A 52,569-nucleotide genomic window follows, 5' to 3' on the forward strand; every position below is an offset into this window, starting at 1 on the left:
GTAGTGGATCACCGCGTCGTGTTCGGCTTATTTAGAGGTCTTTACTTTCGCTGTCAACCTCTTTTTTCGAGGTGCTCGGCAGTTACTTGATCGGACCACTGTTTCCCTTGAAGCGTCACTGTTCTGTCGAACCGTGCTGCGTCGCGGGAGGCGGTGTATAGGCCGCTTGGCCGATGCGGCGCAAGCGCTTTTTTCGCCCCCTCGCGATTTTCATGCGGCACCGCCGCCTCGCCGGATGGCCACGGTCGGGGCTCAGCGTCGAATGATCGCCTTGAGCCAGGGCGAAATCGCGAAGACGTCGGTGAAATAGCCCTGCTGGATCACGGCACGCCCGGCCTTGTGGATGTTGGCGGGCAGCTTCCCCAGCTCTCCCTTGCGGGTCACCACATGGATGGACCGGCGGAAGCCGGACGTCGGCAGCGGCAGCACGCGCATATGATTGAGGTGCTGGCGGCTTTTCACCAGGGCCGTCGGCGGAAGCAGGCTCCACCCCATCTCCTCCGCCACCATGGCCATCACAGTGTCGGTCGCATCGAAGGCGAAGCTGCGCGGCACCTCCATGCCCAATCGCCGCAGATGCTGGTCCACCAGCCGGCCGAGCGCGCTGTCCGTCGTGCTGCGGATCAGCGGCAGGGTTTGGGACAGGGTCCGCAGGGCGGCTTCATCGACCACCTCGGGACAACTGCGCGGCAGCAGCAGCACGAAGGGCTCGGTGAGCAGACACAGGCTGTCCACCTGATCCATGTCGTCGAAGCTGTCGTTGGTGAACAGGACATCCAGCCGGCGGGCGAGGAACTGCTCGCGCAATTGCCCGCACAGGCCCGATGCGATGCTGAAGGACGGCACATGGTCGCGCAGCCGTTGCAGCAGCCGCGGAATGAAGGGTGCCGCCAGCGTGTCGATGCAGCCGATGCGCAGTTCCGGCATGAAGGCGCCATCCGAGCCGCCGATTGCCGCCGGCAATTGCCGCGCATCGGTCAGGATGCGGTTGCTCCAGTGCCAAAGCCGCTGCCCTGCCGCCGTCAGCGCCATCGGCCTGATGCTGCGGTCGAGCAGCTGGGTGGCGAAGGCGGTTTCCAGTTGGCGCACCACATGAGAGACGGCCGATTGGGTCAGCCCGAGCCGGCCGGCGGCGCGGGTCATGCTGCCCAGTTCGGCGACGGCGACGAAGACCTCCAGGGATCCCAGGTCAAAGTCTCGGTGATGCATGGGGCTCCGATCTGCCACGGTTCGGGACAACTGCAAACTGCATACTATCTTATGTTGGCTCCGAGCATGAAAGCAGCTCATCCCGACCATGAAAGAAATTTCTCCAACTGACCGGAGCACAGGTTTCCGCGGCAGCCTTATCGCCTGCCTGCAATCACGCCGGGGTTCCTGCCATGACGCCTCCCTTCGACGACCCCACCCCGCCAATCGCCGCAGCCCGGCGGATCGGCGATTGGGTGGCCGGATTGCGCCGCAGCGATGTGCCTGACGCGGTCGCCGCGGTGGCGCTGGACTGCATCGTCGACACGCTTGGGGTCGCGCTGGCCGGCACCGGCGAAGCGTCTGCCCGGCTGGCGGCCGACGAGGCGCTTACGAGCTATGCCGCCGGGCCATCGCAGTTGCTGGCCGGAGGTCGCCTGTGCGCCGCGGGGGCCACCTTCGCCAATGTCGCAGCCGCCCATGCGCTGGATTTCGACGACAACAGCTATGCCGGCTTCGTCCACGGCTCCGCCGTCGTGGTGCCGACAGCGCTGGCGATGGTCGAGGAGGCCGGGGGAACGGGACGCGATCTGCTCACCGCCGTCGTCGCCGGTGCGGAAGCGCAATATGCGCTGGCGGAGGCGGTCGGCAACGGCGTGTACCATGACGGCTGGTGGACCACAGCACTATTCGGCACCATCGGCGCTGCGGCCGCCAGCGCCAAGGCGCTTGGACTGGACGGCCGGACGGCGGCGGACGCCATCGCTTTCGCCCTCTGCGGAACCGGCGGTCTGCGTGCCTGCTTCGGCACCGCAGCCAAGCCGCTGCTGGCGGCGCAGGCCGCAGCGAACGGCGTGCGCGCCGCCCGGCTGGCCGCGCGGGGCCTGACCGTGCCCCATGGGGTGGTGGAGGATCCGCGCGGCTTCGCAGCGCTGATGGCGGCGGGCCGCTTCGATCCGGCCGCCCTGGGTGGGCTCGGCCGGCGCTGGCGCCTGCTCGATCCCGGCATCGACACCAAGCTCTATCCGGTCTGCCTGTCCGCCCACGCCGCCATCGACGCGGTGCGCGACCTGATGGCGGAGCATCGTCTGAAACCGCAGGACATCCGGAGCGTCCATTGCCGCGTCCCGCCGGTGGTGGCCGCCAACCTGACCTATCAGTGTCCGGCGACACCGGGGGAGGCCCGCTTCAGCCTGCCCTTCGCGGTCGCCTGCGCGATGCTGTACGGAACGCTGACGCTGGAGCAGTTGGACGATGCGACGCTCACCGACCCGGATCTGCGCCACGCCATCGGATGCGTCTCCATGGCGGCCGATCCGGACTGGAACGCCGATCCCGACCGCGCCCGCACCGCCCCCGAGGGCGCAGAGGTGAGCGTCGAGACAAGGACGGGAGAGCGCCACACACGCTTCTGCGCCTCGGCACGCGGCACGATGGCCCGTCCGTTGTCGGTGACGGAGCGTGCGGCCAAATTCCGCACCTGCGCCGCCCGCGCCGTCGGGGCCGAAACAGCGGAGAGCCTCCATCAAAAATTGTACCGGCTCGAGGCCGAAGGCAGCCTGTCGCGCCTGTTCGACCCCACGCACCATGGCGCCTGCTCATGATGTCGATGAATATCGATCATGCTGCCCGGTCGCTCCACTGGGAGCGGCCCGTATTTTCATCATGCTGATCCGACGAACCATCCCGGGAAAAACATAAGGAAACCAGGGATTTCTCCGGGAGTGCGCTGCACAAATTTTACCCGCCCCGGCCCTTTGCCCAAATCTTAGCCCGTTCGTTGCCCGGTTCGTCGTCCTTCCGGCATCCTTTCCTCCGGCCGCAGCCTTGTGAGACCGTTTCGGTCAAGCAGGAACCAAGGTCCGCCGCAAGGGCCGGCAAACAGAGGGGCTTTCATGATGATGCGACGTTTGGTGGCACGGGCTATGCTCTCGGCGATCCTCCTGTCCGGGACGGCGATGTCGGTCCAGGCCGCAGGCACGCTCAAGGTCTCGGTGGATTCCAACCTGAACACGCTGGATCCGGCCAAGATGAAGGGCGGCCAGGAGTATGTTGCCGCTTACCTGATCTTCAACGGCCTGACCGTCATCGGCCATGACATGACGGTGAAGCCCGATCTGGCCGAACGCTGGGAGCGCAGCGACGACCTGAAGACCTGGACCTTCCATCTGCGCAAGGGCGTGAAGTTCCACAACGGCCGCGAGTTGGAGGCCGAGGACGTCGTCGCCACCATCGCCCGCATCCAGGACAAGGCGACCGGCTCGACCGCCCGCGTCAATTTCGAGATCGTGGAGTCGATGAAGGCGCTGGACCCGCTGACCGTCCAGTTCCAGCTGAAAAGCCCCTATGCCGGCTTCGCCGAACTGTTCGGCGAGCGTCAGGCGCGCATCGTGCCGCGCGACGCCATCGACACGCTGGCTTCCAAGCCGGTCGGCACCGGCCCGTTCGAGTTCGTGTCCTTCGCCCCCGGCGACCGCATCGTCCTGAAGCGCAACGCCAACTACTTCGAGCCGGGCCTGCCGAAGCTGGACGAGGTGATCGTCCGCATCCTGCCGGAATCGGCGGCCCAGGTGGCGGCGCTGACCACCGGCGAACTGGATCTGGTGTGGAACCTTCCGCTGGAGGCCATCGAGAAGGTCAAGGGCGACCCGAAGCTGAAGATCGATTCCGTCCCGACCTCGACCTGGGACGGCGTCATCATGAACAACACGGTGAAGCCCTTCGACGATCCGCGCGTGCGCAAGGCGGTGGCGATGGCGCTCGACAAGCAGGCCATCACCCAGATCGCGCTGTTCGGCAACGGCACGCCGACCCACTCGCCGATCCCGCCGAGCCATCCCTACTACAACAAGGACCTGAAGATCGCCAAGGGCGACCCGGCCGGCGCGAAGAAGCTGCTGGCCGAGGCCGGCTATCCCAACGGCTTCGAGGTCACGCTGCACACGCCGGCCGGCCGCGCCACCCGCGAACGTCTCGGCCTCGCCGTGCGCGAGCTGCTGAAGCCGGCCGGCATCACCGTCAACGTCCAGCGCGTTCCCTTCGACGTCTTCCTGAAGGACATCGAGGGCAAGGCCGGCTTCTACATCGACGGCTTCTTCAGCCGCCCGACCATCGATACCTCGGTCTACCCCTGGTACCACTCGCGCGGGTCGTGGAACACCGCGCTGTGGAGCTATTCCAACCCGAAGATGGACACGCTGCTGGACGGCGCCCGCCAGGCCAAGAGCGAGGATGAGGCCAAGGCGCTCTACATCCAGGTCCAGGCGCTGGCGGTGGAGGATTCGCCGGGCGTCATCCCCTACGTCATCAACCACATCAACGGTCTGAGCGCCAAGGTCCACGGGTTCCATTCGCACCCGATGATGTTCCTCGACCTGCGCGACGTGTCGGTCGACTGAGGTCGTTTTGGGGGTCGTTCGGGGGCCGGCTGCCTGAGGCCGGTCCCCTCCTCTTCCCGCAGGGGATGCTGCCATGTTCGCCTACACACTGACCCGTCTCGTCTATCTGGCGCTGGTCCTGGCCGTGATGTCGGTCCTGATCTTCCTGGTGACGCAGGCGATGCCGGGCGATGTCGCCTCGATGATCGCCGGCCAGTTCGCCTCGAAGGAGGTGGTGGACGCCATCGCGGTCAAGCTTGGCCTCGACCAGCCGCTGATCGTCCAGTACGGGCATTGGGCCGCCGGCATCCTGCGGGGCGACCTCGGCCGCTCGCTGGTGCTGGAACAGCCAATCGGCCCGATCCTGATGGAGGCGCTGGCCCGCTCGCTGGTGCTGGCCGTGGTGGCTCTGTTCGTGGTCGCGGTGGTCGGCATCGGGCTCGGCGTGCTGGCGGCGGTGCGGCGCGGCAAGCTGACCGACCAACTGGTTTCCGGCGTCTCCTATCTCGGCATCGCGGTGCCGGACTTCTTCTGGGCCATCGTGCTGGTGCTGGTCTTCGGCAGCTACATGAAGCTGCTGCCCACCGGCGGCTACGCCCCGATCGCCGACGGCTTCCTGCCCTGGGCCTCGCATCTGGTGCTGCCGGTCATCACGCTGGTGCTGATGCTGCTGGCCCGCATCGCCCGGCTGACCCGTTCCAGCATGATCGACGTGCTGCAAACCAACTACGTCAAGTTCGCCCGCGCCAAGGGCATGCCGGAATCGGTGGTGATCCTGCGCCACGCGCTGAAGAACGCGTTGTTGCCGACCATCACCGTGCTGGCCATCGATTTCGGCCTGATCCTGGGCGGCGTCGTGGTGATTGAGACAATCTTTTCCTATCCCGGCATGGGCCGGCTGCTGCTGTTCGCCATCCAGCGCCACGACCTGCCACTGATCCAGGCGACGATCCTGATCGTGTCCGCCGCCTACTGCCTCGCCAACCTGACCGCCGACCTGCTCTACGCCTTCGTGAACCCGAAGATCCGCCACGGCATGAGGGCCTCCTGAGATGACCGACGCGACTCCCGTCCAATCGGTTCCACGCCGGCATCTGCCGTCCCTGCCCGTCTCTCTCCTCGTCGGCATCGTCCTGCTGGCCCCGCTGGTGGTGGCCGCCGTCGCCGGCTCCTGGATCGCCCCCTACCCTTATGATGAGATGAACATCATGAGCCGGCTGCAGCCGCCGGGAGCCGAATTCTGGTTCGGCACCGACGAGTTCGGCCGCGACGTGTTCAGCCGCACCCTGGTCGGCACCGGCAGCTCGCTGGTGATGGGCGTCGCCGCCACGGCGCTGAGCCTGCTGGCCGGCGTGCCGCTGGGGCTGATCGCCGGCTACAAGGGCGGACGCACCGGCGAGGCGATCATGCGGGCCATGGACGTGCTGATGTCCTTCCCGCCGATCCTGCTGGGCATCCTGGTTCTGGCGGTCACCCCGCCGGCGCAGTGGAAGGCCATCGTCGCCATCGGCATCGTCTATGTGCCGCAGGTGGTCCGCCTGACCCGCGCCATCACGCTGGAGCTGATGCAGGAGGAGTTCATCACCGCCGCCCGCCTGCGCGGGGAAAGCGCCGCCTACATCCTGTTCCACGAGATCCTGCCGAACATCTGGCCGCCGCTGGTGGTGGAAGCCAGCCTGCGCGTGGTCTTCGCCATCCTGCTCGGCGCCTCGCTCAGCTTCATCGGCATGGGGGCGCAGCCGCCCTCCTCCGACTGGGGCCTGATGATCAGCGAGGCGCGGCCCTTCGTGGAACAGGCGCCGTGGATCGCACTCTGCCCCGGCTTCGCGCTGGCGACCGCGGTGATCGGCATCAACCTGCTGGGCGACGGGCTGCGTGCCCTCCTCGACCCGCGCAACACGGGAGCGCACTGAGATGATGACCGCTCCGCAAGCCCGTCCGGCGGTTCCGCCGGTGGTCAGCCCGGCGACCGCGCCGGAACCGGCGCCGCTGCTGGATGTCCGCGGCCTGACCATCAGCTACGGCAATGCCCGCGGCACGCTGCGCGCCGCCAGCGACGTCAGCTTCGCCATCCGCCCCGGCGAGGTGATGGGTCTGGTCGGCGAGTCCGGATCGGGCAAGAGCACCGTCGCCATGGCGATCCTCGACCTGCTGGGCGGCGGCGGCCGGGTGGACTCCGGCGAGATCCTGTTCGACGGCGTCGATCTGCGCCGCTTGTCGCCGTCCGAACGCCGGGCCTTGCGCGGCGACCGCATCGCCGCCGTCTTCCAAGATCCCTTCACCTCGCTGAACCCGGCGCTGACCGTCGGCCACCAGATCGCCGAACCGCTGATCCAGCACAAGGGCCTCTCCCCCCGGCAGGCCGCCGCACGGGTGCAGGATCTGCTGGCCGAAGTCGGCATCCGCGATCCGCGCCGGGTCGCCGCCGCCTACCCCCACGAGCTGTCGGGCGGCATGCAGCAGCGGGCGCTGATCGCCACCGCGCTCGGCTGCGAACCGAAGCTGCTGATCCTCGACGAGCCGACCACGGCGCTGGACGTGACGGTCGAGGCCCGCATCATCGACCTGCTGGCGAAACTGTGCGACAGCCACCGGCTGAGCGCGCTGTTCGTCTCCCACAATCTCGGCATCGTCAACCGCATCTGCCAGACCGTCACCGTCCTCTATGGCGGTGTGGTGGTGGAGACGGGGGCGACCGGCCGCGTGCTGTCCCGCCCAGCCCATCCCTATGCCAAGGGTCTGGTCGCCGCCCTGCCGCGCATCACCGCCGAGCGCCGCCACCGGCTGCCGTCGATCCCCGGCACCGTCGCCAAGCTGTCCGGGGCGCCCGCCGCCTGCGTCTTCGCTCCGCGCTGCCCCTTCGCCGAGGAGACCTGCCGCAGCCAGCCGCAGGCGATGCTGACCGACGGTGGCGGGGACGGCGTGCGCTGCTGGAAGGCCGACGCGCTGGCCGGTACGCCCTGGCCGGACGAGGATGCCGGCAAAGCCCGCGGCCCGAAAGCGGCGCAGCCGCGCTCCGCCCCGCTGGTGGAGGTCGATCATCTGCGCAAGATCTACGGCGCCAGCCGGTCCATCCTGCCCTGGCTGCGCCGGGCCGGCACAGTGGCGGTGGAGGATGTGTCCTTCACCGTCGGCCGCGGCGAGGTTGTCGGGGTGGTCGGCGAGAGCGGCAGCGGCAAGAGCACCATCGGCCGCGCCCTGCTGGCGCTGACCGAACCCAGCGCCGGCACGGTGACGTTCGACGGCGCCGACCTGACGGAGCAGGTCAGGCGCGGCGACCAGACCCTGCGCCGGCGCGCCCAACTGGTCTTCCAGAACTCCGCCGCGTCGCTGAACCCGCGCAAGACGGTTGGGGCGGCGATGGACCGGCCCCTGGTTCTGGCCGGCCGGGCGGATGCGGAGGAGCGGCGCAAAACCGTCGCCAGCCTGCTGACCCGCGTCGGGCTGCCGGCCGCCTACGCCGACCGCTATCCGCACGAGCTGAGCGGCGGCGAGCGCCAGCGCGTCAACATTGCCCGCGCGCTCGCCACCGATCCGGACTTCGTCGTCTGCGACGAGGCGGTGTCGGCGCTCGACGTCTCGGTGCAGGCCAACATCCTGAACCTGCTGGCCGAGCTGCGCGACGAGATGGGCCTGTCCTATCTCTTCATCACCCACGACATCGCCGTTGTGTCGCACATCGCCGACCGCGTGCTGGTCGTCTATGGCGGCACCATTTGCGAGGAAGGGCCCATCGGCCGCGTGCTGCGCCCGCCCTACCATCCCTACACCGAGGCGCTGCTGTCCGCCGTGCCGCGGCTGGCGGAGGACGGGCAGGAGGCGCCGCGCATCCTGCTGGAGGATGCGGCCCCCGCCCCCGGCGGGCGAGGCTGTGTCTTCGCCGGACGCTGCCCGCGCAAGCTGGGAACGGTCTGCGACGAGCAGGCCCCGCCCGTCCACGAGACGGCCGACGGCCACCGCATCGTCTGCCACATCCCGCTGGCGACGCTGGCCGAACGTGCCGCAGTCTTCCCCGAACTGGCCGACGGCGACACCCGGCACTGACCGGGTTCCGTCCCACCGGCCACCCTGCCGGCGCTCTCGCATGGAGGCGCCGGACGCCGTCCCCTTGCCTTTCGATCACCCACCCTCAACCGAGCCGGGACTTTCCGCCATGACCGTCCACACCCGCATCCGTCAGTTCAACACCAAGAAGACCTATCCCGAGCAGACGATCGACAACGACCTGTGCCAGACGGTCGTCGCCCGCGGCACCATGGTGTTCGTCCGCGGCCAGATCGGCCAGAATCTCGACACCAGCGAGAGCGTCGCCATCGGCGATGCCGCCGGCCAGACCGAACAGGCGATGGCCAACATCAAGATGCTGCTGGAAGAGGCCGGCTCGCAGTTGGAGCACATCTGCAAGATCACCGTCTACATCACCGACCCGCGCTATCGCGAGCCGGTCTACCGCACCATCGGCAAGTGGCTGAAGGGCGTCCACCCGGTGTCGACCGGTCTCGTGATCAGCGCGCTCGCCCGCCCGGAATGGGTGGTGGAGGTCGATGCGATCGCGGTGATCCCGGACGCCTGAGGCTCCGGACCCGCCGCCAACCATCCAGCCAACCGACAAGAAGAACCGCCACCATGAGCACCAGCCTGACCAACCCGCCGCGCCGCGAGCTGCAGAGCTTCCTCGATTTCCCGATCTGCACCGACCTCGACCAGCTCGACGGCCATATCGGCATTCTCGGCATCCCCTACGGCGATCCCTATTCCATCGACGAGGTGACCAACGACCAGACCAACGCCCCGACCTGGGTGCGCCGCTACACCGAGCGGGCGCTGCGCAAGCTGGAGCGCTGGGATTTCGACATCGGCGGCCCGCTGCTGGGCGGCAAGGACATCAAGGTGGTGGATTGCGGCGACGTGAAGGCCGATCCCCGCAACCTCGACCTGCATTACGCCAATGCCGAAGCGGTGGTGCGCCGGATGCTCGCCAAGGGCATGCTGCCCATCGTGATCGGCGGCGACCATGGCATCCCGATCCCGGTGCTGCGCGCCTATGACGACCAGGGGCCGATCACGCTGGTCCACATCGACGCCCATCTCGACTGGCGCGACGACGTGAACGGCGCCCGCAACGGCTATTCCAGCCCGATCCGCCGCGCCGCCGAGATGGACCACATCGGCCAGATCTTCCAGATCGGCCTGCGCTCCGCCGGCAGCGCCCGGCCGGAAGAGGTCGAGGCGGCGATTGCCTACGGCGCGGTGCTGGTGCCGGACGTGGAGTTGCAGGACATCGGGATGAAGGCGGTGCTCGACCGCATTCCAGACGGCGGCCGCTACTACCTGACCATCGATGCCGACGGTATGGACCCGACCATCATGCCGGCGGTCAACGGCCCGGCGCCGGGCGGCGTCACCTATCCGCAGATCCGCACGCTGATCCACGGGCTGGTTGCCAAGGGCCGCGTCGTCGGCATGGACATCGTCGAGATCACGCCGAAGAAGGATCTCAACGGCATCACCGCGATCACCGCCGGCCGCATCATCTGCAACCTGATCGGCAAGACCATCCAGGCCGGCTATTTCGACGCCAAGTGAAAACAATCGCGTGATGGACATAGGGAGCATGGAGCGATGACCGCCGCCCGCCGGCTCGACCGGCTTTTCTGCGACCGGGCGCTGCTGGCCGGCGGCTGGGCGTCGGGGGTGCTGCTGCGCTTCGACGCCCAGGGGCTGATCGCCGCCATCGAAACCGGGCTGGACACGCCGCCCGCCGGGGTGGAGCGGGCCGCCGGGCCGGTCATCCCCGGCATGCCCAACCTGCACAGCCACGCCTTCCAGCGGGCGATGGCCGGGCTGACCGAGCGGGCCGGCCCGGCCGAGGACAGCTTCTGGACCTGGCGGGAGGTGATGTACGGTTTCGTCCGCCGCATCGATCCCGACGGGCTCCACGCGGTGGCGGCAATGGCCTATGCCGAGATGCTGGAGCGCGGCTACACGTCGGTGGCAGAGTTCCACTATCTCCACCACGATGCCGACGGCCGGCCCTATGCCGATGCCGCCGAGATGTCGATGCGCATCCTGGCGGCAGCGGATTCCACCGGGATCGGGCTGACCCATCTGCCGGTGCTCTATGCCCAGGGCGGTTTCGGCGGACAGCAGGCGGGCGAGGGCCAGCGGCGCTTCCTCAACGATCCGGACCGTCTGCTCGCCATCGCCGAGGCCTGCCGCGCCGCGCCCGGCGGGCATCGCACCGGTCTGGCCTTGCATTCCCTGCGCGCGGTGTCGCCCGACGCGATGGCGGCGGCGCTGGACGGCATGGCGGCGCTCGATCCCACGGCGCCGATCCACATCCATGTCGCCGAGCAGACGGCGGAGGTGGAGTCCTGTCTCGCCTGGTCGGGGCGGCGGCCGGTGGAATGGCTGCTCGACCGCGGCTGGCTCGGGCCGTCCTGGTGCCTTGTCCATGCGACCCATGTCACTGCCGCCGAGGTGGCGGGCATCGCGGCAGCGCAGGCAGTGGCGGGGCTTTGCCCGACGACCGAGGCGGATCTCGGCGACGGGCTGTTCCCGGCGCGCGATTTCCTGGCGCAGGGCGGCCGGTTCGGCATCGGGTCCGACAGCCAGGTCATCATCGACGCCGCGGAGGAGCTGCGCCTGCTGGAATTCGGGCAACGGCTGGCCGCAAGGCGGCGCAATCTGCTGGCACCGCATCCGGACAGTTCGACCGGTGCGGCCCTCTACCGGGCGGCGGTGGCCGGCGGCGCGCAGGCTCTGGGGCAGCCGGAGTCGGCAGGCGGCTTCAAGGCCGGGCAGCGCGCCGATTTGGTCGTGCTCGACCCGGACGACCCGCGTCTCTACGGCCGCAGCGACGACACGCTGCTCGACTCCTATGTCTTTACCGGCGCCCGCAATCCCGTGCGCGATGTGGTGGCGGCCGGGCGGCTGGTGGTCCGAAACGGCCGGCATGTCGATGCCGATGCGATCCGCACCGGCTGGCGGCGTGCCGTCGACCGGTTGCAAGCCGCCTGAGCTACGCCCAGAACGAACAGGGACATTCCGATGACGGCAACCATCGACATTCTGGAACGGCTGGTGGCCTTCAACACCGTCAGCCGCGAAAGCAACCTCGACCTGATCCGCTGGGTGCAGGAGAGGTTGGAAGCGGCCGGCGCCGCGACCCGGCTGGTACCGAGCGACGACGGGCGCAAGGCCAACCTGTTCGCGACGCTGGGGCCGGCGGACCGTCCGGGCGTCCTGCTCTCCGGTCACAGCGACGTCGTCCCGGTCGAAGGTCAGGCATGGACCAGCGATCCGTTCCGGCTGACCCGCCGGGACGGCAAGCTGTTCGGCCGCGGCACTGCCGACATGAAGGGGTTCATCGCCGCCGCCCTTGCTTTGTTCGACCGCGCCGCCAATCAGCAGGCCACCGGCCGGTCCCTGTCGCAGCCGCTGCATCTGGCCTTGTCCTATGACGAGGAGGTCGGCTGCCTCGGCGTCCGCCGGCTGATCGAGATGATGGCCGCACTGCCGGTCCGCCCGCGCTTCTGCATCGTCGGCGAGCCGACCGGCATGCAGGTGGTCACCGCCCACAAGGGCAAGACCGCCCTGCGTGCCGAATGCCATGGCGTCGAATGCCATTCCAGCCTGGCGCCGCAGGGCCTGAACGCCATCCACATGGCGAGCGACCTGCTGACCGGGCTGCGCCGCATCCAGAACCATCTGAGGGACGACGGGGCGCGGGACGATGCCTATGACGTGCCCTGGACCACCATCCATGCCGGGGTCATCCAGGGTGGGGAGGCGCTGAACATCGTGCCGAACCGCTGCCGCCTCGACTTCGAGATCCGCCACCTGCCGCAGGATCCGGTGGGGCCGCTGCTGGACAGCATCCAGGCGGAGGCCGATGCCATCGTCCGGCGCCTGCGCCCCGATTTTCCGGCTGCCGGGCTGAGCGTCGCCGAGCTGTCAAGCTATCCGGCGCTCGACACCGACAGCACCGCCGAGGTGGTGGGCTTCGTCAAGGCGCTGACCGGCGGCAACAGCACCGGCAAGATCTCCTTCGGCACGGAGGGCGGGCTGTTCCAGCAGCGGCTGTCGATGCCCACGGTGGTGTGCGGCCCCGGCAGCATCGGCGAAGCCCACAAGCCCGACGAGTTCATCGCCGAGGACCAGCTTGCGGCCTGCGACCGCATGCTGGATGCCCTGCTCGCCCGCCTGACCTGATGACGGCATTCCCCCGGAAATAGGGCCACCGGTGGAGGTGGGGCCGCCCGATCAGACGGCAACCATCTCCATCAACCGGGCACGGTCGGCGGACGAGGCCGCTTCGCCATGCAGCGTAATGCGGCCCCGCTCCACCGCATAGAAGCGGTCGGCGACGTCGAGCGCGCGGTGGATGTTCTGTTCCACCAGCAGGATGGTCAATCCTGTCCGCTTCAGCTCGGTGATGATCGCGAAGATCTCGTCGACGATCATCGGCGCCAACCCTTCCGTCGGCTCGTCGATCAGCAGCAGCTTGGCGGTCCCCACCATCACGCGGGCCATCGCCAGCATCTGTTGCTCGCCACCGGACAGGGTGGTGCCGAGTTGCCGCCGCCGTTCGGCCAGACGGGGGAAGCGGGCGAAGGCCTGTCCGATTGCCTGCTCGTTCTCCCGGCGCGCCCGGCCGGGGCATTGGCGCAGCCCCAGCCGCAAATTCTCCTCGACGCTGAGGCCGGGGAAGATGCGGCGGTCCTCCGGCACCAGACCGAGCCCGAGGCGGGCGATGGCGTCGGGCGTCTGCCCGGCCAGATCGACGCCGCCGAAACGGATCGTGCCGGAACTGGCCGGCACCCAGCCGGCGATGGATTTCAGGATGGTGGTCTTGCCGACGCCGTTGCGGCCGAACAGCCCGACCACCTCGCCCGGCCCGGCCTGGAGGGAAACGCCCTGAAGGACATGGCTGAGGCCGTAATGCGCGTGCAGGTTCTCGATGGAAAGCATGGCTGTCACCCGTGTCCGAAATAGGCGGCCTGCACCGCGGGATCGGCGCGCACCGCCGCGGGCGCCCCCTCGGCGATCTTCCGGCCCTGGGCCATCACCACGACATGGTCAGACAGGCTCATCACCAGCCCGATGTCGTGTTCGATCAGCAGCACGGTCAGTTCGCCGGCCAGCGAGCGGATCAGCGCGCCGGTGTCGGCGGTGTCGCCATGGCTCATGCCCTGGGTCGGCTCGTCCAGCAGCAGCACCCGCGGTTCGGCGGCCAGCGCGACCGCGATCTCCAGCCGCCGCTGTTCGCCGTGGGACAGGTTGCCGGCAAGCTCGCGCGCCTTGGCCGACAGGCCGAAGCGGTCCAGCAGCGCCTCGGCCTTGGCGAGCGCCCGGCGGCTGTGGCCGACCGGACGCAGCGCGTGCCAGGGCCGTTCCAGCACCTGCGCGGCGATCCGCAGGTTTTCCAGGACCGGCAGTTCGAAGAACAGGTTGGTGATCTGGAAGGAGCGGGCCAGCCCGGCGGCGAGCAGCCGGTCTGGCGCCTGCCCGGTGACGTCGGCTCCGTCCAGGGTGACCCGGCCGGCGGTGGGGCGGATGGCGCCGCTGATCAGGTTGAACAGCGTGCTCTTGCCCGCCCCGTTGGGGCCGATGACCGAGGTGATCCGCCCGGCGGCGGCGTCGAAGCCGACGCCCGCCACCGCCTGGAGCCCGCCGAAATTCACCGACAGGTCGCGGACGCCGAGCGCGCAGGCGCCGCCCGCCACCGTCTTGAGGGAGGCTGCCGTCATGGCGTCGCCCTCCCCTGTTCGCTGCGACGGCCCAGCCGTGCCAGCAGGGCGCCGACCAGCCCCTTGCGCAGGAAGATGACGGACAGCATGAAGATGACCCCCACGACGATCAGGTGATGCTCGGTCCACGACCCGACGACCGAACGCAGGGCGGTCAGCAGCAAGCTGCCCACCACCGGCCCGACCAGCGTGCCGACGCCGCCGACGATGACGGTGATGACGGCGTTGCCGGAGGTCTCGAAGAACATCAGTTCGGGCGAGACGAAGCCGCGCAGCATCGGGTAGAGCGCGCCGGCCAGCGCCGCGACGCAGGCGGCCAGCACATAGACCGCCAGCTTGTAGCGCCAGGCGTTGAAGCCCAGGAACGGCACGCGTTTCTCGTTGGCGCGGATGGCGGCCAGCGTCCGGCCGAACGGCGCGTCCATCAGATAGGCCAGCCCGGCATAGGCCGCGACGGTCAGGCCGAGCACCAGCAGGAAGAAGGACAGCGGGTCGGCGGTGTCGAGGCTGAAGGGGCCGAAACCGATGCTGACCTGCGGGATGCCGATCAGCCCGTCCGACGCGCCGAGCGCACGGGTGTTGTAGACCGACTTGGCGGCGACCTGGGCCAGCCCGAAGGTGATCAGGGCGAAGTAGACGCCCTTCACCCGGTTGGCGATGACGCCGCCGATCAGGCCCGCCACGCCGCCGGCCAGCAGGGCCGCCGCCATCGCCAGCCAGAAGCTGGGGGCGACGTCGCGCAGGACGAGCGCCGAGACATAGGCGCCCAGCCCGAAATACAGCGCCTGCCCGAGCGACAGCAGGCCGGTGTAGCCCAGCAGCAGGTCGACGCTCATCGCCAGCCCGGCGAAGATCAACGCCTCGGTCGCCAGACGCAGGTAAAAGCCGTTGCCGGTCGCCCAGGCGACGGCGGCGAATCCCAGCGCCGCCGCCAGGAAGGCCAGCGCCAGCCAATGGACCGGAGCCAGACGGGACAATCGCGATGCCGGGCCGGCGCGGCCGGGATCGGAGAGGGAGCGCAGAGTGGCTTCAGGCATGTCCCAACCTCCCGAACAGGCCCTGCGGCCGGACCATCAGCACCAGCACCATGATCCCGAACACCAGCGGGTCGGACCAGACCGGCGAGATGTAGAGGCTGGACAGCGCCTGCACCTGGGTCAGCAGCAGGCCGGCGATCACCGCGCCCTGGATCGACCCCATGCCGCCGACGATCACCACGGTGAAGGCCATCAGGATGAAGTCGCGACCCATGGTCGGGAACACCGAATAGATCGGCGCCAGCAGCACGCCGGACAGGCCGGCCAGCGCCACCCCGAAGGCGAAGGTGCCGGCATAGACCCGGCGCACCGGCACGCCCAGCGACGAGGCCATGTCCTTGTCGAAGGCCGCCGCCCGCACCATGGCGCCGAGCCCGGTGCGGAAGACCACGACCCAGACCGCGGCGATCAGTGCAAGGCCGAAGCCGATCAGGAACAGCCGGTAGTTGGGCAGGAACATGCCGAGGATCTCGGTGCCGCCCTCGATGGGGTTCTCCGGCCGCTGGGTGTTGGGGCCGTAGACCAGCTTCAGCAGGTCTTCCATGATCATGCCCAGCCCGAAGGTCAGCAGCAGGGTCAGGATGTGGCGGTCGCGGCTGTGGAAGACCCGGGCGATCAGCCAGCGCTCGGCCAGCCAGCCGATGGGCAGCATCAGCAGCGGCACCAGAACAAGCAGCGCCCAGAAGCCGACCCCAAGCCCGGCCAGGGTCAGGGCCAGGAAGGCGCCCATGGCGTAGAACTCGCCATGGGCCATGTTGATGACGTCCAGCAGCCCGAAGATGATGGTCAGGCCCAGCGCCATCAGGACGACGGCAACCCCGAGCGACAGACCGTTCAGCGCCTGCGGCGCCAGGACGAATTGCAGATAATCGATGAGATCGGCCATGGGCGTCGGCTCCCTGGAAACGGTCCTCAGAAGCGGGTGCACTGGTCGGGGCCGATGGCGGCATCGCCCGGAACGGTGCCGACCACGTCGAAGCGGTTGCCGCCGCCGTCCGCCGCGATCCGCACGGCATACATGTCCTGGATCGCCTGATGGTCGCCGGCCCGCATGGTCTTGGTGCCCTGCGGCGTCGACCAGCTCAGCCCTTCCATCGCCTTGCGCAGCGTGTCGGTGTCGGTGCTTCCGGCCTTCTCGACCGCCGCCTTGAAGAAGCCGATCAGGCCGTAGCTGTCGGCGCCGTAAAGGTCGGGCGCGGTGTCGTAGGCCTTGCGGAAGGCGGCGACGAAGGCCTTGTTCTCCGGCGTTGCGAGTTCGGCGGAATAGCCGACGCCGGTGACGAAGCCGTCGGCCGCCTTGCCGATGGCGCCGATGTTCTGGGCGGTGACGGTGCCCGACGCGCCGACGATGGTCAGGTTGCGCAACAGCCCGTATTCGCTCATCTGCGTCAGCAGGCGGACCGTGTCGTTTCCGGCGGTCGAGGTGTAGAGCACGCTCGGCCGCGCGGCCCGGAGTTGGCCGAAATACTGCGAGTAATCCTTGCTGCCGAGCGGCGCGAAGACCTCGCCGGTCGATTGCGCGCCGGTCTTCTCCGCCGCCTCCTTGAAGGCCGCGACGGTGGAGCGGCCCATCTCGTAGTCGGGGCCGAGATAATAGACCTTGGCCTTCGGCTTGTCCTTGGCCAGCCATTCCGCCAGCGCCGCCGACTGCTGCCCCGCCCGCGCGTTCACCCGGAAGACGTTGGGCGAGCATTTGTCGGTGGTGATGGCGTCGGAGAAGGAGACGGTGGTGGCGATCAGCCGGCCGTTGCGCTCGGCAAGCTGCCCGACCGCCAGGGTCGAGCCGGAATTGACGGTGCCGGTCAGGAAATCGACCTTGTTGACCTGGAACAGCTTCTCCGCCTTCTGGGTGGCGACGGCGGGGTTGGCCTCCTCGTCCTCGAACAGCAACTCGACCTGACGGCCGAGGATGCCGCCGGCGGCGTTGACCTCCTTCGTCGCCAGTTCCAGGCCCCAGCGGACCTGCTGGCCGATGGGGGCGTAGGTGCCCGACAGCGGGGTCACCACCCCGATGCGGATCGGCTCGGCGGCGGACGCGACCCCACCGAGCCCGAGCAGGACGAGCGCGGCGGTGCCGAGAAGCGTGGTCTTGGTCATGATTTTTGGTTCCTCCCTGTTTTGCCCATGCTTGGAGGCGTCGGTCAGACGCCTGTGAAGACCGGCTTGCGCTTCTCGTGGAAGGAGGCGACGCCCTCCTTGAAGTCCTCGGAGCCGCGCAGGCGGCCGTAGGCCTGCCCCTCGATCTCGATGGCGCCGTTGACCGAAACGTTGTTGCCGCTGTTCAACACGCCCTTGATGGTGCGCTGGGCGAGAGGCGAGAAGCCGCGCAGCTCGTCCACCAAGGCCGCAACCGTCGATTCCAATTCGGCGTCGGCAACACACTCGGTGACGAAGCCCCAGTCGGCGGCCTGCCGGCCGGAGACGCGCCTGGCCCGCATCACCATGTCCTTGGTCCGGCAGATGCCGATCATGTGCAGCAGGCGGGCGGAACCGCCGGAGCCGGGGATCATGCCGATGCGCATTTCCGGCAGGGCGAACTGCGCGGTCTCCGACGCGATGCGGAAATCGCAGGCCAGCGACAGCTCGAAGCCGACGCCGAAACAATAGCCGCGGACCTGGGCGATCACCGGCTTGCGGCAGCGTTCCGGGGCGGCGATGTTGACCGCCAGTTCCGACACATGCTCCGCCGACTTCTCCATGAAGCCGGCGATGTTGCCGCCGGATGAGAAATTCTCGCCCTCGGCGCGCAGCACGATCACCCGCACCGTGGGGTCGCGGTCCAGCACCTTGAACACAGCGGCGAACTGGTCGCGCTGGAGCATGCTGACGATGTTGAAGGGCGGGCGGTGCAGCACGATGTCGGCGCGCTCCAGGGATTCGTCCAGTTCCACGCGGAAGCCGTCGAGGTCGGCGAGCAGGCGGTCGGTGCTGTCGAAACGGTAGGGGGTCACGGTCGGAAACTCCATGGATGAAGACTGGATTCAGGACAGGGTCTGGCTGTGTTCGGTTGGACTATGTTCGGCAGGGCCACTCTCGAGGGCGCACTCGCCGGCCTGCAGCTTGCGGCGCAGGATCTTGCCGACCGGCGATTTCGGGATTTCGTCGAGGAAGACGTACTCGCGCGGGCGCTTGAAATTGGCGAGGCCGGAGGTGCGGCAATGGTCGTCGAGGTCGTTGGCCTCGACGCCGCGGGCGCGCTTGACGAAGGCGACGACCCGCTGGCCCCAGCGTTCGTCGGGCAGGCCGGCGACCGCCACCTCCAGCACGCCGTCAAGCAGGGACAGCACGCTTTCGATCTCGACCGGCGAGACGTTCTCCCCGCCGGTGATGATCATGTCGTCGACCCGGCCGGTGACGAAGAGGTCGCCGTCGCCATCGAGGAAGCCGATGTCGCCGGTGAAGTACCAGCCGGCATGCAGCGCCTTGGCGTCGGCGTCCGGCCGCTTCCAATAGCCCTCGAAGGCCTCGTCGCCCGACAGGTCGGCGGCGATCTGGCCCTCCTCCCCGATGGCGGCACGCTCGCCCGGATCGAAGCTGCCGAGACGGACGATGCGGATGCGCTGGTTCAGCGCCGCCTTGCCGGCCGATCCCGGCTTGGCCGGGGCGTTCTGGTCGATGGTGAAGGTGTAGATCTCGGACGAGCCGTAATGGTTGACGAACAGCTCGGGCCGGAAGGCGGCGTCCAGCCGCTTCAGCAAACCGTCGGTCATCGACGCCCCGGCGAAGCCCAGCTTGCGCACCGACGACACGTCGGTGCCCGCGAATTTCGGGTCGGCCAGCAGGTCGTGATAGAGCGTCGGCACCAGATAGAGACAGCTCAGCCGCTCCGCCGCGATCAGGTCGAGCGCTCGGTCCGTGTCGAAGCGCGGCAGGCAGACGAAACAGCCGTCCACCAGCGCCATCGCCAGCAGCGAGCGCACCCCCATCGTGTGGTAGAGCGGCATGACGCCCAGCGTCCGTTCGCCCCGGCGGTAGCAGTTCTGGGCGACATGGGCGACGGCGGCGGCACGCTCCGTCCGGTGGCGGCGCGGCACGCCCTTGGGCTTGCCGGTGGTGCCGGAGGTGTAGAGGAACAGCGAGACATGCTCGGCCGTGGCGCGCGGCTGAGCCGCAGCCGGATCGCCGTCCAGCAGATCGGCGAAGCGGCGGTCGCCGGCTTCGACCGGATCGCCGACCGCGATGCGCGACAGCGCCCGCGCCGCGGCGGAGGTCCGGACGGCATCGGCCGACACCTCCTGATAGAACAGGGCGCGCACCTCGGCATCGGGCAGGCAGTAATCCAGCTCGTCGGGCTTCACCCGCCAGTTCAGCGGCACCACGGCGATGCCAGCCAGCTGGCAGGCCCAATGGATGGTCGCCATTTCCCAATTGTTCTGCAACGCGGTGGCGATGCGGTCGCCGGGGCGCAGGGCCAGCCGGTCGAAGGCACCGACCAGCCGGCGGATGCGCTCCAGCCACTGCGCGTAGGTCAGCCGCAGGTCGCCGTCGACGATGGCGAGCGCCTCCGGGCTGCGCTCCGCACTGGCCAGGATGCTGCGGCCGAGGTCAAACATGGGCGACCTCCCTCACCGTCCCACCGGTGACGTCCATCACGGCGCGGACGATGCCGGCATAGCCGGTGCAGCGGCAAAGATGGCCGCTCAGCATGTCGCGTAGCTCCTCTTCGGTTGGCTTGGGATTGCGGTCCAGGTAATCGGTCAGCGACATCAGGATGCCGGCGGTGCAGAAGCCGCATTGCAGGGCGTGATGCCGTCGGAAGGCCTCCTGGAGTGCCGTCATGCGCCCCTCGTTGGCCTGCGACAGTCCTTCGACGGTGTCGATGCGCCGGCCGTCGGCCTGCACCGCCAGCGTCAGGCAGGCGCGGACCGCCACGCCGTCGATGCGGACGGTGCAGGCGCCGCAGACGCCGTGTTCGCAGCCGACGCGGGTGCCGTGGGCGCCCAGCTCGTGGCGCAGGAAATCGCTCAGCAGCAGGCGCGGATGGGCATGGCCGGTGCGCGGCGTGCCGTTCAGGACGATGGAGACGGCGTGGCGCGCCTCCGCCGTCAGCGCGGATGTGGATTTCAGCGGCGGCATGACAGGGCCTCTTCAAGGACGGTGCGGCCGATCCGGCGGACGAGGTCGCGGCGGTAGCGGGCGGTGGCGTGCTGGTCGTCGTCGCCGCCGAGGTCCCAGGCGAAGGCGTTCAGCGCCTCGTCGAGATCCGGCGGCAACCCATCCTCGACCAGCGGCCAGGAGCGCATCGTCGGCCGGTCCGCCACCCCGCCGACGGCGAGGCTGGCGCGGTCGCCGTCCACCGTGGCGGCGCAGGCGGCGATGGCGAAATCGCCGTGCCGCATCGACTGCTCCCGGAAGGCATGGCCGCAGCCGGGACGGGCCAGCGGGAAGCGGATGCATTCGACGATCTCGTCCGCCGCCTTCACCGTGGTCAGCGGCCCCACGAAGAAATCGGCGGCGGCGACGGTGCGGCGGCGCTTGGCATTGCGCAGCATCACCTCGCCGCCGGTGGCGACCAGACAGAGCGGCGTCTCGGCGCTGGGATCGGCATGGGCGACCGATCCGCAGAGCGTGCCGCGGTTACGGGTCTGGAAATGGCCGACCCACGGCAGGGCGGCGGCCAGCAGCGGCACCTCCCGCGCCAGGGCCGGGCGGGCCAGCACCTCGGACTGGGTGACGGCGGCGCCGACCGTCAGCCAACCGTCTTCGGCCCGCAGGCTGCGCAGCTCCTCCAGCCGGCCGAGATCGATCAGCAGGCGCGGCTGAACCAGCCGCATGTTCAGCATCGGCATCAGCGACTGGCCGCCGGCGATCACGCGGGCGTCGTCGCCCCCGTCCGCCAGCGCCGCCAGCGCCTCGGCGACCGTTTCCGGCCGCAGATAGTCGAAGGGTGCGGGCTTCATCGGTTAAACCCCAGAAGACGCAGCAGGCGCGTCAGAAGCGAGGGAGAGTCGGCGGGCACCTCGGCGCCACCGGCGCGGGCAACCAGCTTTTCAAAGAACTGGCCGATCAGCAGGCGCGATGCGCTGTCGAGCATCCGCCCGCCGACCGCGGCGACCTTGCCGCCGACCGACGCGCTGTAGCGGTAGGTGACGCGGGTTCCGGTGGCGGTGCGCTCCAGCGTCACATGCCCGGTGCCGCTGCCCGACCCGAGCGCGCTGGTGCCGCTGCCGGTCAGGGTCAGTGACTTGGGCGGATCGAGGTCGGACAGCGCAACCTGCGCGGTATAGCGCCCTCTCACCGGTCCGATTCCGACCACCACCTCCGCCCGGTAGGCGTTGGGACCGACAAGGTCCAGCGCCTCGCAGCCGGGCAGCAGCGCCGCCAGTTCCCTGGGATCGAGCAGGATGGCCCAGACCTGTTCCGGCGTCGCCGGCACCTCGCGGCTGCCCTCCCCGGTCAGGCCGCGCCCACCCTTCGCAGCGGATTTGCCGGCGGCCAGTGGCGGAATTTCCATGGCACCGGCGGCGGAGGCCGGGCGCGGCGGTTCCGGCGGATGGATCAGCGCCGCCAGCTTGGCAGGGGTGATCGGCAGGGACGGCACCGGTCCGCCGAGCGCATCCGCCACCGCGTTGGCGAGGCAGACCGGGGTGCTCATGCAGTTCCCCTCCCCCACCCCCTTGGCGCCGAGCGGCGTCACCGGCGAGGGGCTTTCGCGATGGAGGATGACGGGAACCGGCACCTCGCAGGCGGTCGGCACCAGATAGTCGGCAAAGGTGCCGGACAGGAACCGGCCGTCGTCGCCATAGGCGTATTCCTCGTACAGCGCGGTGCCGACGGCATGGGCGAAGCCGCCCAGGATCTGGCCTTCCACCAGCAGCGGGTTCAGCAGCCGGCCGGCGTCGTGCATGGTGACGTAGCGGTCGATCCGCACCGCCCCGGTCGTCCGGTCGATCTCGACCCCGCAGAAATCGAAGATGAAGCCATAGCAGGCCGAACTGTTGATGTGGTCGGCGTCGGTCGGCGCCTTCAGCGGCTCCGGCGTCCAGAAGGCGGTCTCGCGCAGCGCCGCCTCCTGCCCGTCGGGCAGCGTTCCCGGCGCCCAATGGCCGGCGGCGGCGACGCGGGAAAAGGACAGGCCGTTGTCCGGGTTGGCGTCGGAGAAGACCCGGCCGCCGGCGAAGCGCACATCGTCGGCCCGGCAATTCAGCTGCCCGGCGACCAACGCCGCCATGCGCCCGCGCAGCCGGATCGCCGCCACCTGGGCCGCCCCCGCCACTGCCCCGGCGAAGCGGCTGGAATAGTTGCCCGACGCGATCGACCAGGCATCCTTGCCGGTGTCGAGGTCGGTGTTGACGCGGATGTCCTCGAACCGCAGGCCGAAGACGTCGGCCACCACCTGGGCCAGCACGGTGCGGTGACCCTGCCCCTGGGGGGCGGAGGCCACCGTCACCGACACGCCGCCGGTCGGATCGACGGCGACGCTGGCGGTCGCCTGCGCGCCGTTCTTCGGCCCAGCCTTGCGCCGCTCCCCGGCGGTCAGGACCGTGGTGATGTAGCCCATGTTGGAGATCGACGGTTCCACCACCGCGGCGTAGCCGATGCCGTAGAGCCGCCCCTCCGCCCGCAGCGCGTCGCGCCGGGCCTTCAGCGCGTCGAGCGAGCCGTCCCGCACCGCCTGCTCCAGCGTCGCGCGGTAATCGCCGCTGTCGAGCGTCCCGCCCGACGCGGTGCGGTAGGGCATCGCCTCGGCCGCCACCAGATTGCGGCGGATGACGTCGAGCGGATCCAGCCCCAGCTCCGCCGCCACCCGGTTCATCAACCGCTCCAGCCCGTAATAGAGCTGCCCGCCGCCGAAGCCGCGGTTGAGGCCGGTCGGCGTCTTGTTGGTGACGACGATGCGGTTGGTCACCGTCAGGTTCGGGATGTCGTAGGCGCCGGTCAGGTTGCCGTGGTTGCGGTAGAGCGAGGCCGGTTCCGGCGCCCGCAGATAGGCGCCGCAATCCTCGGTCTGCTCCATCCGCAGCGCCAGCACCTGGCCGTCCGGCTCCACCGCCGCATCGATGCGCATGCGGCGCGCGGTGGCCGAGGTGGCGGCCATCAGATGCTCCAGCCGGTCCTCCACCCACTTCACCGGCCGGCCGGCGACGCGAGCGCACAGCCCCATCAGCACGACATAGGGGAACACCGCCTGCTTGTTGCCGAAGCTGCCGCCGGATTGGGGCGGCGTCTTCAGCCGCAACCGCGATCCCGGCACGTTCAGCGCGCGCGCCATCACCGGATGGACGGCGAAGGGGCCGGAGAAGTTCGACAGCACCTCGTACGCATCCTCGGCCGCGTCATAGTCGGCCAGGACAACGAAACACTCCATCGGGGTGCAGGAGTTGCGGGGATACTCGACCTCGACCGACATGGCGTGGGCGGCACGGGCGAAGGCGGCCTCGGGGTCGCCATAGCGGAAGCTGCGGCTGTTGACGAGGTTGGAGCCCACCGCCGGATGCAGCGGTTCCGATTCCTCTTCCAGCGCCTGGGCAATCGAGGTGACCGGCGGCAGCGGGCGATAGCGCACCTCGATCCGGTCGAGCGCGTCCTCCGCGATATAGCGGCTGTCGGCCAGCACCACCGCCACCGGTTCGCCGACATGGCGGACGCGGTCGATGGCAAGGCACCAATGCTCCATCGGCGCACGGATGCCGACCAGGAAGGCGCTGGCATGGCGCTTGGCATCGGCCCCGGTCACCACGGCGGCGACGCCGGGAACCGCCAGCGCGGCGGCGGTGTCGATGTCCAGCAGGTCGGCGTGGGCGTGCGGTGAGCGCAGGATCGCGGCGTGCAGGGTGCCGGGCTTCACCGGCAGATCGTCGGCGTAGCGGGCGACGCCGGTCAGCAGGGCGGCGTCCTCCACCCGCGGCATCGCGCGGCCGACGAACGGCGCCGCGGCCGGCTGCGGCTGCGGCGAAACGCCTTCGCTGTCAATGGTCTGGGCGGCGGTCTGCGTGGCCGTCATCGTCATCCTCCCGTTACCGGAGGAGACTAGACCGTTTGCCAAGCGAAGCTTTTACCGTGGAGTGTCGCGATTTACCCTAGCGTCTCATTTTTATGGGCGTCTCATTTTTACGCGTGTCCCATCCTCATGCATGCCCGGCTTCCGGCCGCCCTCCGCCGGGCCGGTCCACCAGATTGACGACGCGGCGGTATTCGGTGGGTGTCACGCCCTGGTGGTTGCGGAAGAAACGGCTGAAATGGCTGGGAGCGGAAAAGCCGAGCCGGCCGGACACCTCGGTGGCGCTCTCCAGCCCGGCGGCCATGGCATCGATGGCCGCCTCCATCCGCAGCACGTTGAAATAGAGCGCCGGGGTGATCGCCATCGTCTGCTGGAACAGCCGGAACATATGGGCGCGCGACAGGCCGGCGGCGGCGGCGACGCGGGCGGCGTCGAACTCCTCGCCCAGGGTTCCCCGCATGAACAGGATGGCCTGGCGGATGCGGAAATCGCCGGCCGCAGGCGCGGCGTAGCGTGTCCCGCCGAGCGTCCGCCATTCGGAGAAACGGTCGATGATGGCGATCATCAGGTCGAACAGCGCCTCCTCCATCCGCTCGCCCGACGGGTCGTCATAGAGCAGCTCCGCCGCCATGCGGTCAGCCAGCCGGCGGATGTAAGGCGTCAGCTCGCCGCAGGATTGCGCGAAGAAGCCGGGATTGCCGCTGGCGTTGAGTTCCCGCTGCATCGCACCGAGCCAGCGCGGCTCGATGTACAGCGCCAGGATCACGGTGCGCGGGGCGCCCGGCTGATGGGCATAGGAATGGGCCTCCCAGCTGTTGACCAGCACCGCGGTGTCGTCGCGCAGCGGATAGAGCTGCTCCCCGACGGCAAAGCGGGTGTCGGCGCCGGATGCCTTGATCAGCACATGGCAGTGGGGATGCGCGTGATGGATCAGCGCATTGTCCATGTCCAGCAGGGCGACGCGGCCGAAGCTTCCCTGATGGATGCGCATCGCTTTCGACATGGCTTCCGGTCCCTTCCTGCCCGTCGGCGGCAAAGGGCCGCCGGGATGCTCTTCAATGGTTTGCTTTACAAGCTAATCATCGGCGGTCCCCTTTACCAGTTCCATGCGGGCGCCCCCCTGCTTCTGTCGCTGGAGCCGCATCGCCCGGAGAATCGGCGGGCGGTCGTCCCCGGTGCCGGTCGATTTTGCAGCAAGACCGCTTCAGTATCCAAACTGTTACCTGGGCGTTTAGATTTTCTTCAGTGAATCGCTGTGTTATTGCGATTGCTACAAGCAAATGCAGCGCCGGCGAAAGGTTCCAGATGCCTGACACCCTGAAGGCCGACGCCCCGTCCGCCCCGCTCCTGACCATTCCGGACGCACTCGCTTCGGAAGCCGCCGCGGTGATGCTCAGCGGCGACCCGGGCGCGCTGAAAGCCGTTCAGGGGAAGATGGCCGCGGCCCTGGCCGGACAGGGCCTGCCAGAGGCGTCTGCGGGCACGCTCGTCGATGGTTGGATGCACGACTTCGCAGCCGGGCTCGGTGCGCAGGCGACGCCGGATGCGGCCATTGCCCAGGCGAACCGGATCGCCGCCGGTGCTGCCGCGCGGATGGCCCAGGCGACTCAGGAAGCGGCCTCGCTGACCGGCGAGCAGCGCGTGGCCAGCGCATTGGCGCAAGGGCAGGGACACGGAACGGACGCGCTGATTGCAAAGGGCACGGCATCCGACCTGTCCGCCGCCCTGTTCAACGGGGTGATGGACCCGCTCGCCCGGCCGGCGGGTGCGGCCGACCCGATTGCCGCCCTGTCGCAGGCCCTGAACGCACCGCTATCCCCCACGGTCACACCGGCGGCAGCGCCGCTTTCCCCGGCCGAGCAATTGAGCGCCGCCCTGGCCTCCGGCTCCGGCGTCCAGGAGGCGGTGAAGGCGGTAGGGGCCGGGCAGAACAGCCACTTCGCCGACACGCTGGAACGCGCGCTGTCCAGCGGCACCGACTCCACCGCCGCCGTGACCGCGGCGAAGGAAACGAGTGCCAACAGCGAGGCCTTGGCCAACTCCACCACGGTTGGGCAGTCAGACGGCGCCCGCATGCTCGCCGCCCTGTCTTCCGGCAGCGCCGAGGCGCACACCGCCGCGAACGGGGCCGCTTTCGCCAGCGTCCTCACTGATGCCCTGACGCAGGGAGGATCGCCGGACGCCGCTCTCGCCGCGTCGGTCAGGGCACAGACGGAGATGACCGCCAGCCAGAACGCCGCCGTCGTGCCGCCGAAGCCGGCGGACGCGCTGGTCGCGTCGCTCGCCTCCGGCCGCAATGTCGGCGAAACCGTCAAGTCCTTCGCCTCGGCCGCCGGCATCGACCCGGCCGCGGCCGGTGGATTCGGACAGGCCCTGGGCAGCGCCCTGTCCACGGGCCATGAGCCGTCCGGCGCCCTGGGCACGGCGCGCCAGGACGTCGCCGCGGCATCGTCCCTGTCGGCCGAGACGGCAAAGGGCGTGAAGGCCGATCCGCTGGTCACGGCTCTCGCCAGCGGACAGAATGTCCAGCAGGCCGTCCAGGCCCTCGGCGGCTCGGGTGCCGCCTTCAGCGCGGCGCTCGGGCAGGCCCTGGCGGAGGGACGGCCCGCCGGGCAGGCGCTGGCGGCGGCCCGTCAGGCCGCAGACACGGTCCAGCAGAACACCCAGGCCAGCGAAGTCCCGGTGTCGGCGCAGGACAAGGCGATTGCCGACCTCGCCAACCCGGACAAGGCGGCAGCCGCCAAGGAGGCCGGCGAGACCAAGCAGGCCGCCAAGGATGGGGCCAAGGATGGGGCCCAGCACAGCGACAGCGCCGACGGCAAGGCCGCCGAACAGGTGGCGGACGCCCAGGCGAAGGACGATGGCGGACAGGAAAAGGACGGGAAGGACGCCAAGGCGGACGATAAGGCGAGCGACAAGGGCGATGCGAAGACCGACGGCAAGGAGAACACCGGCGCCAAGGCCGCGCCCGATGCGTCCGCCGATGGAAAGCCGGCGGCACCGGACGCCTCCCCCCCGCCGGCGACAAAGCAGGCGGCGATGAGCGATGCCGCGCCCAAGGCCATCAGCTTCGATCTGCCCGGCACGACGGACAAGGGCACCGCCACGAGCGACGCTACAGCCCACTCCGCCGCATCGACGGACGCGCGGCCGGCCGTTTCCGCCCCTTCGGTGACGAAGGCACTGAGTACCGGCGATGCCTTCGCCGTCGCAGCACAGAGCCAGCAGCGGGCGGTGCAGTCGGTGGTCCGTGCCGTCGAAAACGCGACATCCGACACCGCTGGCACCACCACGCCGACCGTTACGCCGACGCTGCCCGCCACCCCCACCGTCCCGGCCGAGCACCACGCCGCGGCGCCGACGCTGTCGGCATCCTTCGACGCGGCGGCCATGGCAAAGGCGCTGGCGATTGCCGAGGGAACCGCCACTCCCGCCGGCTTCACCGTCTTCCACCTCATCGAAGCGATGTTCCGTCCCGGCGAGACCGGCAGCAGCGTGGTCGGCGTCGCGGTGGTGGCGAACCAGGGGTCGCAACTCGGCATCTGGCAGTACAGCGTCGACGGCACCAACTGGAGCGCGGTCGGATCGGTCGCCGAAACGGCGGCACTGGTGCTGCCGGGCAATGCCCTGCTGCGCTTCCTGCCTGCGGCCGGTGCCTCCGGCCAGGCGCCCGCCCTTGAACTGCGGGCCGTCGGGAACGAGTGGACCGGCGGGTTCAGCGGTGCCGAGCACCGGCTGTTCACGCTCGACGGAACCGGCGGCACCACGCCCCTGTCCTCCGATGTGGCGAAGCTGTCCATCGACGTCACCTCCGTCAACGGCGCCCCGGTGGCGACCGGCGTGCAGGCCGTCCTGGACGCCGTGGCGGAGGACAGCGGCAATCCGGCCGGCGCCTCCGTCTCGACCCTGTTCGGCAAACTGTTCTCGGACCCGAGCGATGCGGTGTTCGGCGCCACCGGCGACGGTTTCGCCGGCATCGCCGTGGTCGCCAATCCCGGCAACTCCGCCCAGGGCGAATGGCAGTACTGGAACGGAAGCAGCTGGGTCGCCGTCGGTGCTGCGTCGGACGGCAACGCGCTGCTGCTGTCCGCCGAGACGATGCTGCGCTTCCTTCCCGTCGCAAACTGGAACGGGCAGCCCCCCAGCCTGATGGTGCGTCTGGTCGACGATTCGGCAGGCGCCATCGTCAGCGGCGACCGCGTCGATCTGAAGAGCCTCGGCGTCGGCGGCATCACCCCCTACAGCGTGTCGGCCATCCAGCTCGACACCCGCGTGACCGCCGTCAACGATGCTCCGATCGCCACCGGGACGACGGCGACGCTGGCACACATCGCGGAGGATGCCGTCAATCCGTCCGGAACGACCGTTTCCACCCTGTTCGGCGGCCTGTTCTCCGACCCCACCGATGCCGTGGCCGGCGGATCGACGGCGAACGCCTTCGCCGGGGTGCTGGTGGTCGGCAATGCCGCTACGGCGACGCAGGGGCTGTGGCAGTATTGGACCGGAAGCAGCTGGGCCGACATCGGCGCGGCAAGCGCCGGCAACGGCCTCCTGCTGGCCGCCGGCACCGCCCTGCGCTTCCTGCCCGCCGCCGACTGGAACGGCACCACCCCGGCCCTGACCGTCCGGCTGGCGGACGATTCGCTGGGCGCGATCACCAGCGGCGAGCGCGTCACCGTGACCGCGGGCGGCGGAACCAGCCGTTTCAGCGCCGGCACCGTCACGCTGACCGGCGGCGTCGATGCCGTCAACGACGCGCCGGTCGCCACCGGCACCGCGGCAACCCTGCCGGCCATCGCCGAGGACACCGCCGATCCGGCCGGCTCCACCGTCACCAGCCTGTTCGGCAGCCTGTTCTCCGACGCGGCCGACGCCGTGGTTGGAGGATCGTCGGCCAACGGCTTTGCCGGAATCGCCATCGTCGGCAATGCGGCGACCGCGACGGAAGGCGTCTGGCAATATTGGACCGGCACCGCCTGGGCGGCGGTGGGCGCGGTGTCGGAAGGGTCGGCCCTGGTGGTCGCCGCCGCCGACCGGCTGCGCTTCGTGCCTGCGGCCGACTGGAACGGCACCACCCCGGCCCTGACCGTCCGGCTGATCGAACAGGGCGCCGGCACCACCGCCACGGGCGGCCATGTCGACCTGACGCACGGCGTCGGCGGCAGCACGGTCTACAGTGCCGAAACCATCGCCCTGACCGGCAGCGTCACGCCGGTCAACGACGCCCCCGAGGTCACCGCCGGCACCACGGCGCTGTCGACGGTGAAGGGGGTGGCGGTCGCGGTCACCGGCCTGTCGGTGTCGGACATCGATGCCGGCTCGACCCCGCTGCTGGTGACCCTGTCCGCCGGGCACGGGACGCTGACGCTCGCCGATGGCGGAACGGACGCCGTCATCACCGGCAACGGCACGGACACCGTCACCATCCGGGCGACGCTCGCCACCATCAACAGCCTGCTGGGCGCCACCAACGGGCTTCTCTATACCGCAACCTCCTACACCGGCGCCGACAGCATCCATGTCGTGGTCGACGACCAGGGCGGTGGCGGCGCCGGCGGGCCGCTGACCGCCAGCACGTCCGTTGCCGTGACGGTGGCGCCGCCGAACGCCTCCCCGGTCCTGGCCGACACCGATCTCTCCCTTTCCGTTGCAGGCGAGGCCCTCGCGGCGCCCACGGCGGGAACCGCGGGCATCGCCGTGTCGACGCTGGTCGGCCTGAACGGCAGCGGCCCGGCGAACGTCACCGATGGCGACAGCGGTGCGGTCACCGGCATCGCCCTGGTCGGGACCAACGAAGCCTACGGGCATTGGTGGTTCTCGACCGACGGCGGTTCGACCTGGAGCCTCGTCGGCACCGTCGACGACAGCGATTCCGCCCTGCTGCTGCGCTCGACCGACCGGCTCTATTTCCAGCCCAACGCCTCGGTTCCCGGCACCATCAGCGGCGCCCTGACCATCCATGCCTGGGACCAGACCAGCGGGACCGCCGGCACCAAGGTGACGATGGACACCAGCGCCGGCAGCGCCTTCTCCACCGCGACCGACAGCGTGACGCTGCACCCCGGCGTGCTGATTCCGAACGGCACCTTCGACGACGGGCTGACCGGCTGGACCTACACCGGTGGTGCCACCGTCGGCACGACCGGCGACGGCCATGAGGCCACCCTCACCTCGGCAAGCGGCCAGACACCGACCCAGTTGGAAGACTTCCTCGGCCTTGCACACGGCTCCATCGCCACGGCCACCGGGACGGTGCCGTCCGCCGGCCACGCGATGAAGCTCGGCACGACCGTGACGGTGACGCAGGACACGACGCTGACCTTCGACTGGTCCTTCACCTTCACCGACAACGCCTCGTACCACGACTTCGCCTTCGTCAGCGTCAACGGCGTGGTGACGCTGCTGGCCAAGGAGGCGAGCGCCAGCGGCAGCTTCAGCGTGGTCGTTTCGGCCAACAGCACCCTGTCGCTGGGATTCGGAACCTCCGACACCGGCGACAACAGCGTCAACCCGATCCTGCGCGTCGACAACATCAAGCTGACCACCGTCGCCAGCGATCCCATCGTGCTGGACATGACCGGCCACGGGCTGGCGCTGCGCCCGCTGTCCGACGGCGTCCATTTCGACGTGACCGGCGACGGCGTCGCCGACAGCACCGGCTGGATCGGGGCCGGCAATGCCCTGCTGGTGCAGGACAGCAACGGGAACGGGCGGATCGACGACGCGCACGAACTGGTTTCCGAACAGTTCGGCAACGGCTTCAACAGCAGCCTGGAGGCGCTCGCCTCCCTCGACCGCAACCATGACGGCCGCCTGGACGCGACCGACGAGGCCTTCGCCACCCTGAAGGTCTGGCAGGACATCAATGGCGACGGCGTGAGCCAGGCGGCCGAGTTGCGCGGACTGGCGGAGGCCGGCATCCGTTCCATCGCCACCACCGCGAGCCCGAGCGACGCCACCCTGGCCGGCAGCCGCATCCTCGGCACCACCAACATGACGATGGCCGACGGCAGCAGCCATGCGGTGGCCGGTGTGGCCTTCGATGTGAAGGCCGCCTCCGCCGCGCAGGTTCAGGTCCAGCCGCAGGCGGCAGCATCGGGCACCAATTTCGCAGCTCTGCTGACGTCAGGCCTGGGCTTGCCCGCGGACGGTACAGTTGTGCCGCAAGACACTTTCTCTCATTTGTCGGATTCGACTGCGGCACCTCACGTCTTCGATCAGCACCATTTGCAAAACACCGATACACAAAGCGTGCATCATATCACGACCCCCTAATGAAATTGTCAGATTTAGAGGATTTATTAGGAATTTGAACACTGTTTTGTCTTAAAGCCCTATAAGGGTTGTCGGCTATGTTCGCCAGTGTCGCAAGCCCATAAGCTTCGGTCGACGGCGAGCCCCAGGACCCCCATGCGTAAATCCTTCATTTCTGCTGCGGTCTTGCTTCCGCTGATCGGCTGGGGTGCGCAACCTGTGTTTGCGTCCCCACGCGATGACGTGATCTCCCTGATCGGCAAGGCGACCGAAACCCATGACCGGCTGAGGGGGGCGGAGGCTGCGGCCGAGTCCGCCCGCAACGCGCTGCGGATCAGCCATGGCGGCTGGTACCCGACGCTCAGCCTGTCGGCCAATGGCGGGCGGGAGACCACCAACAAGCCGGCCGGCCTTCCCAACACCGACCTGAACGCCAAGCAGCTGTCGGTGCGCGCGACCCAGCTGATCTGGGATTTCGACGCGACCAACGCCGACATCCGGCGGGCGCAGGTCTCCGTGGTCCGCGCCGACATCGCCGTCGAGCGCACCCGCCAGGAATTGCTGGTGGAAGGATTGAGCGCCTACGCCACCCTCGTCCGCGCCCACCGGCTGCTCGTCTTCTCCCGCCAGTCGGAAGACAACATCCGCCGGCAGACCGGCCTGGAGGAGGTCCGGCTTCAGGAGGGCTACGGCTTCACCACCGACGTTCTCCAGGCCAAGAGCCAGCTTGCCGGCGCCCAGGCACGCCGCGTCGCGGCGGAGGAGGCGATGCAGACGGCGCTCAGCCGCTTCCAGGCCTATTTCGGCCATGTGCCCTTCCAACTGGACGGCGCCGAAGTGCTGGCGATGACCAAGGCCGCCCTGCCGCAGTCGATGGACGCAGCGGTGGACGAGGCGCGCCGCCACAACCCGCGCCTCCAGGAACTGGCCCTGACCACGGCCGCCGCCCAGGAGGCGGTGGCCTCGGTGCGCGGCCGCACCCTCTATCCGAGGGTGGAAGGCTATGTCGAGCGCAACATCAAGAGCGACGTCGCCGGCCAGCCGGGCCGGCAGGACGAGCTGCTGTTCAAGCTGCAGGTCACTTTCTCGCTGAACACCGGCCTGACCGCGATCAACAGCGTCCGCCTCGCCGAAGCCGACCTGCGCGCCGCCGACGCCAACTTCGCCGACCAAGAACGCACGGTTCTGGAAACCGTCCGCAACAGCTGGAACCGGCTGGAGAGCGCCCGCTCGCAGGTGCGGCTGCTGAACGATCAGGCCAGCCTCGCCGCCGGCTTCCTCGACGTGGCGCGGGCGGAGCGCGAATTGGGCTCGCGGTCGCTCATCGACATCCTGTCGGGCGAGACGACGCTGATCAACGCGCGCAGCGATGCCGCCGCGGCGGAGACGGAACTGGTTCTCGCCGGATACCGCCTGCTCGCCGCCATGGGGCGCCTGACTGCCGCCGACATCCAGACCAAGCCGATGCCGAAGCTGGCGGCGATGGGCCGCGGCCTGTTCGACGGCTCCGGCAAGGCCGAGCCGGCACCTCCCGGAAACCGGAATGACGGGAGCCGGGACACAAAGCGCAAGCGTGGGAAGGGAGACCAGCAATGACCGGCGGCGCTATCGGACTGCTGCTCCTGCGGCTGCGCTCCAACCTGCGGCTGACGACCCGCGTCTTCGCGGCGTCGCTCGCGGCGAACCTGCTCGGCCTCGCCTCCTCCTTCTACACCATGCTGGTGCTGAACCGGTATGTGACGCACGGCGTCGATTCCACGCTGGCGGCGCTGACCGTCGGGGTGGTGCTGTCCATCGCCTTCGAGCATCTGTTCCGCCATGTCCGCCTCGGCATCGCCGGCCGTATCGGCCGCGCTGAGCATGACCGTCTGGCGACCGGCGCCTTCGGCATCCTGCTGACCGCGCGCAGCGGCGCCGGCTCGGCGGAGGGCGACGCCGCCCGGCGCGAGGCGATGCGGGCGCCCGAACAGATCGACGCAGCACTCGGCTCCGCCAATCTGGCGACGCTGTTCGACCTGCCCTTCGCGCTGGGATTCATCCTCGTGGTGGCGCTGGTCTCCTGGCCGCTGGCGGCGATCTGCGTGCTGTTCACCCTGCTGTCGATCGCCGCCGGCCTGCTGGCCCAGGCCGACATGCGGGCGGTCGGCCGCGATCTGGCCCAGGCCGGCGCCGATGCGCAGGGGCTCGTCACCTCCGCCATCGTCGGCCGCGACGCGGTGGCGCTGTTCGGCGGCGCCAAGCCGCTGCTCGGCGACTGGCAGCGCGCGGCGAAGACGCTCCGGAGCCTGCGCGAGCGCATGTCGATGCGCCAGGGCCGCGCCCAGTCGATGGCGCAGAGCCTCCAGGCCCTTCAGGGTGTCGCGGTGATCGCCACCGGTGCCGTGCTGGTGGTGCGCGGCGAGCTGGATGTCGGCTCGCTGATCGGCGTCAACCTGCTGGTCAGCCGGGCGCTGGCCCCCTTCACCCGGCTGGCGCAGATCGGGGAATCGCTGGCGATGGCCCGGCAGGCGCAGAGCCGGCTGGAGCAGTTCGCCCGCACGGCGGTGGAGCCGCCGACCGGCACCAGCCTGCCCCGCTACGGCGGCACGCTGGAACTGCGCGACCTGACCTACACCCCGGCCGGCGCGGTCACGCCGCTGCTGCGCCGCCTCTCCCTGTCGGTGCCCGCCGGCAACATCCTGGTGCTGAAGGGGCGGAACGGGTCGGGCAAATCGACGCTGATCCGCCTGATCGCCGGGCTTGCCGACCCGCAGGAGGGGGCCGTCCTGGCCGACGGCGTCGACATCCGCAAATTCGCGCCCCTCTGGTGGCGCCAGCAGACCGGCTACCTGCCGCAAGAGCCCGTCTTCCTCAACCGGACCATCCGGGAGAATCTGCTGATCGCCAACCCGCGCCTGTCGGAGACGGAGTTGCAGGCCGTCCTGCACCGTGCCGGTGCCGAGCGCGCCGTGGCCGACTGTGCCCATGGGCTCGACACGCCGCTGCGCAACTTCGGCCAGGAACTGCCGGTCGGGCACCGGCGCCGGCTGGCGCTCGCCCGTGCGCTGGCGGTCGGCGGCCGGCTGATCCTGCTCGACGAGCCGACCGACGGTCTCGACGCCGAAGGCACCGCCGTCGTCTACCGCACGCTGATCGAACTGGCGCGCGCCGGCCATACGGTGGTCATCGCCTCGCACGATCCGCGCATCCTCCAGGGCGCCTCCCTGGTGCTCGACCTCGATCAGTCGCAGGATTTGGCCATGAGCCGTGACCCGGCCGGACTGGTGGCATCATGAAGCCGCTTCCCCTGCTGACCCGCAAGCGGGCCGCCAGCCCCACCCTGCCCTCCGCCCTGGCCTCCGGCATTCCCCCCGGCCTCAACCTGGGCGGTGCGGCAGCGGCACCGGCGCTGCCCTTCGCCGCCGCCACGGCGCCGGAGAGCGAAAGCCGCTTCGGCGACGGGCTGTTCGCCGTCAGCGTCGCCGCCTTCCTGGCCGCGGTTGGCTGGGCCTCCATCGCCGAACTGAACGTCTCCAGCAGCGCGCCCGGCGACGTGGTGCCGCTGGCCTACAACCAGTCGGTCCAGCATTTCGAAGGCGGCATCGTCCGCGACATCCTGGTGCAGGAAGGCGATTCGGTGAAGGCCGGGCAGGTGCTGGTCGAACTGGACCAGACCAAGACCCGCGCCGATCTGGAAGAGCTGAGGCTGCGCCTCGGCTCGCTTTCCGCCGACATCGCCCGGCTGGAGGCCGAAGTGACGCGGCGCGACGGCATCGACTTTCCCGAGGCTCTGACCCGCGAGCGGCCGGATCTGGTGGCGCAAACCCGCGACCTGTTCCGCGCCCGGCGCGACAGGCTGGCCTCCGACATCGACATCCAGCGCCAGGACATCGTCCAGCGCGAGCAGCAGATGGCCGCCGTCCGCGCCCGCATCTCCGGCTCCCAGGTGGCGCAGGGGCTGATCCGCGAACAGCTGTCGATCAGCGAGAGCCTGCTGAAGCGCGAGATCACCAACCGCATGAAGCATCTGGAGCTTCTGCGCGACGACGCCCGCATCACCGGCTCCATCGCCGAGGATCGCGCCACCCTGGCCCAGGCCGAAGCGGCCCTGGCGGAGGCGCGCAGCAAGCTGGTGTGGATCGGCCGCAAGTACGAGGAAGAGGGCCGCAACGCGCTGGACGAGGCGCGGCGCAACCACAATGAACTGTCGCAGCGGCTGACCCGCTACCAGGACGGCCTGGACCGGTCCAGCATGCGGGCGCCGATGGACGGCATCGTCAAGACGCTGGCTGTCTCCACCAAGGGCGCCGTCGTCAAGGCCGGCGAGACGGTGGTGGAGCTGGTGCCGCGCGACGGCAATCTGGTGGTGGACGCCCGCCTGCCGGTGCAGGACATCGGCTATGTCCGCACCGACCAGCCGGTGGTGGTGACGCTGGCCGGCAGCGACGGCTCGCGCTTCGGCCATATCGAGGGGCGGGTGCGGACGATCAGCCCCGACACGCTGCTCGATGCCAACAAGCAGTCCTACTACAAGGTCCGCGTCGAGCTGCCGGTGACCCGCTTCGACTATGGCGGCAAGACCTACGAGCTGTTCCCCGGCGTGCGGGTGACCTGCAGCATCCTGACCGGGCGCCGCACGATCCTCGACTACGTCTTCTCGCCGGTCCTCAACGGCCTCCAGCACGCGATGCAGGAGCGGTGAGGATGGCTGCGATCATGAGACTTCTCCCTCTCCCGAGGACCACCCGATGCTGAGTTCGCTCCAGCCCCGTTCCCGGCAGCCGCTGCGCTGGTCGCACATGACCAAGAAGGCGCGCTTCGCCCTGATCCTGGCGGCGGCGATGCTGGTCACCGTTCTGGTGTCGCTGGTGGTGCGCGCCGGCTTCCTCGGCGAGCGCGCCGGGGAGCCGCTGGCGCTCGCCGTGGTGGGGCCGCTGAGCGGACCGGACGCGGCGCTCGGGCTGGCGCTGCGCAAGGGTGCGGCGCTGCGGGCCGACACCATCAACGCGGCCGGCGGCATCGGCGGACGCCCGGTCGAGGTCAGGCCCTTCGACGACGAGGGTGACAAGGGCAAGTCGCTGGAGATCGCCCGGCGCATCGCCAACGACCCGGCAATCGTCGCGGTGGTCGGCCACACGCCGGACGCCACCGACAGCGCCGCCGCCATCTATGCGCAGAAGAAAATCCCGCTGATCGCGCCGCGCCCGCTGGTCCGCCCGGCGGACGGCGCACCCAGCCCATGGCTGTTCAGCATCGGCTTCGACCGCACCCACGAAATCCGCTTCCTCGCCAACTATGTCCGCAACGTGGTGGGCGAACCGACCGTCGCCATCATCCGCGAGGACAGCGAGCAGGCGGCGTCCCTTGCCGGCCAGTTCGACAGCATCCTCCAGCGCTTCGGCACCAAGCTGGTCAACCAGTGGACCTACGCCCCCGGACGCGGTGGGGCCGGCGCCCTGCCGGCGCTCGCCCAGGCGGTGAAGGAGCGGATGCCGACCGGCGCCATCGTCGTCATCGGCTCGGCGGTGGACAGCGCGCGCGTGGTGGTCGCCCTGCGCGACGTCGGCGTGCGCAACCTGATCGCCGGCAGTTCGGAGATGGCGACCGCCGCCTTCCGCACCGAGATCGTCGCCCAGACGCAGGCGAACCCCAAGGCGCTGACGCCGGAGGCCTACGGCCATGGCCTGCTGGTCGCCTCGCCGGTGCTGTTCGACACGGCGAACGAGCGGGCACAGCGCTTCTACGGCCAGTATGTGAAGCGCTTCAACGCCGTGCCCGACTGGGCGGCGGCGCTGGGCGCCGACGGCGTCGACCTGATCGCCGGCGCCATCGCCGCGGCACCCGTGGGCGCCGGCAAGCCCGACGGCGACGCGCTCCGCCTCGCAATCGCCGGCCATGACCGTGCCGAGACCGCGGTCCAGTCGACTGCCGGAACCTGGACCTTCGACGCCCGCGGGCAGGCGACGCTGCCGGTGATGATGGCGACCTACAACGGCCTGAATCCGGTGGCGGCGCTGACCCAGCTGCAGCCGATCCGCGAGGCCGGCGTCTCCAACTTCCTGGAGGAGGTGCAGCGCGGGCGGGCGCTCTACGTCAACGACCGCTTCATGTACAAGACGGACGTCATCTACACCGGCGTCCAGCTGCACGAGATCCGCGACCTGAACCCGGACGCCAACGAAGCGACGCTGAACCTGACCATCTGGTTCCGCTACCGCGGCGCCTTCAACCCGGCCGACGTCGTCTTCACCAACGCGGTCAAGCCGGTGGAGCTCGGCAAACCCTACCGCGAGGAACGCGGCGAGGTGACCACCTACGTCGCCTACCGGATCGAAGGGCGCTTCTCGCTGAACTTCTCCGACCAGCGGCCGCCTTACGGCAGCCATTCCGTCGGCGTCAGCTTCCGCCACCGGACGCAGAACCGCAACACGGTGATGTTCGTCACCGACGTGCTCGGCATGTCGCTGGTGAACACCAATGACTTCGTCGAGAAGCTGAAGGCGATGGCCGCGGCGGAAACCGCGTCGGCCGCCGACCTCAGCCTCGCCGACCGCTTCCGCCGGGCGCTGGAAGGGGAGAGCGAAAGCTCCACCCTGCTCGACCAGCTGCGCGCCAAGCGGGTGCTGGCCCCGTCGCCGGGCTGGCGGCTGTCGCGCGCCTGGATCTCCCAGGACGTCACCAGCGTCAGCAGCGAGGGTGATCCCAACTATGTCGGCTTCGGCCGGCCGCAGCCGGACTTCTCCCGCGTCGATTTCGGCGTGGTGGCGACGCCGGACGCACCTGCGGCGCGCGACTTCATCCACCGCGACTTCTTCGTCTACATCGCCATCTTCAGTGCGGTTCTGGCGGTCTTCGCCGCCTTCATGGACCGGCGCGACCGCGGCCAGTTCTGGAAGATCCAGACGCTGTTCATGCGCATCCTGTCCTGGCCGCTCCTGCTGATGTCGGCCGGCAACATCGTGCTGGACCAGGCGGTGGCCTCGCTGCCGGCGAGCGGCATCGCCATGGTGGTGAACGGCATCAACGTGCTGTGGTGGATCGTGCCGGCCATCCTGGCCGACCGCACGCTGGAACGCTTCGTCTGGACCCCGCTGGAGATCCGCACCCAGCGCCGCATCCCGGCCATCGTCCGCCGCTTCTCCACCCTGATCGTCTTCGGCTTCGCCGGCTGCGGCATCATCGCCTTCGTGCTGAAGCAGCCGATCACCAGCCTGCTAGCGGCCTCCGGCCTCGTCGGCATGGTCATCGGCCTCGCCATCCAGGCCAACATCGCCAACGTCTTCTCCGGCATCATCCTCAACATCGAGCGGCCGTTCCAGATCGGCGACAGCATCCAGATCACCGACGTCGTGCGCGGCGTCGTGGTCGACATGACATGGCGGACGGTGCGGGTGCGCAACGTCGCCGGCTTCATCGTCGCGATGCCGAACGCCAAGGTGTCGGAAGCCACCGTCGTCAATTTCAGCTCGGTCGAGCGCGTTTCGATGAAGCTGGAATATTTCGCCGATGCGCGTCACGACCCCGGCCGGATGGGCGGCCTGCTGACAACGGCGCTGCGCGCCACCGACCGGGTGATGCCCAGCGACACCGGCGGGCTGCCCTTCGTCCGCTATGACGGCTTCCGCGCCGTCAACGGACAGTGGCTGTGCAAGTACAACCTGTTCTTCTGCGTCCAGGACCACGAAGCCAGCTTCGCCGTGCCGGAACTGGTCTGGCGCTCGGTCTACCGGACGCTGGCCGACGCCGGCATCGACCCGACCCCGCCCGACCTGCTGGAGGCGGGCGCCGCCGCCGCGGTCGTCACCGCCGCCATCCCGCACGCGACCGTTCCGGCATGAGCAGGAGCATCCCGATGACACGCCCCCTCCGCCGGCCCCTCCTCCGCCGCCTCTGCCGCCGCCTTTGCCAATGCATCACCGCGGCGACGCTGCTGCCGGTCCTGCTCGCCGGGTCGGCCTGCGCGCCCTTCGGCAGCGAAAAGTCCGCCGCGATCCTAGAGCGGGTGGGCGACGGCGATTACGACGTCGGCATCCGCTACCCGTCAAAGCGCACCCGCTACGTCATGATCGTCGAGGAGGACGAGGAGTCCTTCGCCCTCGCCAACCGCCCCGTGACGGGCAGGGCTGCCGACGGCACCGCGCCGGCTCCGGCAGCAGAACCGGCCGCCCCGCAGCAGAACGACCGGGTGCTGACCCCCTGCACCGGGGCGGCAGGCAACTGGTACCGCCACACGCCGGCCGGCTATGTCTGCGCCGGCGGGGCGGGCGGCTGACCATGAAGCGCACGGCTCTGACAATCGCCCTGCTGCTCGCCGGCTGCGCCGCCGACGGGTCCAATCGGCGCGTCGCGGATGGCGGGACGGATCCGGCCCCGGTGCTTCGCATCGTCGCCGATGCCGAGGCCAACGGACGGCGTCCGGTGGCCGTCGACGTGGTCCGGGTGGCCGACGGCGCCCTGGCGCGCCGGGTCGGCTCGCTCGACGCCGCAGGCTGGTTCCGCGAGCGGGCGGCACTGAACGGCGAGGCCGCCGGGCGGATCGCCATCGCGTCCTGGGAGCTGGTACCCGGCCAGAGCGTGATCCTGCGCAGCCTTCCCCCCTTTGCCGCCGCCCCCACCGCAACCATCGTCTTCGCGCGCTACGGCATGCCGGGGGTTCACCGCCAGTCGCTGGACGGCGTGAGCGCGCTCGACATCCGGCTGGGGCGCGACGGCTTCACCGTGGCTCCGTTGCCGAAGGACACCGCACCGTGACCGTCCGGCCCGCCCCCTCGCCCTCCGCATCTCCGGCCGCCGCCGCAGTCGTCACCGCCGCAGTCACGACGAGTGCCGCCGGTCCGGGCGTCCTGGCCCTTTTCCGCGCCTTCCATGCCGACCTGCTGGCCGCCTGCGCGCAGGACCAGGCCCCGGCCGGTTCGGTGGCCGAGCGGCTGGTCGCAATGCTCCACGGCATGAGCGCCTCGGCGACCGCCCAGGGCCCGGCCGCCCATGGCACGGTGGTGAAGGCGGCCTTCGCGATGGCGATGCTGGCGGACCGGGCGCTTGCCCAGGTGAAGCCGGCGGACGCCGTCGTCGCCGGACGCCTGTTCGGTACGAACGCCACCCTGCAAACCCTGTTCGTCCAGGCCGACGACCTGATCCGCCAGGGCGCCAAGGCCGACCGCGGGCTTGCCGCGGTTTATCTCGCGGCCCTGGCGCTGGGCTTCCCCGACGATGCCCAGGCGGCGGCGCGACGCTCCCCGCTGCACCGGATCGTCACCGGCAGGGAGGGCGGAACCGAGCAGCCGCAGGCCGGCCTCGCCAGCCGGCGCGCCTACGATCCGCCGATGGGTGCGGTGGCCGGCGGCTTCCGGCCGTCGGCGCGGCGCTGGTGGGTGGCGGTCGGCGGCGTGGCGGCTCTGTTCCTGCTGGTGTCCCACCTGCTGTGGTCCACCGCCGTCAACGATCTCCAGCGTGACCTGCGCGGCGCCCGGTCCGCGGTCGAGGATATGGGGCAGTCATGGTCCTACTGATCCTGACGATTGAACTCGTGATCTCCAGCATCGGTTCGGTCATCGGCTGGATCCTGTCCTTCGTCTTCGCCTATCTGCCCTTCCTGCTGGCGGCATTGCCGCTCTACATCCTCTATCGGGTGGCACGGTCGGTCTGGCCGACGCTGCGCAGCCGGCTGCGCCGCGCACGCAAGCCCGCCAAGGCTGCGGCCCGCACCAAGGCTCCGGCGCGCAAGCCCATGCCGTCCTCGGCGCTCCATGTGCGGGCGGAGGCGCCGCCGCCGTCGAAGGCAGCCGCCGGCAAGCCGCCGCTGGCCCGCACCTACAATGAAGGGCTGGACATCCTGGCCCGGCAGATGCGCGGTCCCCTGCGGCGCGGCGACATTCCCTGGTTCCTCGCCTTCGGCGTCGGCGGCCCGGCACTGCTCGCCACCGACTCGACCCATGTGCGCTGGCCGGAGGACGGCAACACCGAGAACGGCTGCTGGTGGTTCTGCGAAGGGGCGGCGATCCTGCATGCCGGCGCCGATTCCGCCGACGGCACGAAACTGGACGCCTCCTGGCCGTCGCTGGTCGCGGCGATCCGCAAACGGCCGATGCGCCGGCCGCTAGACGGCATCCTGCTGCTGGTCGGCGCCGACGAACTGCGCGCCGCGGCGGAGCGCGAGGCACCGCGCCGGGCGCTTGCCAAGCGGGCGGAAGCCCTGCGCGCACGGCTACGCGCGATCCGCGACGATCTCGGCATGGTCTGCCCGGTGCATGTGGCGGTGGTGCGCGCGGAGTCCCTCGACGGCTTCGGCGACCTCTGCGCGACGATCCCCACGGCCATGCTGGACAGCGTTCTGGGATGGACCAGCCCGCATGACTGGCTGGCGCCTTTCGAGCCCGCCCGCGTGGCGGAAGCCTTCGACTCCATCCAATCCGACCTCGCCCTCCTGGAGGCCGACGCGCTCGCCGGCGTGACCGCCGCCGGGGCCGCCTGCGTGCGCCTGCCGCTTCTCCCGGCCTCGCTGGAGACGCTGCGCCATCCGCTGGCGCTGTTCCTGGACGGCGCGCTGGGGGGCGACGAAGCGTCCGAACCCTTCCCGCTGCGCGGCATCGCCCTGACCGGCGCCTGTGCGACTGCGACGGGAGGACGCCGCCCGGCCTTCGCCCGCGACCTGCTGCCCGGCCGCGCCTTCGCCGAACCCGGCTATGGACGCCCGTCGGAAGCCGCCTTCCTGCAAGGCCGCCGGCATCGCCGGATCGCGCAGGCCGCGCTGGCCGCCTCCGTGACGGTCCTGTCGGTCGCCGCGTGGCAGGGCTTCGCAGGCGTGTCGGCCGGAAGTGCGGCGGTGGCTGCACCGGTTGCCGACCTGCGGCGGGCGCTGCTGTCACGCGACGCCCTCGCCGATGGACCGATGGTGGGCCCGATGGTTGGCCGCGTGATCGCCGCGACCGCGGTGATGGAGCGCGACCGGCTGGTGACGCCGCTGCTGCCGACCTCGCTGTTCAGCGGGGTCGACGAAGACAAACGGCGGCTCGCTTCGGTCACCCTGCGCCGGGCGGTGCTGCGGCCGATCCGCGACGCCCTGCTGCCCAGCTCCGCCCTGGCCGACCTGCCGCCGGTCACCAATCCCCGGCGCGTCGAGGATCTGCCGGCCTTCCGCCGGCTTGCCGCCCAGCTCGACCGCATCGGCGGCCGGCGCGGTGCGCTGGAGCGCTACGACCGTTTCCGCCGCAACAGCGGGTTCGACGAGTTGCTGGCGCTGGCGGAAAGCGTCTACGACGCCGTGCCGCGCCCGCCCATCGCGGCGACAGACGGCTTCATCACGCGCATCGCCGCCGGTGCCGATCTTCCCAACCTGGATGCCAGGACCATCGCGGTCGCCCTGCGGGCGGAATCGGTGCAGCTCGCCGCTCCCCTCGCCGAGGAGCTCTACACCCGCAATCCCCTGCGTCTGCGGGCGCAGGCCCTGGCCGACCGGCTGCGCGATCTCCCGGAAACGCCGACCGCAGAGGATGTCGCGGACCTCGGCCGGCTGGTCGATGCCGTCAGCGAGGCCGCCGGCTGGCCGATTGCCGCCGCCTTGCAGGACCCCGCACGCGGCCTGCCGGATGCCGTCAAGCTGGCGCTCCAGAAGGCGGCGATGGCCGACCTGCCCGGCCGCGACACCACCGACCGCATCACCGAGGCGCTGTCCACCGCGGCCACCGCGGCGCGTGCCGCCGTGCTGGCGCTCGACACCCCGTCGGCCGGACGCCTGCTGACCAGCGGCGAAGGCGGCGCACTGTCCCTGAACCCTGCGGTCGCCGCCCTGCCGGCGCAATTGGTCGCTGCCGTGGCGGTCAAGCCCGCCGACGAGCCGCCGCCGGCCAAAGCCGCCGCTTCCGAAAGCAAGCCCGCGGCTCCCGCTCCGGCGGCGGCGGTCGTCGAGCAGCGCCCCGCACTGCCTGCTCCTGTGGCCGCTCCTGTGCCGGCTCCCGAGCCCGTTGCCGCACCGCCCAAGCAGGTTGCGGTCGCCAGCCCGCCGCCTGCGCCCTACGAGGCTTCCCCGCCGGCCCGGCTGCCCCCGCTGCCGCCATTGCCGTCCCTTCCAATCCTTCCCGCGGAACCGGCGACGCCTGCGGCGCCTGCTCCCGAGGCGGCGGTGGCGAAGCTCGATGCCGTATTCTCCCAATCGCTGGCCGGACGCTTCCCCTTCGTCCGCCCCGATCTTGCCCGCGGCGCGCCGGATGCCGATCCCAAGGATGTCCGCCGCTTCTATGAGCAGCTCGACGAGAACCGGGCGGCCGTCATGAGGACGGCGACGCCCGAAGTCGCGGCCTTCCTGGAGAAGATGGAGGCGGTGCGCCCCCTGTTCGATGCGGTCTCCCGGTCCGCGCCGGTCAGTGTCCGCTTCAGCTACGGCACCAACCGGGCGCAGGAACTGGGGGCGGAGCACATCATCGACTGGTCGGTGCGGTCGGGGACCAGTGCGGTCGGCGCGTCCGCCGGTTCCGACCCGCTGGTCTGGAAAGCGGGGCAACCGCTGCTCCTCAGCTTCCGCTGGGCCGCCGGTTCGCCCTATCGCCCGAAGAACGCCATGGCGAGCGAAGCGGAAGCCGCGGCCGGCGATACGCTGACGCTGGTCGAGCGCGGCCCCTGGGCATTGCTGCGGCTGTTGAAGGGGCGCGCGTCGTCCGCGAACGGCGACAGCGCCCTGCTGCGCATCGTCCTGCCGACCCAGACCATCGGCGGCGAACCGGTGCGCGATACGGTCCTGTTCATGACGGCGTCAATTGCCGCCGGGTCGCGGTCGAACTTGCCGGTGAAGGCCTTGGACCTGCCGTCCCGTTTCCCTTCAAAGTAGAGCGAGGCGCCAATCACAGGAAAGGCTAATGATATCTTTGGTCACATATCGCGACAAGCCGATCCATGTCCCTCCAAAAATCTTAATAACCCCAACAGTGACTTAACATGTTTTTAATCAATAAAACTGTATCAACAAACTATCCTATATAGACCAACTGGCAGGTATTTCCTGCCAAGCTTACGATCTAATCATCATTAACTAATTTTATGGCTGCCGCGAGCAGCCAACGCCTTTCGTTTGTCAATCGCCGTGACTGCAATTGACGATCGGCCACCAGCTTCCACCGGAAGGCTCGGCCGGGCGGTGTCAACTGGACGGAAACGTGTGGTTGATGCCGTGACTTCCACCACAGATCAACTCTTCCCGACCCGAGAAAGGCTTCGGATCATGGTAGACCGTAAGAAGCGCGCCCAGGACCTGATCAAGTATCACAGCTACGCCTCGGGCGCCTTCGGGCTGATCCCCGTTCCGGGCGCCGACGTCGCCGCCGTCAGCGCGGCGCAGCTGAACCTCGTCCACAAGCTTGCCAAGCTCTATGGAGTCGAGTTTGCGCAGGAGCGGACCCGCGCCATCGTCGGCGCCCTGCTGGGCGGCGTCATGCCGGGGGCTCTCAGCTCCAGCGTCCTGGGCTCCGCCGTCAAGGCCGTCCCCTTCATCGGCACCGCGCTCGGCGTGGCGGTGATGCCGGCGCTGTCGCTGGCGGCAACCCGGGCCCTGGGCCAGGTGTTCGCCCAGCATTTCGAGACCGGCGGCACGCTGCTGGATTTCGACATCGATGCGATGCGCGAGTATTTCCGCAAGGAGTTCGAGGCCGCCAAGGGTGAGGCTGCCGCCGACGCTCCGGCCGCCGCACCGCAAATGGACGAGCAGCCGGTCCAGAAGGCCGGCTGACGCCTGAACGCCGGGCAAAGAAGGAAGCATCGCCGTGTTCGAGCTGATCTATATCGGTCTCTGCCTGCTGGTCGGGTTTCTGGGGATCGGCCGCCGCGGCGGCTTCCTGCTTTACGCCTTCCTGGCGGTGGTTCTGACGCCGCCCGGCGCCCTCCTCGTCATGATCCTGCTCACCGGCCGCCGCAAGAAGATGGCCAAGGCGTGACCGCAGCCATGACCATGCTCCCTCCCGTCGCGCCTCGGCGATTGCCGGCCCTGCTGCTGGCCCTGCTGGCGCTGCTCGTGCTGTGCTCTCCGGCCCGTGCCGAATATTGGACCGTCGCGTCGGAGGACCATTTCCCGCCCTACAATTACTCCTTCAACGGCAACCGTACCGGCATCGACACCGAGATCGTCAACGCGCTGCTGAAGGAACTCAACGTCACCCCGGTCCATCGCCCGCTGTCCTGGACGGAGGTGGTCCAGTCGATGGACGAGAACAGCGCGGACATCGGCTTCCAGTTCATCGCATCGCCGACCCGCTTCGCGCAGTACAACATGATCGGACCGTTCCGCACCGGAACGACCGTGTTCATGGTGCGCAAGGACTCCAACATCACCTTCGACCGGCTGGAGGATCTGACCTCCTACCGCATCGGCGTGGTCGACGGCTTTTCCTATGCCGCCGACTTCGATGCGGCGACATATCTGGAGAAGGTGGCGTCGAGCAGCAACGTGGTGAATTTCCGCCGCCTGATCCTCGGCCGGGTGGACGTGATCGTCGGCGACCTGCATGTGCTGAACTACATGGCCAAGCAGGACGGCCGGCTGAAGGACGTGCGCGTGCTGCCCAAGCCGGTCGGGCTGATCCCCCGCTACATCGCCCTGCCCAAGGCGCGCAAGGAAAAGGCGGAACGGCTGCAAGCCGCCTTCGTCAAGCTGCGCGACAACGGAACCATCGCCCGCATCCTCGACGGCTGGCTGGCGGAGTGACCGGACGATGGCCAAGCGCACTTCCTCTTCCAACCGGCCCCCTCCCAGCCGGCCGCCGTCCTCGCTGCTGCCGCTGATCGGCCTTGCCGACCGCAGCATCCTGACCCGGCTGGTCGTCACCGGCTGCGTCGCCGCCACCGCCAATCTCATCAGCCTGATGAGCCTCAGCGCGGAGCTGAGCGGCTGGATGCGCGGCGAGGTGCTGGACACCCCCTTCCTGATCTTCTGCCTGTCGCTGCTGGTCTCCTACGCGTTTGCCAAGCGCTTCGTCGCGCTGACGCTGACGACCGCCTTCAGCGCGCTGGCCGAGGTGCGGCGGCGCTTCCTCCGCCATGTCACGCTGGGCGGCCACGCCGACATCCTGGATTTGCAGGCCAAGCGGTCCTTCGATCTCGGCAACCACCATCTGGAGCGCATCGCAGCATTGCTGCCCAACCTGTCCATCGCCGCCAACATGATGCTGGTGGCGGCGGTCGCCTACCTCTACCTGTGGACCCTCTCCACCGTCGGCGCCACGCTGCTGCTGGTGGCCGCACTGCTGGTCGGCGGCTGGTACGTGCGCGAGGCGCAGCGGACCCGCTCGCTGCTTGGCGACGCCAAGGAGTCCGAGCTCCGGATGCTCCAGGGCTTCTCCGAGCTGGTCGGCGGCAATGCCGAGGTCAAGCTTGGCAAGGCGCGCCGCGACGAGCTGTCCCAGGCGGTGGAGGCCGACGTTGCCCGCTGGGAGGAGCTGAAGCGCCGCCACGGCCGCAATCTGGGCGAGCTGTTCTCCTGGATCGCGACGATCATCATCGGCTTCTCGGCGGTCTTCGTCTTCATCTTCCCGCGCATGGGCGCGATGTCGGTGTCCGAGCTGCCGCTGGTCACCTCGGTCATCCTGTTCCTGGCTCGCCCGTTGTCGAAGTTCCTCAACGCCGTTCCCGACTATGTCGCGGCGGAGGATGCGGCGGCGCAGCTGACGGCCCTGCTCGGCACCATGCCGGCCCTGGAATACGAGCCGTCGCGCACCGCCCGCGCCCCGCGCCGCTTCTCCAGCATCGAGCTGCGCGGCGTCAGCTTCGCCTATCGTGCCGGGCTGCGGCCGGAACCCTTCGTGATCGGTCCCATCGACCTGACCATCCCGGCGGGCAGCGTGGTCGGCATCGTCGGCTCCAACGGGTCGGGCAAGTCCACCCTGCTGCGCGTCATCCCGCTGCTGTTCCGCCCCGACGAGGGTCAGGTGCTGCTCGACGGGCAGCCGGTGGAGACCGACCGGCTGGAGGCCTACCGCGACCTGTTCTGCGCCGTGTTCCAGGACCATCACCTGTTCACCCGGCTGCCGCAGGGGCCCGGCTTCGATGCCGAGCTGTTCCGCGAGATGCTGGCCTATCTGAAGATCGACCATCTGGTTCCGGACACCGGCAACGGGCTGCTGAACCGCGACCTGTCGAAGGGGCAGCGCCGCCGCGTCGCCCTGGCGGTCGCGGTGGCGGAGGGCCGGCCGGTCGTCATCCTCGACGAATGGACATCCGACCAGGATGCCGAATTCCGCACCCGCTTCACCAACGAGATCATCGGCAAGCTGCGGGCCCTCGGCCGCACCGTGATCTTCGTGTCGCACGACGGCGACGTCTCGTCGGTCTGCGACGTCGTCATCCGGATGACCAATGGCCGGATGACCGGCGGCCAGACGACGAACACCGAAACAATCGAGGGGTCAACGGACATGCCGGCCGCGACGGCCGCGTCCCGACCCGACATGGGGTCCGCTTCGGACCCCGCCATGGCTTGCTTGCAGGAGACCGCGTGATATGGCTGACCAGGCCTTCACCATCGACGATGCCGATGCGCTGCCGAAGCCGAAGTCGCGCCTGCGTGCGCTGCTGGCCCACTGGTACGACGAACACCGCCGCTCCCTGCTGTGCACGCTGCTGGTCGGCATCCTGATCTTCCTCTATTTCGCTCCGTCCATCGTCGTCTTCATCCCCGCCGGCCATGGCGGCGTGCTGTGGAAGCGGTTCCACGAAGGCACCCAGATGGGTCCGGCGCTCGCCGAAGGCGTGCATGTCATCTTCCCCTGGGACAAGATCGAGGTCTACGACCTGCGCCTGCAGGAGGACACCCGCTCCTATTCGGCCATCGCCAACGACGGCCTGAACGTCAGCATCGAGATCACGGTCCGCTACCGCCCCTATGCGGAAATGCTGGCCGCCCTGCACAAGAACGTCGGCCCGCGGTATCTGGAAGTCCTGCTGGTGCCGGAGGTCGGGTCCGTCTCGCGCGAGATCGTGTCGCGCTTCAAGGCGGACGAACTCTATGCCCACCGCCGCCTGCGGGTGCAGACGGAGACCTACGAGCAGGTCGCCGACCGCGTGATGTACGCCCAGCTGATCGGCGCCGAGAATGTGCCGAAGCCGGACGGGCGGACCAAGACCGGTTATCTGCTGATCCAGGACATCCTGATCCGCAACGTCGCCCTGCCCGAAGCGATCATGGCGTCGATCGAACGCAAGATTCAGCAGGATCAGGCGGCGCAGGAATACCAGTTCCGCCTCCAGCGCGAGCTGTTCGAGAGCCAGCGCAAGCAGCTGGAAGGTCAGGGCATCCGCGCCTTCCAGGAAACCGTGCAGGCCAACCTGACCGAGAATTACCTGCGCTGGCGCGGCATCGAGGCGACGCTGGAGCTGGCCCATTCGCCCAACGCGAAGATCGTCGTGATCGGCAACGCCGCCAGCGGCGGGCTCCCGCTGATCCTCGACGCCGCCTCCAACCAGAACCCCCTGCCGGCACCGGGCGCAACCGCCGCCGCGCCGGGCGCGCCGCCGGCATCGCCGAACGCCAAGCTGACCTCGGTGCCCACCAGCACCGCCGTGCCGCCGGTCTCGCAGCTGCCGTCGCTGAGCGGAGAGGGAACGCCGGGCCAGACCCCCATCGGTCAGATGCCCAGCCTGAACACCGGCGGCGAGTCCGCGCCGGCAACCGCGCATCCGGCGGCCCCTGCCCCCGCCGCCAAGCCGGAACCGGCGAAGGACGGCTCCAAGACCGCGGCCTCGGCGCCGATCCTGTCGAAGGTGTCGCCGTCCAAGCTCCTCGACATGATCCAGTCGAAGTGAGGCGGCGATGGATCTCTGGCGCATTCTGAGACGCGAGGCGCTGCGCAACATGCAGCCGCTGCTTCTGCTGGCGGTGCTGGCGGCGGCGCTCAACCTCGCCCTGCTGACCTCGCTGAACGACGCGCTGCTGGCGCTGGACGATCCGGAGGGCCTGCAACGTCTGCTGATCGTCTTCCTGCTGTCGGCCTTCCTGTGGCGGATCGCCCAGGGCTGGATGATGAACGCGGCGTCCAAGCGCATGCAGGCAGCACTCGCCACCCTGCGCGTCGACTTGCTGCGCCGGGCCGTGGCCGCCGACCTGCCGGACGCGATGGCGGTCGGCTCCTCCCGCCTCGCCCAGGTGGCGGGTGGGGAGTTGCAGATGCTGGCCCAGGCGGTTCCGACACTGGTCATCAGCTTCCAGTCGGTCGCCGCCATCCTGCTGTGCCTGCTGTATCTCTCCACCCTGTCGGGTGCGGCGGTGCTGATCGTGCTCTGCTTCCTGGTGGTCGGCGGCATCCTGATCGGACGTTCCGTCATCCGGCTGGAACTGATGTCGGAGACGATCCACGAGGCCGAAGGCGCCCTGTCGGAGCGGTCCGACCACATCCTGCAGACCTTGCGCGAATGCAAGCTGAACCGCCGCCGCGCCGCCAACGCGCTGGCCGACGCGACCTCCTGCGCCGAAGCCCTGCGCAAGGAACGCCACCGCTTCGGCGCGGAGTACAGCCACTATTTCACCATCAGCGAGCTGACCTATTACGCCGCACTGGCCGGGATCATCTTCCTGCTGCCGGCGGTCACAAACACCGACATCGCCACGGTCATCCTGGCCGGCCATGCCGCCGCCTTCATCGCCTATCCGGTCATCACCATCGTCGCCTCCTACCCCTCCTACATCAGTGCCGAGACCGCCGCCCGATCCTATCTGGCGGTGGAGGCGGAACTGAAGGCGGCGCCTCAGGCGATCGCTCCGGGCCGCGGCAGCGGCATGGAGGATCCCTTCTCCACCATCGCGCTGGAGGGCGCAACCTTCCGCCATGCCGGGAGGGACGGCACGGGCTCCTTCACCGTCGGCCCGGTTGACATGACGGTCGAGCGCGGCAGCGTCGTCTTCATCACCGGCCACAACGGTGCCGGCAAGAGCACGCTGATCCACATGCTGCTGGGCCTCTATCCGATCCAGCGCGGCAGCCTGTCGGTCGACGGCGTGACGGTCGGGCCGGACGGCCTTGCCGCCCACCGCGACCGCTTCGCGGTGGTCTTCTCCGACAGCCATGTGACCCGCCAGCTCTATGGTGCAACGACGCTCGACGACGGCTTCGCCGAAGAGCTTCTCGACCTGCTGGAGATGTCCGACAAGGTCGCCATCGACGGCCGCGCCTTCACCACCGTCGATCTGTCGCAGGGCCAGAAGAAGCGGCTCGCCCTGATCGCCGCCCTGCTGGAGCGCAAGCCGGTGCTGGTGCTGGACGAATGGGCGGCCGACCAGTCGCCCTATTTCCGGCGCAAGTTCTACCGCGAGATCATTCCCTGGATGAAGGCGCGCGGCATCACCGTGGTCGCGGTGACCCACGACGACGCCTATTTCGACGCGGCCGACGTGCAGTTGCAGGTCGACCGCGGCGGCATCCGCCAGCTCATCGCCACGGTTCCCGCGGGCGGCATTCCCGCCCCCGACCTTCTTCCCGTCTCTTCCTGAGACAGGTCCATCCCTTTCCCCCTCCCTATCCCCCTCCCCTGCCCCCATCACCCAGACGCGAGACAGAGGCACACCATGATCCTTCTCACCGGCGGCACAGGCTTTCTCGGCGGTTCCTTCTACCTCGACGCCGTGCAGAACGGGTCCGCGGCGGACTGCCTTCTGCTGATCCGCGGCGCCGACGAGGCCGCCTGCCGCGCCCGCCTCGCCTCCAACCTCGCGCGCTGCGTCGACCGCGCCACGGCCGAGGCCTATGCCGGCCTGTGCCAGATCCTGCCGGGCGACCTGCAATCGCTGGCGACCAGCACCGACCCGCGGCTGGACGCGGTGACCCACATCGTCCATGTCGCCGCCGACACCTCCTTCGACAGCCGCCATTCGGTCTGGCAGATCAATGTCGACGGCACGCTGGCGCTCGCCGCCCGCGCCCGCCGGATGAAGCATCTCCAGCGCTTCCTGCACATCGGCACCGCCTTCTGCTGCGGCGAGACGCCGTGGCTGGAGATGGTGAGCGAGGCCCCGGCCCCCGGCCACGACACGCCCCACATCGTCGAGTACACCCGCAGCAAGGCCGCCGCCGAGCGCGCCCTGGCCGCCGGCTTCCCCGACCTGCCGATCGTCGTCTGCCGCCCGTCCATCGTCGTCGGCCACACCCAGCTGGGCGTGCGTCCCAGCGCCAGCATCTTCTGGTTCTTCCGTCTGGTCGACCGCACCGGCATCCTGCCCTGTTCGCCCGACGGTTTCATCGACATCGTGCCCGTCGACTGGGCGTCGGCCCGTCTGCACGACCTGCTGCGCAAGCCCGACCTGAAGCACAACCTCTACCACATCTCCGCCGGCCTCGGCAGCCGGACCACCTGGGTCGATTTCGAGGAAGCCTTCGCCAACCACGGCCATGAGGGCACCCGCCCCTACAGCTTCTTCGACCCGAAGGGTCCGGAAGGCTGGAAGCCCTTCGACCGCGCCTATCGCCTGGCATTCCCGCAGCGCGACATCCTGCACCGGACGATGGCCGCCGGTGGCCGCAAGTACCACCGCTTCACCGCCCAGGACATCGCCTTCGACAACAGCCGCCTGCTTGCCGAAGGCTTCGCCCCGCCGCCGCGCTTCGCCGACTACATCGGCGTCTGCCTGCAGCAGCCGCGCACGACCGTTGAGGAGCAGTTCGTCGACGACGCCGCCAGCTTCGAGTTCGACGAATCGCTGGCTCCCGCCAACGCCGCCGCCTGACGCGCCAACGGGTCCGCCGGAACGAAACGCCATGCCGCTGCTCATCCCCACCCGCCTTGCATCCAGCCCGATCCACGGGCTGGGTCTCTTCGCCGAGGAGCCGGTCGCGGCCGGCGTGCCGGTGTGGCGGTTCGATGCCCGCATCGACCGCCTCTTCGCCTCCGACGACGCGCTGCTGGACGAGTTCCCCCAGCTTTCCCGGCTGGTGGACTTCCACGGCTGCGTGATCGACGGGGTCGGCGTCCTGCTACCCGGCGACGACGCCCGCTTCCTCAACCATGACGACGAGCCGTCCATCGGCCGGGCCGACCCCGCCGACTGGCGGGGCTTCGTCACCCCCCCCGCCCTCCCC

General features: G+C 69.5%; 38 protein-coding genes. 26 read left to right on the forward strand and 12 right to left on the reverse strand.

Annotated features, from left to right (window positions below; genetic code table 11):
- Window positions 1–252: 252 nt before the first annotated feature.
- Window positions 253–1,209, reverse strand: coding sequence for a LysR family transcriptional regulator (locus TSH64_RS33465; RefSeq protein WP_247873306.1), 957 nt, complete (start codon window positions 1,207–1,209; stop codon window positions 253–255).
- 173 nt (window positions 1,210–1,382) lie between these two features.
- Between TSH64_RS33465 and TSH64_RS33470 the strand changes: the two genes are divergently transcribed.
- From TSH64_RS33470 to argE, 9 genes are all read left to right on the forward strand, one after another.
- Window positions 1,383–2,792 (forward strand): MmgE/PrpD family protein, encoded by a 1,410-nt coding sequence (locus tag TSH64_RS33470; protein ID WP_109451683.1) that lies wholly within the window; start codon window positions 1,383–1,385, stop codon window positions 2,790–2,792.
- Window positions 2,793–3,083: 291 nt separating this feature from the next.
- Window positions 3,084–4,586 (forward strand): ABC transporter substrate-binding protein, encoded by a 1,503-nt coding sequence (locus tag TSH64_RS33475; protein ID WP_247873307.1) that lies wholly within the window; start codon window positions 3,084–3,086, stop codon window positions 4,584–4,586.
- A gap of 73 nt (window positions 4,587–4,659) precedes the next feature.
- On the forward strand, window positions 4,660–5,616 hold the full coding sequence (locus TSH64_RS33480) for an ABC transporter permease (protein ID WP_109451685.1): 957 nt from the start codon (window positions 4,660–4,662) through the stop codon (window positions 5,614–5,616).
- A gap of 1 nt (window position 5,617) precedes the next feature.
- Complete coding sequence (locus TSH64_RS33485; RefSeq protein WP_109451687.1) at window positions 5,618–6,478, forward strand: ABC transporter permease; 861 nt, start codon at window positions 5,618–5,620, stop codon at window positions 6,476–6,478.
- A gap of 1 nt (window position 6,479) precedes the next feature.
- Window positions 6,480–8,609, forward strand: coding sequence for an ABC transporter ATP-binding protein (locus tag TSH64_RS33490; RefSeq protein ID WP_109451689.1), 2,130 nt, complete (start codon window positions 6,480–6,482; stop codon window positions 8,607–8,609).
- Between the two features lie 109 nt (window positions 8,610–8,718).
- Window positions 8,719–9,138 carry a RidA family protein gene (locus tag TSH64_RS33495; RefSeq protein WP_109451692.1) on the forward strand — a complete coding sequence of 140 codons (420 nt, stop codon included), beginning with the start codon at window positions 8,719–8,721 and terminating at the stop codon, window positions 9,136–9,138.
- Window positions 9,139–9,191: 53 nt separating this feature from the next.
- Window positions 9,192–10,151 carry an agmatinase gene (locus TSH64_RS33500; RefSeq protein WP_098738319.1) on the forward strand — a complete coding sequence of 320 codons (960 nt, stop codon included), beginning with the start codon at window positions 9,192–9,194 and terminating at the stop codon, window positions 10,149–10,151.
- 36 nt (window positions 10,152–10,187) lie between these two features.
- Complete coding sequence (locus TSH64_RS33505) at window positions 10,188–11,585, forward strand: formimidoylglutamate deiminase (RefSeq protein ID WP_109451694.1); 1,398 nt, start codon at window positions 10,188–10,190, stop codon at window positions 11,583–11,585.
- A 30-nt stretch (window positions 11,586–11,615) separates the two neighbouring features.
- A complete protein-coding gene (argE, locus tag TSH64_RS33510; protein WP_109451696.1) occupies window positions 11,616–12,779 on the forward strand; it encodes an acetylornithine deacetylase in 1,164 nt (387 codons plus the stop codon).
- Between the two features lie 51 nt (window positions 12,780–12,830).
- Here argE and TSH64_RS33515 read toward each other — a convergent pair whose 3' ends face one another.
- From TSH64_RS33515 to TSH64_RS33565, 11 genes are all read right to left on the reverse strand, one after another.
- Window positions 12,831–13,538 (reverse strand): ABC transporter ATP-binding protein, encoded by a 708-nt coding sequence (locus tag TSH64_RS33515; protein WP_109451698.1) that lies wholly within the window; start codon window positions 13,536–13,538, stop codon window positions 12,831–12,833.
- Window positions 13,539–13,543: 5 nt separating this feature from the next.
- The gene (locus TSH64_RS33520) at window positions 13,544–14,317 is read right to left on the reverse strand and encodes an ABC transporter ATP-binding protein (protein ID WP_109451700.1); all 774 of its coding nucleotides are present in this window, start codon (window positions 14,315–14,317) and stop codon (window positions 13,544–13,546) included.
- A complete protein-coding gene (locus tag TSH64_RS33525) occupies window positions 14,314–15,354 on the reverse strand; it encodes a branched-chain amino acid ABC transporter permease (protein WP_109451703.1) in 1,041 nt (346 codons plus the stop codon). The genes TSH64_RS33520 and TSH64_RS33525 overlap by 4 nt, the downstream gene beginning before the upstream one ends.
- The gene (locus TSH64_RS33530) at window positions 15,347–16,240 is read right to left on the reverse strand and encodes a branched-chain amino acid ABC transporter permease (RefSeq protein ID WP_098738313.1); all 894 of its coding nucleotides are present in this window, start codon (window positions 16,238–16,240) and stop codon (window positions 15,347–15,349) included. Before TSH64_RS33530 ends, TSH64_RS33525 begins: the two co-directional genes overlap by 8 nt.
- A gap of 26 nt (window positions 16,241–16,266) precedes the next feature.
- Window positions 16,267–17,451, reverse strand: coding sequence for an ABC transporter substrate-binding protein (locus tag TSH64_RS33535; RefSeq protein WP_109451704.1), 1,185 nt, complete (start codon window positions 17,449–17,451; stop codon window positions 16,267–16,269).
- Window positions 17,452–17,495: 44 nt separating this feature from the next.
- Window positions 17,496–18,305: an enoyl-CoA hydratase-related protein gene (locus tag TSH64_RS33540; RefSeq protein WP_247873308.1), complete on the reverse strand. Its 810-nt coding sequence runs from the start codon at window positions 18,303–18,305 to the stop codon at window positions 17,496–17,498.
- 30 nt (window positions 18,306–18,335) lie between these two features.
- Entirely contained in the window at window positions 18,336–19,907 is a 1,572-nt protein-coding gene (locus TSH64_RS33545) for an AMP-binding protein (RefSeq protein ID WP_109451712.1), read from the reverse strand.
- Entirely contained in the window at window positions 19,900–20,430 is a 531-nt protein-coding gene (locus TSH64_RS33550) for a (2Fe-2S)-binding protein (protein ID WP_109451714.1), read from the reverse strand. Before TSH64_RS33550 ends, TSH64_RS33545 begins: the two co-directional genes overlap by 8 nt.
- Complete coding sequence (locus tag TSH64_RS33555) at window positions 20,418–21,254, reverse strand: FAD binding domain-containing protein (protein ID WP_109451716.1); 837 nt, start codon at window positions 21,252–21,254, stop codon at window positions 20,418–20,420. Before TSH64_RS33555 ends, TSH64_RS33550 begins: the two co-directional genes overlap by 13 nt.
- Window positions 21,251–24,298, reverse strand: coding sequence for a molybdopterin cofactor-binding domain-containing protein (locus TSH64_RS33560; protein ID WP_109451718.1), 3,048 nt, complete (start codon window positions 24,296–24,298; stop codon window positions 21,251–21,253). Before TSH64_RS33560 ends, TSH64_RS33555 begins: the two co-directional genes overlap by 4 nt.
- Before the next feature lie 124 nt (window positions 24,299–24,422).
- A complete protein-coding gene (locus TSH64_RS33565; protein WP_109451720.1) occupies window positions 24,423–25,298 on the reverse strand; it encodes an AraC family transcriptional regulator in 876 nt (291 codons plus the stop codon).
- A 302-nt stretch (window positions 25,299–25,600) separates the two neighbouring features.
- On the opposite strand from TSH64_RS33565, the gene TSH64_RS36075 reads away from it, so the two are divergent.
- The 17 genes from TSH64_RS36075 to TSH64_RS36085 all read left to right on the forward strand — a co-directional run.
- Window positions 25,601–31,570, forward strand: a complete 5,970-nt coding sequence (locus tag TSH64_RS36075) for a hypothetical protein (protein ID WP_199237733.1) — start codon at window positions 25,601–25,603, stop codon at window positions 31,568–31,570.
- A gap of 198 nt (window positions 31,571–31,768) precedes the next feature.
- A complete protein-coding gene (locus TSH64_RS33580) occupies window positions 31,769–33,145 on the forward strand; it encodes a TolC family protein (RefSeq protein ID WP_247873309.1) in 1,377 nt (458 codons plus the stop codon).
- A complete protein-coding gene (locus tag TSH64_RS33585; protein ID WP_109451722.1) occupies window positions 33,142–34,824 on the forward strand; it encodes an ATP-binding cassette domain-containing protein in 1,683 nt (560 codons plus the stop codon). The genes TSH64_RS33580 and TSH64_RS33585 overlap by 4 nt, the downstream gene beginning before the upstream one ends.
- Window positions 34,821–36,230, forward strand: a complete 1,410-nt coding sequence (locus TSH64_RS33590; RefSeq protein ID WP_109451724.1) for an HlyD family type I secretion periplasmic adaptor subunit — start codon at window positions 34,821–34,823, stop codon at window positions 36,228–36,230. The genes TSH64_RS33585 and TSH64_RS33590 overlap by 4 nt, the downstream gene beginning before the upstream one ends.
- A gap of 46 nt (window positions 36,231–36,276) precedes the next feature.
- Window positions 36,277–39,366, forward strand: coding sequence for an ABC transporter substrate-binding protein (locus TSH64_RS33595; RefSeq protein WP_109451726.1), 3,090 nt, complete (start codon window positions 36,277–36,279; stop codon window positions 39,364–39,366).
- Between the two features lie 14 nt (window positions 39,367–39,380).
- A complete protein-coding gene (locus tag TSH64_RS33600; RefSeq protein ID WP_109451728.1) occupies window positions 39,381–39,800 on the forward strand; it encodes a hypothetical protein in 420 nt (139 codons plus the stop codon).
- A gap of 2 nt (window positions 39,801–39,802) precedes the next feature.
- A complete protein-coding gene (locus TSH64_RS35465) occupies window positions 39,803–40,279 on the forward strand; it encodes a T6SS protein Cts2N (RefSeq protein ID WP_146208098.1) in 477 nt (158 codons plus the stop codon).
- On the forward strand, window positions 40,276–41,037 hold the full coding sequence (locus TSH64_RS35470) for a DotU family type IV/VI secretion system protein (protein WP_146208099.1): 762 nt from the start codon (window positions 40,276–40,278) through the stop codon (window positions 41,035–41,037). Before TSH64_RS35465 ends, TSH64_RS35470 begins: the two co-directional genes overlap by 4 nt.
- Entirely contained in the window at window positions 41,025–44,348 is a 3,324-nt protein-coding gene (locus tag TSH64_RS33610; protein ID WP_247873310.1) for a type VI secretion system protein, read from the forward strand. Before TSH64_RS35470 ends, TSH64_RS33610 begins: the two co-directional genes overlap by 13 nt.
- A gap of 390 nt (window positions 44,349–44,738) precedes the next feature.
- On the forward strand, window positions 44,739–45,242 hold the full coding sequence (locus tag TSH64_RS33615; RefSeq protein ID WP_109051142.1) for a DUF697 domain-containing protein: 504 nt from the start codon (window positions 44,739–44,741) through the stop codon (window positions 45,240–45,242).
- A gap of 34 nt (window positions 45,243–45,276) precedes the next feature.
- Window positions 45,277–45,447 (forward strand): hypothetical protein, encoded by a 171-nt coding sequence (locus TSH64_RS36080; RefSeq protein WP_199237734.1) that lies wholly within the window; start codon window positions 45,277–45,279, stop codon window positions 45,445–45,447.
- Between the two features lie 8 nt (window positions 45,448–45,455).
- Complete coding sequence (locus TSH64_RS33620) at window positions 45,456–46,214, forward strand: transporter substrate-binding domain-containing protein (protein ID WP_109451732.1); 759 nt, start codon at window positions 45,456–45,458, stop codon at window positions 46,212–46,214.
- Window positions 46,215–46,221: 7 nt separating this feature from the next.
- On the forward strand, window positions 46,222–48,003 hold the full coding sequence (locus TSH64_RS33625; protein ID WP_109451734.1) for an ATP-binding cassette domain-containing protein: 1,782 nt from the start codon (window positions 46,222–46,224) through the stop codon (window positions 48,001–48,003).
- A 1-nt stretch (window position 48,004) separates the two neighbouring features.
- Window positions 48,005–49,306 carry a prohibitin family protein gene (locus tag TSH64_RS33630; RefSeq protein ID WP_109451736.1) on the forward strand — a complete coding sequence of 434 codons (1,302 nt, stop codon included), beginning with the start codon at window positions 48,005–48,007 and terminating at the stop codon, window positions 49,304–49,306.
- Between the two features lie 7 nt (window positions 49,307–49,313).
- The gene (locus TSH64_RS33635; RefSeq protein WP_109451738.1) at window positions 49,314–50,987 is read left to right on the forward strand and encodes an ATP-binding cassette domain-containing protein; all 1,674 of its coding nucleotides are present in this window, start codon (window positions 49,314–49,316) and stop codon (window positions 50,985–50,987) included.
- A gap of 75 nt (window positions 50,988–51,062) precedes the next feature.
- Window positions 51,063–52,217: an SDR family oxidoreductase gene (locus tag TSH64_RS33640; protein WP_109451740.1), complete on the forward strand. Its 1,155-nt coding sequence runs from the start codon at window positions 51,063–51,065 to the stop codon at window positions 52,215–52,217.
- Between the two features lie 31 nt (window positions 52,218–52,248).
- Window positions 52,249–52,569, forward strand: a 321-nt coding sequence (locus tag TSH64_RS36085; RefSeq protein ID WP_199237735.1) for an SET domain-containing protein, incomplete at its 3' end; no start/stop codon positions are given.

The organism is Azospirillum sp. TSH64 (genome assembly GCF_003116035.1).
In the GTDB taxonomy this organism is placed as follows: Bacteria; Pseudomonadota; Alphaproteobacteria; order Azospirillales; family Azospirillaceae; genus Azospirillum.

What these genes read in the sequence shown, in the direction of transcription:
- TSH64_RS33620 (WP_109451732.1), top strand. Translation starts at nt 45,456, where the DNA reads ATGACCATGCTCCCTCCCGTCGCGCCTCGGCGATTGCCGGCCCTGCTG.
- TSH64_RS33480 (WP_109451685.1), top strand. Translation starts at nt 4,660, where the DNA reads ATGTTCGCCTACACACTGACCCGTCTCGTCTATCTGGCGCTGGTCCTG.
- TSH64_RS33470 (WP_109451683.1), top strand. Translation starts at nt 1,383, where the DNA reads ATGACGCCTCCCTTCGACGACCCCACCCCGCCAATCGCCGCAGCCCGG.
- TSH64_RS33475 (WP_247873307.1), top strand. Translation starts at nt 3,084, where the DNA reads ATGATGATGCGACGTTTGGTGGCACGGGCTATGCTCTCGGCGATCCTC.
- TSH64_RS33550 (WP_109451714.1), bottom strand. Translation starts at nt 20,430, where the DNA reads ATGCCGCCGCTGAAATCCACATCCGCGCTGACGGCGGAGGCGCGCCAC.
- TSH64_RS33500 (WP_098738319.1), top strand. Translation starts at nt 9,192, where the DNA reads ATGAGCACCAGCCTGACCAACCCGCCGCGCCGCGAGCTGCAGAGCTTC.
- TSH64_RS33530 (WP_098738313.1), bottom strand. Translation starts at nt 16,240, where the DNA reads ATGGCCGATCTCATCGATTATCTGCAATTCGTCCTGGCGCCGCAGGCG.
- TSH64_RS33595 (WP_109451726.1), top strand. Translation starts at nt 36,277, where the DNA reads ATGCTGAGTTCGCTCCAGCCCCGTTCCCGGCAGCCGCTGCGCTGGTCG.
- TSH64_RS33485 (WP_109451687.1), top strand. Translation starts at nt 5,618, where the DNA reads ATGACCGACGCGACTCCCGTCCAATCGGTTCCACGCCGGCATCTGCCG.
- TSH64_RS33495 (WP_109451692.1), top strand. Translation starts at nt 8,719, where the DNA reads ATGACCGTCCACACCCGCATCCGTCAGTTCAACACCAAGAAGACCTAT.
- TSH64_RS33585 (WP_109451722.1), top strand. Translation starts at nt 33,142, where the DNA reads ATGACCGGCGGCGCTATCGGACTGCTGCTCCTGCGGCTGCGCTCCAAC.
- TSH64_RS33630 (WP_109451736.1), top strand. Translation starts at nt 48,005, where the DNA reads ATGGCTGACCAGGCCTTCACCATCGACGATGCCGATGCGCTGCCGAAG.
- TSH64_RS35465 (WP_146208098.1), top strand. Translation starts at nt 39,803, where the DNA reads ATGAAGCGCACGGCTCTGACAATCGCCCTGCTGCTCGCCGGCTGCGCC.
- TSH64_RS33590 (WP_109451724.1), top strand. Translation starts at nt 34,821, where the DNA reads ATGAAGCCGCTTCCCCTGCTGACCCGCAAGCGGGCCGCCAGCCCCACC.
- TSH64_RS33565 (WP_109451720.1), bottom strand. Translation starts at nt 25,298, where the DNA reads ATGTCGAAAGCGATGCGCATCCATCAGGGAAGCTTCGGCCGCGTCGCC.
- TSH64_RS33525 (WP_109451703.1), bottom strand. Translation starts at nt 15,354, where the DNA reads ATGCCTGAAGCCACTCTGCGCTCCCTCTCCGATCCCGGCCGCGCCGGC.
- TSH64_RS33515 (WP_109451698.1), bottom strand. Translation starts at nt 13,538, where the DNA reads ATGCTTTCCATCGAGAACCTGCACGCGCATTACGGCCTCAGCCATGTC.
- TSH64_RS33635 (WP_109451738.1), top strand. Translation starts at nt 49,314, where the DNA reads ATGGATCTCTGGCGCATTCTGAGACGCGAGGCGCTGCGCAACATGCAG.
- TSH64_RS33465 (WP_247873306.1), bottom strand. Translation starts at nt 1,209, where the DNA reads ATGCATCACCGAGACTTTGACCTGGGATCCCTGGAGGTCTTCGTCGCC.
- TSH64_RS33640 (WP_109451740.1), top strand. Translation starts at nt 51,063, where the DNA reads ATGATCCTTCTCACCGGCGGCACAGGCTTTCTCGGCGGTTCCTTCTAC.
- argE (WP_109451696.1), top strand. Translation starts at nt 11,616, where the DNA reads ATGACGGCAACCATCGACATTCTGGAACGGCTGGTGGCCTTCAACACC.
- TSH64_RS33625 (WP_109451734.1), top strand. Translation starts at nt 46,222, where the DNA reads ATGGCCAAGCGCACTTCCTCTTCCAACCGGCCCCCTCCCAGCCGGCCG.
- TSH64_RS33555 (WP_109451716.1), bottom strand. Translation starts at nt 21,254, where the DNA reads ATGAAGCCCGCACCCTTCGACTATCTGCGGCCGGAAACGGTCGCCGAG.
- TSH64_RS33600 (WP_109451728.1), top strand. Translation starts at nt 39,381, where the DNA reads ATGACACGCCCCCTCCGCCGGCCCCTCCTCCGCCGCCTCTGCCGCCGC.
- TSH64_RS33520 (WP_109451700.1), bottom strand. Translation starts at nt 14,317, where the DNA reads ATGACGGCAGCCTCCCTCAAGACGGTGGCGGGCGGCGCCTGCGCGCTC.
- TSH64_RS33560 (WP_109451718.1), bottom strand. Translation starts at nt 24,298, where the DNA reads ATGACGGCCACGCAGACCGCCGCCCAGACCATTGACAGCGAAGGCGTT.
- TSH64_RS33505 (WP_109451694.1), top strand. Translation starts at nt 10,188, where the DNA reads ATGACCGCCGCCCGCCGGCTCGACCGGCTTTTCTGCGACCGGGCGCTG.
- TSH64_RS33545 (WP_109451712.1), bottom strand. Translation starts at nt 19,907, where the DNA reads ATGTTTGACCTCGGCCGCAGCATCCTGGCCAGTGCGGAGCGCAGCCCG.
- TSH64_RS33615 (WP_109051142.1), top strand. Translation starts at nt 44,739, where the DNA reads ATGGTAGACCGTAAGAAGCGCGCCCAGGACCTGATCAAGTATCACAGC.
- TSH64_RS33535 (WP_109451704.1), bottom strand. Translation starts at nt 17,451, where the DNA reads ATGACCAAGACCACGCTTCTCGGCACCGCCGCGCTCGTCCTGCTCGGG.
- TSH64_RS33490 (WP_109451689.1), top strand. Translation starts at nt 6,480, where the DNA reads ATGATGACCGCTCCGCAAGCCCGTCCGGCGGTTCCGCCGGTGGTCAGC.
- TSH64_RS36075 (WP_199237733.1), top strand. Translation starts at nt 25,601, where the DNA reads ATGCCTGACACCCTGAAGGCCGACGCCCCGTCCGCCCCGCTCCTGACC.
- TSH64_RS33610 (WP_247873310.1), top strand. Translation starts at nt 41,025, where the DNA reads ATGGTCCTACTGATCCTGACGATTGAACTCGTGATCTCCAGCATCGGT.